This window comes from Candidatus Nitrosopumilus salarius BD31 (assembly GCF_000242875.2).
Classification (GTDB): Archaea; Thermoproteota; Nitrososphaeria; order Nitrososphaerales; family Nitrosopumilaceae; genus Nitrosopumilus; species Nitrosopumilus salarius.
The window spans coordinates 111,817-158,716 of sequence record NZ_AEXL02000090.1 but is presented as its reverse complement, the minus strand read 5'-3'; the positions used below and the strand labels follow the sequence as shown (position 1 = coordinate 158,716).

56 protein-coding genes (1 of these 56 cut by a window edge) are annotated in these 46,900 nt (G+C 33.3%); 22 read left to right on the top strand and 34 right to left on the bottom strand.

Annotated features, from left to right (window positions below):
* Together BD31_RS05320 and BD31_RS05315 are read right to left on the bottom strand one after the other, a co-directional pair.
* Nucleotides 1-420 (bottom strand): hypothetical protein (locus BD31_RS05320; RefSeq protein WP_008299520.1); only part of this gene is annotated, 420 nt, incomplete at its 3' end.
* Between the two features lie 345 nt (nt 421-765).
* On the bottom strand, nt 766-954 hold the full coding sequence (locus BD31_RS05315) for a hypothetical protein (RefSeq protein ID WP_048097480.1): 189 nt from the start codon (nt 952-954) through the stop codon (nt 766-768).
* 133 nt (nt 955-1,087) lie between these two features.
* Between BD31_RS05315 and BD31_RS05310 the strand changes: the two genes are divergently transcribed.
* Genes BD31_RS05310 through ppdK form a run of 5 tightly spaced genes read left to right on the top strand, consistent with a single transcriptional unit; the run spans nt 1,088 to nt 7,979 of the window.
* On the top strand, nt 1,088-1,615 hold the full coding sequence (locus tag BD31_RS05310) for a deoxycytidylate deaminase (protein WP_008299515.1): 528 nt from the start codon (nt 1,088-1,090) through the stop codon (nt 1,613-1,615).
* A gap of 4 nt (nt 1,616-1,619) precedes the next feature.
* Nucleotides 1,620-4,178: a DNA-directed DNA polymerase I gene (locus BD31_RS05305; RefSeq protein WP_008299167.1), complete on the top strand. Its 2,559-nt coding sequence runs from the start codon at nt 1,620-1,622 to the stop codon at nt 4,176-4,178.
* Between the two features lie 8 nt (nt 4,179-4,186).
* On the top strand, nt 4,187-4,471 hold the full coding sequence (locus BD31_RS05300) for a SemiSWEET family sugar transporter (RefSeq protein ID WP_008299433.1): 285 nt from the start codon (nt 4,187-4,189) through the stop codon (nt 4,469-4,471).
* Between the two features lie 43 nt (nt 4,472-4,514).
* A complete protein-coding gene (gene tpiA, locus BD31_RS05295) occupies nt 4,515-5,171 on the top strand; it encodes a triose-phosphate isomerase (protein ID WP_008299320.1) in 657 nt (218 codons plus the stop codon).
* A gap of 33 nt (nt 5,172-5,204) precedes the next feature.
* On the top strand, nt 5,205-7,979 hold the full coding sequence (gene ppdK / locus BD31_RS05290) for a pyruvate, phosphate dikinase (RefSeq protein ID WP_008299140.1): 2,775 nt from the start codon (nt 5,205-5,207) through the stop codon (nt 7,977-7,979).
* A 16-nt stretch (nt 7,980-7,995) separates the two neighbouring features.
* On the opposite strand, the gene BD31_RS05285 is transcribed toward ppdK, so the two are convergent.
* Complete coding sequence (locus BD31_RS05285) at nt 7,996-8,361, bottom strand: hypothetical protein (RefSeq protein ID WP_008299273.1); 366 nt, start codon at nt 8,359-8,361, stop codon at nt 7,996-7,998.
* Nucleotides 8,362-8,451: 90 nt separating this feature from the next.
* Complete coding sequence (locus BD31_RS05280) at nt 8,452-8,862, bottom strand: hypothetical protein (protein WP_008299514.1); 411 nt, start codon at nt 8,860-8,862, stop codon at nt 8,452-8,454.
* A gap of 555 nt (nt 8,863-9,417) precedes the next feature.
* On the opposite strand from BD31_RS05280, the gene BD31_RS05275 reads away from it, so the two are divergent.
* Entirely contained in the window at nt 9,418-9,975 is a 558-nt protein-coding gene (locus BD31_RS05275; RefSeq protein WP_008299385.1) for a CBS domain-containing protein, read from the top strand.
* On the opposite strand, the gene mce is transcribed toward BD31_RS05275, so the two are convergent.
* From mce to BD31_RS11030, 9 genes are all read right to left on the bottom strand, one after another.
* Complete coding sequence (mce, locus tag BD31_RS05270; protein ID WP_008299462.1) at nt 9,976-10,371, bottom strand: methylmalonyl-CoA epimerase; 396 nt, start codon at nt 10,369-10,371, stop codon at nt 9,976-9,978.
* A 36-nt stretch (nt 10,372-10,407) separates the two neighbouring features.
* Nucleotides 10,408-10,581, bottom strand: a complete 174-nt coding sequence (locus tag BD31_RS10310) for a hypothetical protein (protein WP_008299243.1) — start codon at nt 10,579-10,581, stop codon at nt 10,408-10,410.
* A 2-nt stretch (nt 10,582-10,583) separates the two neighbouring features.
* Nucleotides 10,584-11,048 carry an SHOCT domain-containing protein gene (locus tag BD31_RS05265; RefSeq protein WP_008299491.1) on the bottom strand — a complete coding sequence of 155 codons (465 nt, stop codon included), beginning with the start codon at nt 11,046-11,048 and terminating at the stop codon, nt 10,584-10,586.
* A 124-nt stretch (nt 11,049-11,172) separates the two neighbouring features.
* Complete coding sequence (locus tag BD31_RS05260) at nt 11,173-12,774, bottom strand: acyl-CoA mutase large subunit family protein (RefSeq protein ID WP_008299256.1); 1,602 nt, start codon at nt 12,772-12,774, stop codon at nt 11,173-11,175.
* Nucleotides 12,775-12,778: 4 nt separating this feature from the next.
* A complete protein-coding gene (gene meaB / locus BD31_RS05255; protein ID WP_008299429.1) occupies nt 12,779-13,696 on the bottom strand; it encodes a methylmalonyl Co-A mutase-associated GTPase MeaB in 918 nt (305 codons plus the stop codon).
* A gap of 40 nt (nt 13,697-13,736) precedes the next feature.
* Nucleotides 13,737-14,144, bottom strand: coding sequence for a hypothetical protein (locus BD31_RS05250; protein ID WP_008299268.1), 408 nt, complete (start codon nt 14,142-14,144; stop codon nt 13,737-13,739).
* Nucleotides 14,137-16,362 (bottom strand): M1 family metallopeptidase, encoded by a 2,226-nt coding sequence (locus tag BD31_RS10925; protein WP_250634643.1) that lies wholly within the window; start codon nt 16,360-16,362, stop codon nt 14,137-14,139. The genes BD31_RS05250 and BD31_RS10925 overlap by 8 nt, the downstream gene beginning before the upstream one ends.
* A 17-nt stretch (nt 16,363-16,379) precedes the next feature.
* Nucleotides 16,380-16,637, bottom strand: coding sequence for a hypothetical protein (locus BD31_RS10920; RefSeq protein WP_008299435.1), 258 nt, complete (start codon nt 16,635-16,637; stop codon nt 16,380-16,382).
* 55 nt (nt 16,638-16,692) lie between these two features.
* On the bottom strand, nt 16,693-16,821 hold the full coding sequence (locus BD31_RS11030) for a hypothetical protein (protein ID WP_008299249.1): 129 nt from the start codon (nt 16,819-16,821) through the stop codon (nt 16,693-16,695).
* Nucleotides 16,822-17,008: 187 nt separating this feature from the next.
* On the opposite strand from BD31_RS11030, the gene BD31_RS05240 reads away from it, so the two are divergent.
* Nucleotides 17,009-17,596: a hypothetical protein gene (locus BD31_RS05240; protein ID WP_048097462.1), complete on the top strand. Its 588-nt coding sequence runs from the start codon at nt 17,009-17,011 to the stop codon at nt 17,594-17,596.
* Nucleotides 17,597-17,604: 8 nt separating this feature from the next.
* Here BD31_RS05240 and BD31_RS05235 read toward each other — a convergent pair whose 3' ends face one another.
* From BD31_RS05235 to BD31_RS05225, 3 genes are all read right to left on the bottom strand, one after another.
* Nucleotides 17,605-17,934 (bottom strand): winged helix-turn-helix domain-containing protein, encoded by a 330-nt coding sequence (locus BD31_RS05235; protein ID WP_008299156.1) that lies wholly within the window; start codon nt 17,932-17,934, stop codon nt 17,605-17,607.
* Nucleotides 17,935-18,088: 154 nt separating this feature from the next.
* A complete protein-coding gene (locus tag BD31_RS05230; protein ID WP_008299394.1) occupies nt 18,089-19,003 on the bottom strand; it encodes a transcription initiation factor IIB in 915 nt (304 codons plus the stop codon).
* 143 nt (nt 19,004-19,146) lie between these two features.
* Nucleotides 19,147-19,410 (bottom strand): hypothetical protein, encoded by a 264-nt coding sequence (locus BD31_RS05225; protein ID WP_048097479.1) that lies wholly within the window; start codon nt 19,408-19,410, stop codon nt 19,147-19,149.
* A gap of 101 nt (nt 19,411-19,511) precedes the next feature.
* On the opposite strand from BD31_RS05225, the gene BD31_RS05220 reads away from it, so the two are divergent.
* Nucleotides 19,512-19,934: a cobalamin B12-binding domain-containing protein gene (locus tag BD31_RS05220; RefSeq protein WP_008299486.1), complete on the top strand. Its 423-nt coding sequence runs from the start codon at nt 19,512-19,514 to the stop codon at nt 19,932-19,934.
* Between the two features lie 9 nt (nt 19,935-19,943).
* Here the strand turns inward: BD31_RS05220 and ilvC are convergent, their stop codons facing one another.
* From ilvC to BD31_RS05190, 6 genes are all read right to left on the bottom strand, one after another.
* Nucleotides 19,944-20,966 (bottom strand): ketol-acid reductoisomerase, encoded by a 1,023-nt coding sequence (ilvC, locus tag BD31_RS05215; RefSeq protein WP_256359034.1) that lies wholly within the window; start codon nt 20,964-20,966, stop codon nt 19,944-19,946.
* Nucleotides 20,967-21,099: 133 nt separating this feature from the next.
* Complete coding sequence (locus tag BD31_RS05210; protein ID WP_008299251.1) at nt 21,100-21,630, bottom strand: nicotinamide-nucleotide adenylyltransferase; 531 nt, start codon at nt 21,628-21,630, stop codon at nt 21,100-21,102.
* A 34-nt stretch (nt 21,631-21,664) separates the two neighbouring features.
* The gene (locus tag BD31_RS05205) at nt 21,665-22,585 is read right to left on the bottom strand and encodes an EF-Tu/IF-2/RF-3 family GTPase (protein WP_008299137.1); all 921 of its coding nucleotides are present in this window, start codon (nt 22,583-22,585) and stop codon (nt 21,665-21,667) included.
* Nucleotides 22,586-22,824: 239 nt separating this feature from the next.
* On the bottom strand, nt 22,825-23,577 hold the full coding sequence (locus BD31_RS05200) for a DUF726 domain-containing protein (RefSeq protein WP_008299264.1): 753 nt from the start codon (nt 23,575-23,577) through the stop codon (nt 22,825-22,827).
* Nucleotides 23,578-23,579: 2 nt separating this feature from the next.
* Nucleotides 23,580-25,235, bottom strand: a complete 1,656-nt coding sequence (metG, locus tag BD31_RS05195) for a methionine--tRNA ligase (RefSeq protein ID WP_008299231.1) — start codon at nt 25,233-25,235, stop codon at nt 23,580-23,582.
* A 37-nt stretch (nt 25,236-25,272) separates the two neighbouring features.
* The gene (locus tag BD31_RS05190) at nt 25,273-26,514 is read right to left on the bottom strand and encodes an adenosylhomocysteinase (RefSeq protein ID WP_048097478.1); all 1,242 of its coding nucleotides are present in this window, start codon (nt 26,512-26,514) and stop codon (nt 25,273-25,275) included.
* Between the two features lie 75 nt (nt 26,515-26,589).
* Here BD31_RS05190 and BD31_RS05185 point away from each other — a divergent pair, with 75 nt between their 5' ends.
* The 5 genes from BD31_RS05185 to cysS all read left to right on the top strand — a co-directional run bounded on the left by BD31_RS05185 (nt 26,590) and on the right by cysS (nt 30,427).
* On the top strand, nt 26,590-26,892 hold the full coding sequence (locus BD31_RS05185; RefSeq protein WP_008299356.1) for a Rieske (2Fe-2S) protein: 303 nt from the start codon (nt 26,590-26,592) through the stop codon (nt 26,890-26,892).
* Between the two features lie 118 nt (nt 26,893-27,010).
* A complete protein-coding gene (locus tag BD31_RS05180) occupies nt 27,011-27,421 on the top strand; it encodes a hypothetical protein (RefSeq protein ID WP_238536077.1) in 411 nt (136 codons plus the stop codon).
* 17 nt (nt 27,422-27,438) lie between these two features.
* Nucleotides 27,439-28,068, top strand: coding sequence for a hypothetical protein (locus tag BD31_RS05175; protein WP_008299380.1), 630 nt, complete (start codon nt 27,439-27,441; stop codon nt 28,066-28,068).
* A gap of 180 nt (nt 28,069-28,248) precedes the next feature.
* Nucleotides 28,249-29,037 carry an NAD+ synthase gene (locus BD31_RS05170; protein ID WP_048097461.1) on the top strand — a complete coding sequence of 263 codons (789 nt, stop codon included), beginning with the start codon at nt 28,249-28,251 and terminating at the stop codon, nt 29,035-29,037.
* A 1-nt stretch (nt 29,038) separates the two neighbouring features.
* Nucleotides 29,039-30,427 (top strand): cysteine--tRNA ligase, encoded by a 1,389-nt coding sequence (cysS, locus tag BD31_RS05165; RefSeq protein WP_008299241.1) that lies wholly within the window; start codon nt 29,039-29,041, stop codon nt 30,425-30,427.
* A gap of 260 nt (nt 30,428-30,687) precedes the next feature.
* On the opposite strand, the gene BD31_RS05160 is transcribed toward cysS, so the two are convergent.
* Entirely contained in the window at nt 30,688-31,020 is a 333-nt protein-coding gene (locus BD31_RS05160; RefSeq protein WP_008299257.1) for a pyrimidine dimer DNA glycosylase/endonuclease V, read from the bottom strand.
* A gap of 240 nt (nt 31,021-31,260) precedes the next feature.
* Between BD31_RS05160 and BD31_RS05155 the strand changes: the two genes are divergently transcribed.
* The gene (locus BD31_RS05155) at nt 31,261-31,545 is read left to right on the top strand and encodes a hypothetical protein (protein WP_048097459.1); all 285 of its coding nucleotides are present in this window, start codon (nt 31,261-31,263) and stop codon (nt 31,543-31,545) included.
* Nucleotides 31,546-31,549: 4 nt separating this feature from the next.
* Here the strand turns inward: BD31_RS05155 and BD31_RS05150 are convergent, their stop codons facing one another.
* The 3 genes from BD31_RS05150 to BD31_RS05140 form a co-directional block, all read right to left on the bottom strand.
* Nucleotides 31,550-32,374, bottom strand: coding sequence for a mechanosensitive ion channel family protein (locus BD31_RS05150; RefSeq protein ID WP_008299455.1), 825 nt, complete (start codon nt 32,372-32,374; stop codon nt 31,550-31,552).
* Entirely contained in the window at nt 32,374-33,129 is a 756-nt protein-coding gene (locus BD31_RS05145) for a DUF432 domain-containing protein (RefSeq protein ID WP_008299219.1), read from the bottom strand. The genes BD31_RS05150 and BD31_RS05145 overlap by 1 nt, the downstream gene beginning before the upstream one ends.
* Before the next feature lie 90 nt (nt 33,130-33,219).
* Nucleotides 33,220-34,119 carry a hypothetical protein gene (locus BD31_RS05140; protein WP_008299277.1) on the bottom strand — a complete coding sequence of 300 codons (900 nt, stop codon included), beginning with the start codon at nt 34,117-34,119 and terminating at the stop codon, nt 33,220-33,222.
* A gap of 149 nt (nt 34,120-34,268) precedes the next feature.
* Here BD31_RS05140 and BD31_RS05135 point away from each other — a divergent pair, with 149 nt between their 5' ends.
* On the top strand, nt 34,269-34,811 hold the full coding sequence (locus BD31_RS05135) for a DUF1722 domain-containing protein (RefSeq protein ID WP_008299495.1): 543 nt from the start codon (nt 34,269-34,271) through the stop codon (nt 34,809-34,811).
* Nucleotides 34,812-34,817: 6 nt separating this feature from the next.
* On the opposite strand, the gene BD31_RS05130 is transcribed toward BD31_RS05135, so the two are convergent.
* Nucleotides 34,818-35,975 (bottom strand): Nre family DNA repair protein, encoded by a 1,158-nt coding sequence (locus BD31_RS05130; RefSeq protein ID WP_008299348.1) that lies wholly within the window; start codon nt 35,973-35,975, stop codon nt 34,818-34,820.
* Nucleotides 35,976-36,074: 99 nt separating this feature from the next.
* On the opposite strand from BD31_RS05130, the gene BD31_RS05125 reads away from it, so the two are divergent.
* Nucleotides 36,075-36,995: a cobalamin-binding protein gene (locus BD31_RS05125; protein WP_008299501.1), complete on the top strand. Its 921-nt coding sequence runs from the start codon at nt 36,075-36,077 to the stop codon at nt 36,993-36,995.
* Nucleotides 36,996-37,185: 190 nt separating this feature from the next.
* On the opposite strand, the gene BD31_RS05120 is transcribed toward BD31_RS05125, so the two are convergent.
* Nucleotides 37,186-38,568, bottom strand: a complete 1,383-nt coding sequence (locus BD31_RS05120) for an NAD-dependent epimerase/dehydratase family protein (RefSeq protein WP_008299497.1) — start codon at nt 38,566-38,568, stop codon at nt 37,186-37,188.
* Nucleotides 38,569-38,570: 2 nt separating this feature from the next.
* Nucleotides 38,571-38,738 (bottom strand): hypothetical protein, encoded by a 168-nt coding sequence (locus BD31_RS10065; protein ID WP_008299457.1) that lies wholly within the window; start codon nt 38,736-38,738, stop codon nt 38,571-38,573.
* A 272-nt stretch (nt 38,739-39,010) separates the two neighbouring features.
* On the opposite strand from BD31_RS10065, the gene BD31_RS05115 reads away from it, so the two are divergent.
* On the top strand, nt 39,011-39,856 hold the full coding sequence (locus BD31_RS05115) for a cobalamin B12-binding domain-containing protein (protein WP_008299203.1): 846 nt from the start codon (nt 39,011-39,013) through the stop codon (nt 39,854-39,856).
* Nucleotides 39,857-39,877: 21 nt separating this feature from the next.
* Here the strand turns inward: BD31_RS05115 and BD31_RS05110 are convergent, their stop codons facing one another.
* Nucleotides 39,878-40,237 (bottom strand): hypothetical protein, encoded by a 360-nt coding sequence (locus BD31_RS05110; RefSeq protein WP_008299405.1) that lies wholly within the window; start codon nt 40,235-40,237, stop codon nt 39,878-39,880.
* Between the two features lie 150 nt (nt 40,238-40,387).
* Here BD31_RS05110 and BD31_RS05105 point away from each other — a divergent pair, with 150 nt between their 5' ends.
* Both BD31_RS05105 and BD31_RS05100 read left to right on the top strand, forming a co-directional pair.
* Entirely contained in the window at nt 40,388-41,308 is a 921-nt protein-coding gene (locus BD31_RS05105; protein WP_008299220.1) for a transcription initiation factor IIB, read from the top strand.
* Entirely contained in the window at nt 41,292-41,477 is a 186-nt protein-coding gene (locus tag BD31_RS05100; RefSeq protein WP_048097458.1) for a hypothetical protein, read from the top strand. Before BD31_RS05105 ends, BD31_RS05100 begins: the two co-directional genes overlap by 17 nt.
* Here the strand turns inward: BD31_RS05100 and BD31_RS05095 are convergent, their stop codons facing one another.
* The 3 genes from BD31_RS05095 to BD31_RS05085 are packed head-to-tail and all read right to left on the bottom strand — an operon-like array spanning nt 41,478 to nt 43,508.
* Entirely contained in the window at nt 41,478-42,689 is a 1,212-nt protein-coding gene (locus tag BD31_RS05095; protein ID WP_008299409.1) for a redox-regulated ATPase YchF, read from the bottom strand.
* Nucleotides 42,690-42,723: 34 nt separating this feature from the next.
* A complete protein-coding gene (locus tag BD31_RS05090) occupies nt 42,724-43,089 on the bottom strand; it encodes a hypothetical protein (RefSeq protein ID WP_008299189.1) in 366 nt (121 codons plus the stop codon).
* Nucleotides 43,086-43,508, bottom strand: coding sequence for a CoA-binding protein (locus BD31_RS05085; RefSeq protein WP_008299253.1), 423 nt, complete (start codon nt 43,506-43,508; stop codon nt 43,086-43,088). The genes BD31_RS05090 and BD31_RS05085 overlap by 4 nt, the downstream gene beginning before the upstream one ends.
* Nucleotides 43,509-43,584: 76 nt before the next feature.
* On the opposite strand from BD31_RS05085, the gene BD31_RS05080 reads away from it, so the two are divergent.
* Together BD31_RS05080 and BD31_RS05075 are read left to right on the top strand one after the other, a co-directional pair.
* Complete coding sequence (locus BD31_RS05080) at nt 43,585-44,091, top strand: hypothetical protein (RefSeq protein WP_008299425.1); 507 nt, start codon at nt 43,585-43,587, stop codon at nt 44,089-44,091.
* Between the two features lie 36 nt (nt 44,092-44,127).
* Nucleotides 44,128-45,135, top strand: coding sequence for a biotin--[acetyl-CoA-carboxylase] ligase (locus BD31_RS05075; protein WP_008299266.1), 1,008 nt, complete (start codon nt 44,128-44,130; stop codon nt 45,133-45,135).
* A 9-nt stretch (nt 45,136-45,144) separates the two neighbouring features.
* Here the strand turns inward: BD31_RS05075 and BD31_RS05070 are convergent, their stop codons facing one another.
* The gene (locus tag BD31_RS05070) at nt 45,145-45,531 is read right to left on the bottom strand and encodes a hypothetical protein (protein WP_008299488.1); all 387 of its coding nucleotides are present in this window, start codon (nt 45,529-45,531) and stop codon (nt 45,145-45,147) included.
* A gap of 175 nt (nt 45,532-45,706) precedes the next feature.
* On the opposite strand from BD31_RS05070, the gene BD31_RS05065 reads away from it, so the two are divergent.
* Nucleotides 45,707-46,900, top strand: partial view of a M57 family metalloprotease gene (locus BD31_RS05065; RefSeq protein ID WP_238536075.1) — the 5' portion only. 192 nt of this gene lie beyond the right edge of the window; the window shows 1,194 of its 1,386 coding nt (coding positions 1-1,194); the start codon lies at nt 45,707-45,709; the stop codon falls past the right edge of the window.

Here is a 46,900-nt window from a genome sequence, read left to right as displayed (position 1 = left end):
CAGTTTACCATCTTGACTATTATCTCTAGTCCACAGAATAGACGATGACAGTTCAAACATACCAGACATTCCTTCAAGCATGGATTCATAATCAGTTTTTGCAAATTTATTTAATTTAAAGGAATTAAGATTCTTGGATATATCTACAAAGATATTTCTGTTTTCAAGTTTTTTTAATGCATTATTAATTTTAGATTCATAAGTAAAAATCAAATTATTGATAGATCCAATTGTATCTTCAAATGATTGAAAGTGGATTTTTTCATAATATGCATCATTTTTGTGACCATGTTTTTTGATGTATCCCAAATTCTCCATTTTTTCCAGAGCAGTTCTAAACTTGGATCTGTTGTATCTTTTTTTGTGGGCATCCACACATGTTTCCCACATATCTCCAAAGTAATTTTTTTCTTTAGACATACAATTCAAAATGTCATTTATGGAAATCATTTGCATAGCAATTCCCTTATTTTCAATTATTTATTGTTGATGTACACGGTTAAATCACATCTCAACAAACTCAGAGCCATAAATTTCTGATTCAGATAAAAAACTAAAGCATTAGGAAAATTTCTCATCGGTGAATTATTTGATGAAATTAGCCTCAAAAATACAGTATTTGTTACAAAAAATAAGATGAAAAATATAATTAACTCATCTCAAAAAAATAAGGACTAATTTTATATGATAATTATTAATTAATAACAAACCAAAAACTATTCCAGAATAAAGTTATTCAAAAAATTAGAAAAAATGCAGAAATAACTATTCAAGTTTTTTCTTTGCTTTGTTAATCATAACAGTCTCCTCACGAAGATGTTTTTTCAATAAGCGTTCATGATCTTTTTTATGAACACTGTATGCTTTGTTTAGAGATTGTTTTGACTTTGCTCTTTTCACAGCATTTTGAAATTTTTTATGAATGACGTTTACTTCAGATGTATAATTTGCCATCAAAACTATTTGGATCATGAAATTAAAGAAGTTTGTGCACATATCATCAATAAAATGAACATAACTCTAAAAATGATCGCAAAAAAATATCAGTTAACGCGATCCATATATTGAACAGTTAAGGAAGATTTGCATGGATGGTTCTTTTGAAAGACCTGGTTGGGACGAATACTTTATGCTTCAAGCAGAATTAGCAAAGCTTCGTTCAAACTGCATGACAAGACAAGTAGGAGCAGTAATTGTTAGGAATCACAGACAATTGGCAACAGGATATAACGGAACTCCTCCAGGAATTAAAAATTGTTTTGAAGGAGGATGTAAGAGATGTCAATTAAGAATGGAAGGGAAGATAGAATCAGGTGCGTCTCTAGATAGATGTCTTTGCAATCATGCAGAGGCAAACGCCATTATGCATTGTGCCATTTTAGGAATTGAGGCAGGAATAGCAGGTGCGGTATTGTACACAACATTTGTGCCATGTTTAGAATGCACAAAAATGGCAATTACAATTGGAATTAAAAAATTTGTTTGTCTTGACTCATATCCTGAGACAGATTATGATTTGCTGAAAGAAGCTGGAGTAGATGTAATACAGTTAGATAAAGACAAAATTTCAAGATGGGCAAAAGAGCTAGTCACTAACTACGAAGATTCAGTGTAATAAAATGCAAGTAAACGTAAAAGAGATTAAAAAAATTGAAACAATGCCACCCTCAATGCTGGTATCTGCCACATATGATAATAATTCTAAATCAGCAATACTGAAATTTTATGAACCAAAATCCCAGAAATTGATTTTATGGAAGGACGAAACAAATCATAAACCCTATTGTTACTCCAGACTATCACCAGACGAATTAGATTTTTTACAAGAAAGAGATGACATCCTAGAAATCAAAACTGTTCAAAGATATGATTTAATGAAAGATAAAGAAATCAACATGTCAAAAATTACAGTAGCTGATCCCTTAGCAATTGGCGGCACCACAGGAGACAAAAGCATTAGAAACATAATTGAAACTTGGGAATCGGATATCAAATATTATGAAAATTATCTGTACGACAGAAAATTAATTGTTGGGAAATACTATGAAGTGGTAGATGGAAATATCAAATCACATGATTTAGAAATTTCAGATGAAGTAAAGATTGCGCTGAAAAGTCTGCTGTGGGACAAAGTAGACAGTGAAAGTATGGTAGATGCAGACGAATTCAAAAAATACATTACAGAGTGGGCAGATTTGTTAAATCAGCCAATTCCCAAAATTAAAAGATTGAGTCTGGATATAGAAGTCGAAGCAGAAATTGGGAGAATCCCAGATCCAAAAGTGGCAGAAAAGAAAGTCACCGCGATTGGATTGAAAGGTTCAAATAATTTTGATCAAATTTTTGTACTCAAAACAGAAGGTACTGAAGAAGGAGTGAACGAACTCGAACAAAATATCAAAGTTACATTTTATGATGCAGACAAAGAAAAAGAAATGATACAAGATGCATTTGAGTTAATCAAAGAATTTCCATTTGTTGTAACATACAATGGAGATGAGTTTGATTTACCATACTTGTATAACAGAGCAGAGCGACTTGGAATCAAAAATTCAGAGAATCCATTTTACATGATGAGGGATTCTGCGACATTAAAGGAAGGAGTTCATCTTGATTTGTATAGAACCCTCTCAAACCGTTCATTTCAAATCTATGCATTTAGTCAAAAATACACTGATTTTTCGCTAAACAGTGTTTCAAAGGCATTACTAGGAAAAGAAAAGGTAGACTATGGTTTGGAATTTGATGAATTATCACTCTATCAAACGGCAAATTATTGTTATAATGACGCCCTTTTGACATACGAACTTACCAGTTTTAACAAAGATCTGTTAATGGATCTACTTGTAATCATTGCAAGAATTGGCAGAATGCCAATTGACGATATTGCAAGAATGGGGGTTTCTCAATGGATTCGAAGTCTACTATACTACGAGCACAGACGAAGAAATTGTCTGATCCCAAAAAGAGAGGAGCTTCAAAGCAGGTCAGAAGGAGTGATGTCAGATGCAGTAATCAAAGACAAAAAATATCGAGGAGGACTAGTTGTTGAACCAAAAGAAGGAATCCATTTTGACGTAGTAGTGATGGATTTTGCAAGTCTATACCCAAGCATCATCAAAGTTAGAAATCTATCATATGAGACAGTACGATGTGTTCATGAAGAATGTAAGAAAAACACAATTCCACAAACAAATCACTGGGCATGTACAAAGAAAAATGGTCTGACATCAATGATTATTGGTTCACTTCGAGATTTGAGGGTAAACTACTACAAGAGTCTCTCAAAAAAATCAACACTAACAGATGACCAAAGACAGCAATATACTGTAGTCAGCCAAGCGCTTAAGGTAATTCTCAATGCCAGTTATGGAGTTATGGGTGCCGAGATATTTCCATTGTATTTTCTTCCAGTTGCAGAGGCAACAACAGCAATAGGCAGATATACAATTTTGGAAACGATTAGGAACTGTGAAGAGACTGGAATTGAAGTACTTTACGGCGACACAGATTCATTATTTATAAAAAAACCAACTGAAGAACAAATTCAAAAAGTGATAGAGCAAGCAAAAAAAGATCACGGTGTAGATTTAGAAATTGACAAAGTATACAGATATTGTGTGTTAAGCAATAGAAAGAAAAATTATCTTGGTGTAACAAAAGATGGAAAAGTAGACGTTAAAGGACTAACAGGGAAAAAATCACACACACCCCCATTCATCAGAAAATTATTTTATGAATTACTTGATGTATTATCTAAAGTTCAAACAGTGGAAGACTTTGTCAAAGCAAAAAAAGACATTTCAGAGAAAATTGCAACGTGTGGCAAGAAAGTAGAGGCAAAGGAAATACCATTAGAAGACTTGACATTCAACGTAATGTTAAGCAAAGCACCTTCAGAATACGTCAAGACAATCCCACAACATATCAGAGCAGCAAAACAGCTAGAAACCATAAGAGAGGTAAAAAGAGGAGACAAGATATCATTCGTAAAAATTCTAAATAAACCCGGTGTAAAACCGGTGGAGATGGCAAAGAAAGAAGAGATTGATTCAAAAAAATATATGGAGTTTATGGAAGCAACATTAGAACAAATCACATCATCAATGGATTTGGATTTTGATGTAATTCTCGGAAAACCAAAGCAAACTGGAATGGATCAATTTTTTTGGAGTTAAAATAGAAAATGGAAGTTGATGGATTACTTCTAACAATGTTAGGGATAACAGCAGGAGTTTTAATTTTGATGGGGTGGGTAGAACAAATCTACAAAGGATATAAGACTAAAAGGCTCAAAGATGTTTCAAAATTTCTAATGATTTTTATTGCAGCAGGTTCAATATTATGGCTAATTTATGGCATCATTGTAGAAGATGTATTCATTATAGGTACAAACATGTCAGGATTAATCCTAATGATAATTGTATTAGGAATGAAGAAAAGATATGACATTCAAGCCAAAACATCATAAGCTGATCAAAGAATAAATACAATGTAGAAAGTTTCAAAGAAAGATGTTTGTAATTAATTGTAAAAATTACGAAGAGATTGCAGGAGATAAAATAATTAAATTTATAAAAATTGCAGAAAAGATTTCTAAAAAATTTAAAATAAAAATAGCTGTGTCACCACCACAACACCTCATTGGCGTGGTATCAAATAGTTCAATTCCAATTTTAGCTCAACATATTGATGACTCTAAAGTTGGGAGCACGACAGGATTTATGATTCCAGAATTATTAAAAAAATCCAAAGTCAAAGGATCATTAATCAATCATAGCGAACATAGAATTTCCAGTAAAGAAATTGAAAAATTAATCACAAAATTAAAAGAACTAAAAATGATTTCCATCTTGTGCGTAAAAGATGTTGCAGAAGTCAAGAAATATGCAAAATTGAATCCAGATTATATTGCAATAGAGCCACCTGAGTTAATTGGTTCTGGAAAAGCAGTGTCCAAAGAGAAACCAGAATTGATTGAAAAAGCTGCTAAAGCAATAAGAAATGCAAAAAACAATACAAAACTGCTTTGCGGAGCTGGAATTGTTTCAGGACAAGACGTTGCAAAAGCAATCGAATTAGGTTCTAAAGGCATACTGGTGGCAAGCGGTATAGTCAAGGCAAAAGATTGGAACAAGATAATGTCTGAATTTGCTAAATCAATGGTTTAATACCCCCTTTTTTGGATTGGTTAATCGTAAAAAATGAAACAAGTTTATTTTTTTGACGAGGGAGACGGCAAAAACAAGAAACTCCTAGGAGGAAAAGGAGCGGGTCTATGTGAGATGACGAGACTAAAGTTACCAGTTCCACCTGGATTTACAATTACTACAGAGGTTTGTAACAAGTATTATGAAAATAACAAAAAATTGCCTAAAACACTCATGGTGGAAGTTAAAAAAAATATTGCAAAAATTGAAAAGAAGACAGGAAAAAAATGGAATTCTAAATCAAATCCATTGCTAGTATCAGTCAGATCAGGTGCTGCAATTTCAATGCCAGGTATGATGGATACAATATTGAATCTTGGATTAAACGATCAAACAGTATTAGGATTGTCTGAAAAAAGTAACAATCCAAGATTTGCATGGGATTCCTATAGAAGGTTCATCCAATTATTTGGTAAAGTAGTATTTGGCGTAGATGACAAAAAATTTGATGATGTGTTAAATGCTGCAAAGAGAAAACAAAATGTCGAAGTCGACAGTGATTTAAATGAAGAATCACTAAAAGAGATAGTTTCGCAATATAAACAAATTTGTGATAATCATACTGGAAGAAAATTCCCAACAGACCCAACGGAACAAGTCGAGCTTGCAATTAAAGCAGTTTTTGGAAGCTGGATGGGAGAAAGAGCCATTGTGTACAGAGAGAAAAACAACATAACAAAAGACATTGCAGATGGAACAGCAGTAAACATAGTATCAATGGCGTTTGGAAATATGGGAAATGATTGTGCCACAGGAGTTGTATTTACAAGAAACCCTGGAGATGGAAGTCGTAAAATTTACGGGGAGTATCTGATTAATGCGCAAGGAGAAGATGTGGTAGCAGGAGTTAGAACAGGCAAGCAAGTAGATGAAATGAAAACAGATCTTCCTCAATCATACAAACAGTTAGCACAAACATGTGAAAGACTAGAAAAACACTACAAAGAACCACAAGACATTGAATTTACAATTGAACAAGGACGATTCTATTTGTTACAGACAAGAAATGCAAAGATGAATGCAGTTGGAATGGTAAAAACATCAGTTGACATGGTCAAAGAAAAACTAATTGATAAAAACAGAGCAATAACAAGATTACAGGCAGAACAATTAGAACAGCTATTACACAAAAGAATTGATCCTGAACAAATTAAAAATTATACACAATTAGCAAAAGGTATTGCAGCATCACCAGGAGCTGCAAGTGGAATTGCAGTATTAGATGTAAAAAGAGCAACAACGATGGGGGAGAATGGTGCCAAAGTAATCCTAATCAGAGAAGAAACAAAACCTGAAGACGTTCCAGCATTTTTTGAATCAGTTGGGATTCTAACTAGCAGAGGAGGTAAAACATCTCATGCAGCAGTGGTCGCTAGAGGAATGGGTAAACCATGCATTGTAGGATGTTCTGAATTGAAGATTGACGTAGATAACAAGCAATGCAGTGTTGACGGTAAAATAGTTCGAGAAGGAGATTCAATCACTATTGACGGAAGTACAGGTAATGTGTACATTGGAGACATTCCAACAATAGAACCAAAAGTCAATGAAGACTTCAAACTAATTTTAGAATGGGCTCAAAATGCAAAGAAGATAGGAATTCGAGCAAATGCAGATACGCCAGAAGGAGCAAAACTGGCAAGAGGATTTGGAGGTCAAGGAATTGGTTTATGCAGAACTGAGAGAATGTTCAATGGAAGTGACAGAATCAATTTGTTTGTGGACATGATTATGGCGGAAAATATTGAAGAAAGAAGTAAAATTCTCAAAAAACTTGGCGAATTACAAAAGAGTGATTTTATTGAAATCTTACAAGCAATGGAAGGTTATGAAGTTACAATCAGATTATTGGATCCACCGTTACATGAATTCTTACCAAATCCTGAAGAACTTTCAGAAAAAATTCGTAAATTAGAATTAAGAAATGAAACAAACGAAGCTAATGCTGCAAGAAATGTTCTAAAAAGAGCAAGAGAACTTGCAGAGATTAACCCAATGATGGGGCATAGAGGAGTCAGAGTCGGGATTACGTATCCAGAAATTTATGAGATGCAAATTCGTGCAGTGTTTGAAGCATTGGTGGAATTAACAAAGAAAAATGTCAAAGCCCATCCACAAATCATGATTCCGCAAATCAGTAGCATTGCAGAACTTAACCACATTAAGAAAATTTATGATTCTATCAAAAAAGAGATGGAGACGGTGCATAAAATGAAACTAAAAATTAATTTTGGAACAATGATCGAAGTTGTAAGAGCGGCACTAACTGCAAATGAACTTGCAAGTACTGCCGAATTCTTCAGTTTTGGAACCAATGACTTGACACAGGGGACATTTAGTTTCAGCAGAGAAGATGTTGAAGGAAAATTTCTTCCAGAATACATGGAAAAAGAATTGTTAGAAAGGAATCCATTTCAATCAATTGATGTTAACGGAGTAGGCAGTTTAATAAAAATGGGAATTGCCGCGGGTCGTGGAGTTAGACCAGGTATGGAAGTTGGCATATGTGGAGAACATGGAGGAGATCCAAGTTCAATCAAATTCTGTCATAGTGCAGGACTTAGCTATGTGAGTGCATCACCGCATAGAATTCCAATAGCAATAGTAGCCGCAGCCCAAGCAGCAATTGAACAATCTAAGGCAAAACCAAAAAGTAAGGCAAAACCAAAAAGTAAGGCAAAGCCAAAAAGTAAGGCAAAACCAAAAAGTAAGGCAAAGCCAAAAAGTAAGGCAAAGCCAAAAAGTAAGGCAAAGCCAAAAAGAAGGTAAAAAATATTATTAAAAATTACAGTAATGAAAGAATTTTTTGTACAATTTCATCATGATTTGATATGATTTCTGTAGAAACCAGTATGAGATCCTTTTCATGATAAACATTAATCCATTTCACATTATCTCTTGATTCTATAGACCAATTTGTTTTTCCAAGATTCTTATCAAAAACGCGATTCATTTTTGCCTTCAATAATGCTTCACGATGTAATAATTTTGTTTCAGGAACATTCAGTTGTGGAATCATTCCCTTTTTTCTATGATATGCCTTTAGTCTACCACATTTACACAGAATTCCTGCGAATCGTATTGATGTATCTAGACTCAAAACTTTACTACAAAATTTACTTTCTGAACTAGGCTCCTCTAATTTTTGCACAGTGTCAATTGTTTTTTAAAAAAATAGAAGGCAAAAAGTAATTTTATTGACAAAAGAGTAAAATGCAAACGGTCAGGTTTAATCACAAACTCATTTTTGAGTAAATACAGGTAGCCAAAAATGCATAATTTTTCTATTCAAATCCATAAAGATGTCTGCATTGTCATTCCATGTTTTTACATTTTTCTTGCCAGATTCAATGGTGGCGATAATAATTTTATTACATAAGGACCTATACTTTACGGTCTCTTCACTCATGTTCTCAATGAGGGATTTATAGGATTCAGGAATTGTGAAATTAAAGTTAGAACTTTTAATGAATTCCTTTTGTAAAGAAATATTTGCATTTACTGCATTTTTCCAGGTTTTATAAGATTCATTTTGAAGATCGAATAATACTTGTTGTATATGAGGAACTGAATTTTCAACCTCAGAGAAATATTTTTTGTAAATTTGTTCTATTATTTCAAAATTATCTGAAATATCTTTACTTTCATCCATAATTTTTCTAGAAAATATCTAAACTTAAGCATATTGTTAAAAACCAAAACATCGTACAAATCTACAGGCTCATTTTTTAAATATCAGTTTCATAATAACCCAGACATTTAAACCAAAATTAGGATAGATTTGATTCTATGAGTTATAGATGTCTGATTTGCAATATAATTTTAAAATCACCTAGAGAGTTAGAAGATCATTTGCAAATAGAGCACAAATGGGGCGTAAAAAGAGATCTCAAAGGATTGGATATGAGGTCATGATTTGTAATATTTTAAGATGTAATACCAGAAGATTTTGTGAAATTGATGTATTGTTATTTTCATTCAAACTCTCAAAAACCATTTTGTAAGGAAAATCATGTCAGACGAAATAAAATCAAAGCATCAGTCCAACATTTTTTGTGTGAATTTTCGTCGATTTCTCTCATGAAAATATAAGGATTAGAAAAATAAAATCAGATCATTGAGTGGTTTGTTATATCAAAGTCATCTTAAAATTGACTTAATGTAACCCCAAATGTTGATAAACTAACCAAGTATAATTCTAAATGAGTTGTTACCTAGAATTGATTCGATAAAGCAAATTAGACAAAAAATAGGCATTACACAAAAAAAACTTGCCACTATGACGGGAGTTAGTACTTCAATGATAAATCAAATTGAATCAGGAAGAAGTCAGCCAAGTTATGAAACAGCAAAGAAAATTTTTGAGAGTCTAGCAAAATTAGAAGGGGAATCATCATCCCATACTGCAGGAGATTTCTGTAGTAGAGACATTGTAAAATTAAAACCTACAAACACTCTTCACGATGCAATTAAGAAAATGCACCAATCATCAATCAGTCAAATTCCAATTTTTAATAATGCAGATGTGGTAGGAGTGATATCAGAAGATGGGATTGTAAAGCACTTGGCAGATTTAGGAGAAGCAGAATTGAAAAAAGCAAAACTTGCAGATACAATGGATCCTGTTCCACCAATAGTGGATTACGATACACCGGCAAATGTATTAGTACCATTAATCAGATACTCAAAATGTATTCTTGTTTCAAAAAAATCAAAGATTGTTGGAATAATTACTGCTTCAGATACTCTAAAAATGATGGAATAATCATTTTGGGTGAGAGCAAAGTTCAGCCAAAACACCATGCAACGATTTTGGATGAATGAATGTTACTTTAGTTCCAGCAGAGCCAGGTCTGATTTTCCCTAGAAACTGAACACCACATCCTTCCATTCGTTCTACTTCACCTTCTATATCATCAGTTTCTAATGCCATGTGGTGTAATCCTGGACCTTTTTTGTCAAGAAATTTTTTAATGGGACTTAAATCATTTGTAGGCTGCATTAATTCCACCCTACCATTCTCTAAATGAATAATTGCAACTTTAACACCTTCAGATTCCACTGTTTCAAATTCAACACTATCAACTCCCAAGGCCTGCTGGTACACTTTGGCAGATTCTTCCACGTCATTTACTGCAATCGCAATATGATCGATTTTCATCTAAGATACACCATGATCATTTAGTATTAATGGGTTTTATTTTTTAATTTTAAGATATATCAAAAGCCCTAATGAAGCCATACCGCCTATAATTATACCAAGGCCAATCAACCACTCTTGAGAAAACCAATCATAATTTGTCAATATCAAAAATCCAATTAGAATAGCAATGACGATTGCAAGTGCAGAAATTATAACATTTTTAGACATGGTTATATCCTATCCAAAATTTTCTTCTTTTTTTCATTGAATTCTTCATCAGTTAAAATTCCAAGTTCTTTTAACTTAGCTAATCTTTCCAGAATCTCAAGACTAGTAATACCATATTGAGAACCGAGTTTTATTCTTCCAATAAGGGCTTCAAAGAAATAAAAAAATGCATTGCTAATTTTTTTATAGAATTTTGGGCCATATTTTTTTAATTCAGTTCCATGTGCGGAAGTCTTTTCTTTGATTTTTAATGAATTATTTTTTAACAATTCCCAGTAATGTGTTGATTTTATAAAATTATTTGCAGAGAATGCAGAATCAGAAATTTTTTCTATAGATGTATTTCCAAAAGATTTTCCATGATCTAAAGTCTGAGCATAATTTTTTGTAAGTTCATCAAAAATTTTTCCGTGTATTTTCTTTATGCTTTTTTTATAACTATCTGATTTTTCATTTTTTGCGACCATGAATTTTAGATTCCACTAGTAGAGTACAAATGTGTTATTTTAACATCATGATTTTTAGGAATGCTGATTTTATTTGAATGCCCAAATATGACATATTGAAAAATTAATTCAGAAAAAAGTTTGACTAAAAGACTTCTTTTGGACGATATTCACCAAACACTTCTCTGAAGGTATTGCTGATTTCACCAGTGGTAGCAAATGCTTTAGCAGCTGTGACAATGTATGGCATGAGATTTTCTTCAGTATCTGCAGCACTTTTCATTGCTGAAAGTGCATTTTCCCATTTTTTAACATCTCTAGATGCACGTAATTCTTTGAGTGCCTTCTTTTGTTGAATTTCTATTTTGCCGCCAATCCTAAGCAAATCAGGTTGCTCTTCTTCTTCAGCATATTTATTCACTCCAACAATAATCCGTTCACCGTCATCGGTTTCTTTTTTAAGGCGATATGCATTTGCTCTAATTTCAGATTGGAAGAATCCTTTCTCAATTGCTTTTACAGAACCGCCCATTTTTTGAATCTTTTTCAAATATTTCCAAACATCAGTCTCAATTTGGTCACATAGTTCCTCAAGATAGTAAGAACCAGCTAATGGATCAGCTGTTTTTGTTATACCACTCTCATGAGCAACAATTTGTTGTGTTCTAAGTGCAATTTTTGCAGATTCTTGAGTTGGAAGTGCAAGTGCCTCGTCTCTAGAATTAGTATGAAGTGATTGAGTACCACCAGCAACTGCTGCCATTGTTTGAATCGCAACACGAACGATGTTATTATTGGGTTGTTGTGCAGTTAGAGATTCGCCACTAGTTTGAGTATGAAATTTTAGTTGTAATGAACGTGGATTTTTTGCATGAAACATTTCTTTGAGAATCTTTGCATAAACTTTTCTTGCAACTCTAAACTTTGCAACTTCTTCAAAGAATTCAATAGTACAACAAAAGAAGAAGGAAAGACGAGGGGCAAAGTCATCAATTTTTAATCCTTTGTCCAAACAAGTTTGAATATATGCAATGGCATTTGCTAATGTAAACGCAACCTCTTGGGTTGCAGTACATCCTGCTTCACGCATGTGGTATCCAGATATAGAAACTGGATACCATGATGGAACTTTTTGTGCACAGTATTCTATCATGTCACCAATTAATCGCATAGAGGGTTGGGGTGGATAGATGTAGGTATTTCTTGCAATGTATTCTTTTAAAATATCATTTTGTGTGGTTCCACGAAGATCATGACTTTTGAATCCTTGTGCCTCACCGACGGCAATGTAGTATGCAAGTAATGTTGATGCAGTCGAATTAATCGTCATTGAAGAACTTACTTTGCCAAGCGGAATACCATCAAAGGCAGTCATCATATCCTTAATTGATGTGATCGATACACCGACTTTACCTACTTCACCTTCAGCTTGTGGTGAATCAGAATCATAACCAATTTGAGTAGGCAGATCAAATGCCATACTAAGACCCGTTTGGCCTTTCTCAAGCATGAATTTGAAACGCTCATTGGTAAGTTTTGCATCTCCAAATCCAGAATACTGTCTCATAGTCCAAAAGCGTTCACGGAACATTTCTGGATGAATTCCTCTGGTAAATGGATATTTCCCAGAATCTTCAACAGGTCTCTTCTTAGACGATTTTTGATAAATTCGCTTTACTACAAAGCCAGAATCAGTGAAAATTTTCTTTCCTGACTCTTTTGATTTTATTGATTTTTTGTCTGCCATATTATCACTTTAACAAGGATTTTGTAATTTGATCTCCAGCTTCAAAAGGATCAACATCTTTTGATTGTAATTTTTTAAGATATTTCGAAAATATTTTATCAGAATGCAACATGTCATCAATCTTTTCTCGCATGTTATTTAAAACAATATCTTTTAGTTCAGTTTCCAGTCGTTCGGAATCTTTTTCTTTCTTGAATTTCTTTTTAGAATTCATCATATCTTTTAATGCCTTTGCAAATTCTGTGATGCCAGAATTCTTTTTTACAGATGTTTTCAAAATTATAGGATTCCGCTCAGAATCACCAATAAAATCACGTACAGCGTCAAATAACTGATTTGCCCCACTCAAATCACTTTTGTTGACAAGATAGATATCACCTATCTCAGTCAAGCCTGCTTTGATTGTTTGAATACTATCTCCAGTGTTAGGATTAAAAACAACCACTGTGATATCTGCAATGTTTGATATTTCAACTTCAGTTTGGCCAGCACCAACACTTTCAATTATAATTGGGTTAAATCCAGCATATTCCAAAACACGAATACTATTTCTTAAAGAACGTGATACCGCCCCTGTTGCACCTCTCGATGCAATACTTCGAATGTATGTTCCAGAATCAGTAGACTCACTCATTCGAACACGGTCGCCAAGTATTGCTCCACCAGTGACATGGCTGGTAGGATCAATTGCAAGTACCGCAGGTTTAGTACCTAGTTTTTTCATAGCAACTGCAGTTTTGTTAATCAGTGAACTTTTTCCAGCTCCTGCAGGACCAGTAATTCCGATAATCATAGCATGACCGGTATCTTTGAAAATTTTCTTTAAGAGTTTTCTTGCTTCTTTTTGATCATTTTCAACTACAGATATTGCCTTGGCAATGGCCCCACGTTTTCCTTTTTTTAGATCAACTAAATCCAACATACAAAGTTCGCAAAGGGTGCAATAAAATCTTGTGTGAGATCTAAGGTCTAGCGTAAATTACTGGAGGTACAGGATCTCCAAGTGGATGTATCTCTGTTTTTAGTTGGATGTGACCAAATTCTTCATGTTCAATTTCTAGGACAACCGGATGAATCGCCCAACCGTATTTTGGTTTGTTTGGAAATGGAACAATTTCAATAAATTCTGAATCAGTGAAGGTTTTTTGAAAAGATTCATCCATTCCAAGAATTTCCATCACGACCGAATCAGTATTACCAGATTTATCAAGATAGGATACCTCAACATGGCCAGAATCATAGTAAATTGCCTCAATCTGAAACGTCTGCCGAAGAATTTCTTTGTCATCGGTTCCAGCACCCAAGAGAAATAATATTGCTAAAATGGTAAACACTCCAAGGAATATTGGAGGTCCTATTTTTTTAGCCATTTCTAAATTCTTTTCTCATATTTCTAAGAAATTTGGAGTTTATTCTTATCCTCTCAAGAGTTTGAGATTGTGTTCTCTCTGTACCAGGAGTAGGATTCTTTCTGAAAAATGTTTTAATCTCTTTTTCCATAGAATCGTCTGCAACAGGCGCAATACTTGCCACGATTCGATTAAACAAAGGATTTCCATGGCCAACTTTTTTGTTAAGTTTTTTCCAATTCTTCTTTAACCATGGCCACAAAATTTTATCACCATATGGGTTTCCAGCAACTTTCATTATAGGTAATTGCATATTTTGAGAACGAACCTCAGCGGTTTGAGAAAAGTTTAGGGCTTTAAGTAAAAGATTCGTATCTTTGAAGCCACACATTGCACCAAGGAATCGGAGTTTTTCTTCCATCGTTTTTGCATTTCGATACAATTTTACTAGTTCAGCATATGTTTTTGAAGTCCCATTCCATGCAGCAATTGAACAAATTGGCTCAATCAAGTCAGGAGATATGGAACTAGGAGATTTCAAGAATTTATCATATTTCCTTAATGCCTCTTCAGTAACTTCCTCATCATTCATTTTGCCTAATGCTGAAATCACAAATGCACGAAGCATAGCATCAGTATGTTTATCAGATTTTTGAGGTTCCCATCCTAAACGGAATAGAATTTTTCTAAAATAATTCACGGCATAACTTCGAATCTCCTCTGCAAATGTTTCGTTAAATGCACGGAAATACAATGAAGCCAAATTATGTGCAATGTTGACTGATGCAAGATAGCTATCTTCTTCAAAATATGCATCAGAAAAATCAAGATAATTTCTCACAGATTCATCTCCAGAAACACAAAGTGAAAATAAATCGTTTTGAATTGCCCATCTATCAATTGCAGGAATGCGTTTTTCATCAACTAACATTTTTAGATCAAGCAAAATTCCTTCATCGTACTTTACACGATAGAATCCTTTTCTTCCATAATTTGCTACAAAACCCAGAGTATTTTTAGGTAGTTTCAGAGACATGGTTTTAGTTGAAAATAGTTTTTTGTAAATTTCATTTTCTAACCCTAGAGATAATGGAATAGACCATAATCCTTTATTGAATTTTTTATCATGTTCTAGCAGGTATCTCTTTTGTTTTAATTTCAGAGTAGAGCCATCTTGAGTAATCTCAACAAGAGGGAAACCGGGTTGTTTTAGCCAGGTATTGACCATTGATGATACAGGCATTTTTGAGGCCTTGCCTATCGCATTCCATAAATCCTGTCCTTTGGCATTTTTGTATTTGAAATCAGAGAGGTATTTTTTAAGTCCTTTTTGGAAATTTGGTTCCCCTACATAGGATTCCAACATTCGTAAAATACATCCACCCTTGTCGTAAGATATAGCATCAAAAATTTCCCTAATTTCTGCTGGAGAATTTACTTTAACATCTATTGGGTGCGTTGTTTTTAGAGAGTCAAGTCCCATTGCAACATTCATTGCATCGTCTACAAATTGATTCCACAAATCCCATTCAGGATAGAATTTATCAACAAATTTCGTGGCCATAAAAGTTGCAAAACTTTCATTTAACCACAAATCATTCCACCATTTCATCGTGACTAAATTACCAAACCATTGATGAGCAATCTCATGAGAGATTACTTCTGCAATGAATTGTTTAGTTCTAGTAGAGGATGTTTTAGGATCATAAAGAAGAATTGTTTCTCTAAATGTTATTGCGCCCCAATTTTCCATAGCACCAGCTGCAAAATCAGGTACAGCAATCAAGTCGAGTTTTGGCAGAGGATATTTGATTCCAAAGTATTTTTCATATGAGGTAAGAAGTTTTTTTCCTAAATCTAGCGAAAATTTTCCTTTAGATTTATTCCCCTTTGTTGTTACAACTCTAATCTGGATTTTACCAATCTTTCCTGATAAATATTCAAATTCACCAACTGCAAGATAGATCAAATATGTTGAAACGATTGGAGTTTTTGCAAAGGCATAGATAGTTTTGCTACCGATTTTTTTCTTTGATTTAACTGGCATGTTTGAGATTGCAGTGAATTTATTATCAGCAGTTATAGAAATCTCAAATGTGGCTTTTGCTTCTGGTTCATCCCAGCATGGAAATGCACGTCTAGCATCTGCAGCCTCAAATTGAGTGGTTGCAAGATATTTCGTTTTTCCATTTTGCTTATACTGACTACGATAGAATCCTAGTAATCGATCATTTAAGATCCCTTGAAATTCTAGGTTTATGGTAGAAATCCCTTTGATTTTTTTTCTAAAGTAATTTGAAGTTGTTCATCTTTTTCCACGGTTTTTGGAGATGATTGAATAATTTCATTCCCTGATTTTACTTGACAGGAAAGAATTTTGAGTTCAGCGCAATGCATAGTGATAACTTTGGTTGGTTTTTTACAATCTATAGAAATAGTTTCAGACCCAGTGAACGTAAATTTTTTGAGATCGGGTTCAAACGATAATTGATAGTTAATTGGAATTATATCCACATGTGGAATAATTTGGTTACACTTTAAGTAGATTTTCTATTTACTAACAGAATAGTTATGTCCAAGGATCAGATCTTTCATCCCAAGTTGTTGCACTAACCCCGTTTTCAGTAAGAGAATCACTGTTTTTTAAAGACGAGAGTAAACATTCATCGGAGCAATGAGTCATCTCAAAATTTTTCATAAATTTCCCACAATTTTCACAATATTGGCCCATTTCTCAAATGAATAAACCCAGATATTTTCAAATTTATTCCCTCATAAGAACAAACAAGGAAAATATTTTAAAAATATTTACGATTATCAAATTTGAGAACAAATAATCACCGAAAAATTATCTTTATAATAGTCCCACATTTGGTAATTTGTAATTGGATTCAAGTACTGTAAAGCGTCAGCAACATCCACTAAAGAAGGAAAAGACACGCAGTGTAACATATCGTTTGCCCATAAAATTAGTAGAAGAGATAGAAGCTGAAGCTATGAATCATAACATATCGCATAATGTAATGGCAAGACAGATTTTAGAGAAATATATCGAGTGGGACAGATATGCAGCCAAAATTGGAATGATTCCAGTACCAAAAAAAATTCTAGACGTATTAGGAGTAGAGATGACAGCCTCAGAAATTAATGAAATAATCAATGTGATAAAACCAGTGATTAAAGATACAGTATTATTTATCAAAGGAGATTATGATTTGAAAAGATGTATTGAAACACTCGAAGATTATATGCGGGCATCAGGAATGAAATCAGACCACAGAACAGAAGGAGATTTACATCATTTCATTATTCAACATGAATTGGGTGGCAACTGGTCAATATTTACAGAGCAGTTACTCCAAGAAATTTTCAAGGAATTCTTGCCAGAATCTAAAATGAAGTGTCAAACAACAGAATCCACAGTTATTGCAACTATTGCATTAGGTGGAGATTTTAGCGAACACAGATATTAAAAACAAAATTAGTTTTTGTTAAAAACTATATTCACATCAATTTTGCCATCGCGAAAACTTGTATTGACTTCTTTGATTTTGCTTTTATACAAAAAGAGTCTCTTACCTTCTTCAGTAATAACACCAGAAGTTTGAATCATTTTTGAATCATGAAGCAGTTGAATTCTTCTATACACTGTGCTCAGAGGAATGGATTTGTCACGAGAGATTTCAATTGCAGATTTTGGCGTGTTCATAATTGCCTCTAAAATAGAGCGACAGTATTTATCAGAAAGTACTTCAAGAAAAGATTCTTTCCTTTCTGGTTCTTCAATTTTTAGTTGGTTTAAGATTTGCATACTTTCTATACGTGTTTTTTCGATATAACTGAGCAGTATGCTCTTGTGTGCTGTGCAAGACAACCATAGATCAGTTTCAAGTAGCAACAATTTTAAAAAAAATCAAACAAATAAAAAATAATTTAACACATAGTTAGAAAATTAAACAGTAGAGTTACAAATTTGGAGGCTGTTCTGCTTTCAATCCCTTGTACCTGTTTCTTATTGTAACTTCTGTAACACCTGCAGCCTCAGCAAGATCTCGTTGTGTGATAGATACACCGTTTTTCACACAAGATAAATACAAAGCAGTTGCAGCCAATCCCATAGGATCCTTCCCAGCTGACTCTTTACGCTCTTGTGCATCTTTGAGCACCTTAACTGCATATCTTTTTGTTTTCTCAGAAATCTCAAGTTTGCTAGAAATTCTTGCAATACATTGAATTGAATCGACCACAGGCATTTTTAATTCTAATTCATGATGTAGTAATCGATAGCATCGTGCAATGTCTTTTCGTTTAACATTAGCAGCATCAGAAACATCTTTTAAAGTTCTAGGAGTTTCAGTGTCTCGACATGCGGCATATAGAGAAGCAGCAATCATTGCAGAAATAGATCTACCACGAACTAATTTTTTCTCCAATGCTTTTCGATAAATGTAAGCTGCTTTTTCCAACACATTTGCAGGAACAGATACTTTGTCTTTTAATTTATTTAAATCACTAAGTGCTTGTCTCAGATTTCTATCAACAGGTGCATGTACTTGACTTCTACTATCCCAGGTTCTAAGTCTCTCAATTGTACTCTTCATTGATGTTGAAAGAGGTTTTCCTGAAGCATCTTTGTTTAGAGGATTGATCACAGTGGATAATCCCATGTCATGTATCATTAGAGATGAGGGTGCGCCAGTTCTTGCAGGATCTGCTCCACCGTCTTTTTGAAATGATCTCCATTCAGGTCCAGATTCTTGTGATTTTTCAGTAATTACATAACCACACTTGCCACAAAATTGCTCACCGGTTACTTCATCAACAAGAATGGAGTTTTTTCCACAACGCAAACAATTTGAGTTTTGATTAAAAGAATCCATGATAGTTTTCCCTAGATAATTATCCTATTAATTGAAATTTCCAAAACGTCACAATTTTTTCTGTATTTTGACATAACTAGAATTACTTTCTCATGTATATGAAGGGTGAGTATTTTCGCAAAAAACAACAAAGATTTTGTGCTTTATGCAATGACTGAAATTTCTCGTGAAGACATACCCCCATAACCAGGATCAATCTTTTGTTTTGGATTTAGCGTAGTGTCATGGTGACATGCTTTGTTACAAACTGGGCAGAATTTTCTATCAAGCACAATACATTGACAGATATGATTTTTTACGTATGCTTGTGCAGCTTGGTTCCACTCACCGGTCCCATTACAATAAACACAGATGTTTGAACCAGAAGAACCTACACCCTTACAAAAATCACATATGTCTTCAGTCAAATCTACTTCTATACCTGATGGATGAATCAATATATTTGAAGAGATAGGTATGAGAAGAAATCAAATAAACCTTTTAAAATATCCCAAAGCCATCTATAATTATGAAGCAAAAAACGGCATCGAGAAGTATCAAAATATTAGTTGCCAAGTTAGGTCTTGATGGTCATGATAGAGGTGCCCTTGTACTTTGTAGAGCATTCAGAGATGCAGGGATGGAAGTCATCTATTCGGGATTGTTTGCAACTCCAGATAGAATTGCACAGATTGCTGAAGATGAAGATGTTGATGCTGTTGCAATGAGTTTACTAAACGGAGCACATGGGACACTATTCCCAAGGGTTGTAAAAGCTCTAAAAAAGAAAGGGATTAAGGATGTGCTTATTGTGGGTGGAGGAGTGATTCCAGAAATAGACCATAAAGATTTGATCAAAGCAGGAGTAGATCATGTATTTGGACCAGGCACATCATTACCAACAATTATTGAACATATCACTACTGGTGTTTCTAAATTAAGAAAAATATAAGAAAAAAGATTATTCTGTGGAATCAGGCCACATCATTTTACGCATTTCTTTACCAACTTTTTCAATTTGGTGTGCGTCATATTCTTTCATGTATTTGTCAAATGCATCTTTACCATTTTTTTGATATTCAGAAATCCATTCACTGTTGAACGTACCATCTTGAATCATGGTTAGAACTTTTTTCATGTTCTCTTTGTTTGTAGAATCCATTACCATTGGTCCACGTGTCAAACCACCATATCTAGCAGTTTCGCTGACGCGTCTCCACATTCCATTAATTCCATATCTCTGAATCATATCTACAATGAGTTTGAGTTCATGTAAAACTTCAAAGTATGCAATTTCTGGTTGGTATCCTGCCTCAACTAGAGTTTCAAATGCATTTGTAACCATAGATGCTGCGCCACCACAAAGGTCAGCTTGTTCGCCAAACCAATCAGTTTCTACTTCTTCTTTGAAAGCAGTTTTGATCAATCCAGCTCTAGCACTACCTATTGCTTTTGCAATTCCCAATGTTCTATCCCAAGCTTTTCCTGTAAAGTCTTGTTCAACTGCAACGATTGCAGGAGTTCCAAAATTGTCAAGATATGTTTCTCGGACTTTGGAGCCAGGTCCTTTTGGTGCAATCATAATTAGATCAACATTGTTTGGGGCTTCAATCCATTTCCAATAGATTGCAGCTGCATGAGAAAATGACAATGCTTTTCCTTCAGAAAGATTTGGTCCGATTTCATCTTTGTATACTTGACCTTGAATCATATCTGGAATCAATATGTGAACAATGTCTGCCTGTTTTGTTGCATCTGCAACAGACATTACTTTGTGACCGTCAGCTTCAGCCTTTTTCCAGCTGTTACCGCCTTCTTTAAGACCAATTATCACATTAAGACCAGAGTCTTTCATGTTGTTGGCCTGTGCGTCACCTTGGATTCCATAACCAATTACAGCAATTGTTTGATCCTTAATTGGGTCAAGACTGATTTCGTTATCTTTCCATGTTTTTGCCATGACTTTGGCACAAATACTGCAAATATTAACTATGAAATTTAAATTTCAATTATTTTATTGCAAGAACGGCACTGCACAGTGACATTCTCACCAGGCAATCTAGTAAATCTCTTTGAGCCACATTTTGGGCAAATAGGACAAGAGCGTACAGGTTCCATCAATGTTCAGTCGGCTTTGTATCAGTTTTAGATATTACTGTGAGTCTATTTTTAGCATTTATTTTGATAAGTAATTCATAAACAGCATTTGGAACAAAATCTTTCCAATTCTCATTTAGAATTATCATATTTCGGATTTTTGTTGCATTGAATTTGGTTCTGTCTAAAAAGACAGGTTTGACAACATGGATGCCAGAATCGCTCAACAACATGGATACGTAATCATTTCCACTGTAAACTTTATCAAAATGCGGTAATGCAGACTTTAGATAAGACGCCCAAGTTGCAACATTGAATTGATTTTCAAGAGACACGACAAAGATCTTACTCATATCAATAGAAATGTCTTTTAGAGAATTGTGAATCATTTCAATTCGTTCGCCAGCAGTGAAAGGATCTTTTTCAAGATAATTAAATTGAGAACTAGTAATGGCAATTATGACTTCATCACATTCTTTAAGAATTTGTTCTGCTAGTTTCAAATGACCCAAATGAAAAGGCTGAAATCTACCCATCATTAAACCGCGCATGAAGAATAGAAAGTTTTGATTTTATTAAATTAGTCTATTTGATTGAACCGCTTCCTAAAATCCGGATAGTTGTTGATTCAGGTTTTAAAACCACAGCGATTTGTCCTTTTTTGCATACAACTGATTTTTCAAATGTTAGTTTTAGAGGAGATATGGATGAAAATGTTGCAGCTTTAACCTGCAGTCCAATATTTACAAGACAGCCCTGATTTTCGGCAATGTCACTTTTGTAGAAAGGGTTTTTTTGGAAATCAAGTTCAACTTCGGTCTTCACATCAACTGCACCTTCTTTTGCAATGACATCACCACGTCCAACTTCATCTGGTTTGACACCTTTAACTGCAAGTCCAACTCGTGCTGGACATATAGATTCTTCAACAGGATCATCATGCATTTGAATAGATTTAATCAGGATATCAATTCCTGCAGGATATAATTTCAAATTGTCATATTGTTTGATTTTTCCATTTGTAACCTTACCTAAGATTACAGTACCAACTCCCTTGACATCAAAGCAATGATCAATTATCATTTCTGAGGAGTCATTGTTTATCAATGGTTCAAGTTTATTCATCTCTTCTTTGATTTTATCAGGATCAACTTTGATGTATTTCTCAACAACGGTTCCTTTGATCATCAAATCCAATTTTGACTCATCAACATCAAAGGTGTGAGAAAGTATTCCCTTTTCCTTTTTCAGTGAATCAAGTGCTATAATTTGTTCTCCGGTGAATTTATCTAATTTATCTACGTAAAATATGACATATTCTGCCAAATTGATTGCTTGAAACAATGGTTGAATTTTATCTGGAAACCCGTTTGGGGTAACCCATGTTTTGATAATATCAGATTCTTTTCGATCATAAAGAGAAAGATCAGTCACTGTTCCTTTTTTTCCAAATTCCGATGCAAGATCCTGTTTACCTAAGACTACAAAATTTACAGACTTGACCATGATTTGAAGTAAAACCCCGTTCTTATGAAGTTATTTTCAAAAATTTCTTATTGAGTCTAGCAAGGATATTCAGAAAGATCTTCAAAAATCTCTGCAGAATCATCTAAAATATGAAGGTGATACAATATAGCTTTTCCATTTGAATGATCAGACAGTCTAGACGTCATAATAAAGTATGAACTTAATTTGATATTAAAGATTGACGGATAAATCATACTACACATCAAGGGTCAACAAATCTATGAAAATGAGTTTAAAACCGCAGCATAACTTGCAAATCGATGATTTTTTGGCTTGACTAGTTTTTGCCGATATTTTGAAACAGGTTTTCCAATTGCGCCATTAAGACCAAGAGGCCCTTTTACATATTTTTCATTATTAGCCCAAGACAACACCTCATCAGTTGGAGCATAATAGTTTACAATTTTTTTATCAAGAACATTTTGAATTATTTTTCCATATTTTTTTGAAGAAGGGATATCTTGGGTGATGGATGCACCAAAAAGGTATGCACTGTCAACAATTCCACAATTCTTTTTCTTTTTTGCAAGATATTCCAGAGTACTCAAAATTACTTGGGAACCTAAAGAATGTCCCAGTAGTCTAATCTTAGTTTTGGGACTAACTAATTTAAAATCCTCTATGAATTTTCCAAGATGTCTTCCATTTTTCTTTGCAATTATTTGCCCAGCTGCAAGTGAGCGTTTTGCATGTTTAATTAAATGTGCACCAGTAGTATTGGAGTCATAACTAAATCCAATTACAGGGTAAAGGTATCCCAATTTTCGAAGTCGATTTTTTGCAAGTGAAACTTTGGCCATAGCTCCTGCGTTATTATTTCGTAATCCATGTATCATTATTGTGAGTTCTTTTGTTCCAAACAAATTTTTGAAATCTTTTTTTGGATATAGATAATAAGAGTTTGATTTTAAGGTTTTACCAGTAGTAAGATCATAGTACCCCCTAGTTGAAATTCGTGGGATTGATTTCATTTCTACTTAGAAGGACCCAAGTTCTTTTTGTGTTTTTCAATATCAGTGATTTCAACTTTTGTAAATAGTGGGAAAGAATCACCCAAAACATGACCGGATAAGATTTTCAATTCAGAGGCACCACTCCAAGATGAATCTTTTACATTGCCATCCAAACCCAACTGGATCCAAATTTTTTGAGAAGATTCAGGCAAAAATGGGAACAGGGTAATTGCCATGCTTCTTGCAGCATTGACTGAAAGGAAAACACAATTTGTGGTGCCAGGACTCAGTTTCCATGGTTCTTTGTGCTGAAAATATTGGTTAAAGAATGACGAAAACTCCATAATTTTCTTCAAAGCTCGGTCAAGATGATTCTGCTCTAAAAGAGAGCCAACTTCATTTGAGAGATTTTTAATTTTTCCCTCTGCCTCTAAATCTTTCTCATCAAAAGACGTGGTTTCTGGAACTTTACCGTCAAATGATTTTTTAGTAAAACCAAGAGCTCGATTAACAAAGTTTCCAAGATTTCCAATTAGTTCAGAATTAATTCGTGTAGCAAAATCATCCCAATCAAAATTCAAATCATCTTGAGAATAAGGATTGATAGATACTAGGTAAAATCTAAGGTAATCTGCAGGATAGTATTCTAAGAATTGCTTTAGTCCAATGTACCAATTTCTGCTTTTGGAGATCTTCTTTCCTTGTAGTGTCAGATGTCCTCTGGTTGGAATGTAATCAGGTAGTTTGTATTCACTGTTAATACCTAATCGCATTGCAGGCAAGAAAAGATAATGATGATATACAATATCCTTTCCAATAAAGTGATAAATGTCAGCAGAATTCCAAAATGATTTACCATCAATTCCTTTATCAGCAAGAAATTTCAAAGCAGTTGAGATGTATGCCAAATGGTTATCAAACCACCCATAGAATACTTTGTCATTTGCACCAGATAGTGGGACAGGAACCCCCCAGGAAATATCTCTAGTAATATCCCAATCAATCAAACCAGATTTAATCCAATTCTGAACGTATTTTTTTACATCTTTTTGAAGATGGTCATTTTCATCTAGCCACTTTGATAAAGAATCCCCAAAATTTGTTAATCTGAAAAAATAATGAGTGGTTTTTTCTTTTGTTGGAGGCTCTCCGCAAAGAGAACATTTAGGATCAGTTATTTCATCCGGAACACGCCCGCAACTTTCACATAAATCAGAATACTGATCTTCTGCCTTGCAATAAGGACAAATTCCTTTTACATACCGATCAGGCAAAAATTTCTTATCGTTATTACAATAAAATTGAATGATTTCTTTCTCATAGATATGCCCAGAATCATTTAGTTTTTTGAATACATCTTGAACAAAGGCAATATTTTCTGAAGAGCTAGTTTTGTAAAAATAATCAAAGTCAATGTTGAATGCAGAAAAATCTTCATAATCACGTTTATTCCAATAAGCCACATATTCAGTAGGAGTTTTACCTTCTTTCTCAGACTGAATTAGAATTGGCGTACCGAAATCGTCGGATGCACAAACATAGTAAGCCTCAACTCCGTTCAGTTTTAAGAATCTAGTAGTTACATCAGCAGGAAGATAAGTTGATGCAACGTGTCCTAAATGGATTTCACCATTTGCATAGGGCAATGCGCTTGTTATGATAGCTTTTTTGTTCATCAGATATCAATCAATGACGGTCTTGAGGTTAAGAAGTTTACCAGCTATTGGCATATTTTATTTGTTCAGAAGTAAGTTTATCGATTTTAACATTCATTGCATTTAGTGCGTCGACTGCAACTTGTTTATCGATTTCTTCAGGAACATTGATAATTTTGTTTTCCATTTTTTTATGATTTTTAAGAATATACAAAACAGATAGAATTTGGTTTGAGAAAGATTGTGCCATTACTTCTGGAGGATGGCCTTCTGCTGCAACCAAGTTTGCAAGTCGACCTTGCCCAATAAGATAAACGACTTTACCGTTCTTTAAAGTACATTCATCAAGATTTGGTCTTACTTCTTTGACAGATTTTGATGATTTAAGTAAAAATTTACTGTCAATTTCTACATCAAAATGACCAACATTGCCCATAATTGCACCATTTTTCATTTGTAGGATGTGTTCTTTTCGAATAACACTGGTCATACCAGTACATGTTACAAACATGTCACCAATCTTTGCTGCTTGTGACATTGGCATTACTTCAAATCCATCCATATGAGCTTCAAGTGCTTTGATCGGATCAACTTCAGTGACAATTACCTTGGATCCCATTCCATGGAATCTAGAGGCAACACCACGTCCGACCCAACCATATCCAACTACAACAACACGTTTTGATGCCATGAGAAGATTCATTCCGCGGAGATAGCCGTCAATGGTACTTTGACCAGTCCCATATCGATTATCAAACATGTGTTTTGTATATGCTTCATTAACTAAGATTACAGGATAACGAAGTTTTCCTTGATTCTCCACAGCACGAATTCTGGTTACACCTGCAGTTGTTTCCTCAGTTGCACCCAAAATTTTCATAGTGCTAAATCTTTTATCAAAATGAGCTTTGATGTTCATATCCGCCCCATCGTCAGTTAAGATGGTTGGTTTGTGTTTTAGTACTTGATCAATGCACCAATCATATTCTTTTACAGATTGCCCATGCCATGCATAAACGTGGATTCCTTGTGATGCTAAAAATGCAGCAATATTGTCCTGAGTAGTTAAGGGATTGCCACCACAGCATGCGACTGTCGCCCCTAATTCTTTAGCTCCCATCAATAAAACAGAGGTCTCTTTTGTAATGTGTAAACAAAAACCAAGAGTAACACCTTTGAGAGGTTTTGATTTTTTAAAGCGATTAATTGTATTGTCAAGAATCTGCATGTGAGATCTAGCCCATTGATAAGATAATTTTCCTTCTTGAACTAATTTTGAACTAGTCTTTACTTTACTCAATAATTCTTCCATTGCATAAGGCTATAAAATTCTATCATGCGAATGTAAATAAATGACAAACATATCAGAAAAATATTGACTTGGAAGAAAATTGCCGATAAAGGTGCGGTTGCTGCAGGGAAAGGCAAAGCATTCAAAATAGATGGAAAACAAGTTGCAATTTTCAATCAAGATGGATATCATGCAATGGATGATCTTTGTGTTCATCAAGATGGCTCAATTGCTCCAGGAAAATTAGAAGGAAACATTGTAGAATGTCCTTTGCATTTCTGGCATTACAACATCAAGACTGGAGAATTAACCGACTATCTCAAGGATGTAAAACTTGAAACATATCCTGTAGAGGCAAGAGATGATGGCATCTACATAGATATTTGATTGTAAAAAACACGTAAATTTTTGAAATTACATTATTGTTTTAGCCGTAATTTTTGTAATGTTTTGAAAAGACAAATTGTCACAGATTCCACAAATGGAATGTTCACATCCAGTTTTTATGTTAAAAAAACAAGATAAATTATTGCAAAGTAGAACAATCATCCCAGCATTATTTGGAATTTTAGTTATAGGAATAACACAGTTTGGTTATGCAGAAGAGTTTGAAGAATCCACATACATTGCTGTAGATGTAGAAGGGTTTGAACAGCCTCAATCAAAATACAATTATGAAGAAATTACAATTATTGGCCATGTTGAAGATTACAGCAGAGGAGACAAACTTACAATTCAAATTATCAATCCAGATGAAACGCAAGAAGAGATCAACACTTATGCTTCAAAGAAAGGAGATATCTACACAATGATCCACATAACAATAGATTCTCAAATAGGAATTCATGAAGTGATTTTAACATATCAAGGAATGGAAATTGCTTCGACATCATTTGAAATTCTAGAGAATCAATAACTAGTAATTGAAATTACATGAATTTCAAAATTATTGGATTAGCCATTGTTATTGCAACCGTCATAATTTCAAGTTCAATAATATATTCTCATCAGGAATCAAAATCTCAAGATAAGTTAAAAATTAAAACTGAAAAATTTGACAGCATAGAATGGAATGATGAAGCAACCAAGATTCTTCCTAAGCAAGGAGAGTTAGGAAATGAGTGGAGACTGTTATGGTCAGATGGGACTAAAAAATATCTCGAGTCAGAGTCGCCGATAATAGTTAGAAAAACAATTGCAGGTAATGAGATAATCTCAACATCATACAATTACGCTCATAAAGATTTTGGCACCTATCAAGTTCTCATTTGGAAGGGAGACCTGATATCAGACTGGGATCCTAAAAACGCAGTAGAAAATATATTCTTACAAACAAACGCGAAAACTGAAAAGAATTTACAAGGTTTGGATTTAATCCCCAACTGTGTGGTAGCATACTATGATTACTATGGAGAAAGTAATGAAATCAAAAATGATTTATTATTTTCAGAATGTGCTAAAAAGGATTTTAGAATCAGAATAAATCTTGTTGAAGGAGAGTATAATCAAGAATCAATCAACACAATAGTTTTTCTAAGCAATAAAATAGTTGGGAAAATTTAATGCATTAGAGAAGGGACAAAATCCCTTCCCTTGTGCTTGGTATGGGTTATGTTGGGCACAGATAATTCTGTAATAATACTAGAAAAAAATGGTATATTGAATAGTGTGTGTTCAAAATGAACGAATTCATAATCAATAACAGGCATAAGTTTTATTCATGCATATTTTGAAAAGTTATTGTTGAGTCAAGATATCATTGATGAAATTATCAATCAGGATTATCCAAACACCGTAGAGAGTATTGAGAAATTTTTATTTGATCAGATTGAGAAAAATCATGCAGATGGGTTAATTTTAGGATTAAGTGGAGGAATAGATTCTGCAGTTTTAGCTTATCTGTGTAAAAGAAAACTAAAAGAGAAAACATTAGCAATAATCATGCCAGACACATCAATAACACCTAACACAGAAACGGAGGATGCACTAAAAATGATTGCATTGACTGGAATAGAGTATAAGCTGATTGACATAAAACCAATCATAAAAGAATACACGATGTATCTTGAACCAAATGAAAAAGCTAGAGGAAATCTACGTGCTAGAGTTAGAACAAATATTTTGTATTATTATGCAAACATTAGGAACTATCTAGTCCTAGGATCAAGTGATAAAAGTGAGTATTTGATTGGCTACTTTACAAAATTTGGGGATGGCGCATCAGACATAACTCCAATCATATCATTATACAAACTACAAGTAAGGGAAATCGCAAAGCATTTAGGAGTACCAGATAACGTGATTTCAAAAAAGAGTAGCCCCCATTTGTGGAAAGAGCATGAAGCAGAAAAAGAATTAGGGATTTCATATGAGGATGTAGACTCAATTTTGTATTGTTTATTTGATAAAAAATTATCAATTTTAGAAACAGAAAAGATTACAGGTATTGACAAAAACATGATTGAAAAAATACATAGATTAAACATTATGAGTGAGCATAAAAGATCACCAACTCCAAAACCCGAGATTTAGTATGAAACTTCAAGATACATTATCAAATTTAGAACAAACTGTAGATATTTCAAAAAAAGTAAGGATTTACCTTTGTGGGGTTACAGTTTATGATGAATCACATATAGGACATGCAAGAACAATCATAGTTTTTGATGTTTTAAGAAAATATCTCGAGAGTAAAGGAATAGAAGTTGAATTTATTCAAAATTTTACTGACGTTGATGATAAAATAATTAACCGTGCAAATGAAGAGAATGTATCAGCAAACACCATTAGTACAAAATACATTACAAATTATTTTACGGATTTTGATGGATTGAATGTAAAAAGAGCAACAAATTATCCGAAAGCAACAGAACACATAGAAGACATCATTAAATTTATTGAAAAGTTAATGAAAAAAGAAATTGCATATACGTCAAAGAATGGAGTATATTTCGAAGTATCTAAATTTCCAGAATATGGGAAATTATCTAAAAAGAAAATTGATGAACTTCAATCAGGATCAAGAATAGAAATTGATGAGTTAAAAAAGAGTCCACTGGATTTTGCCGTATGGAAGTTTTCAGAAATTGAACCAGTTTGGGATAGCCCATGGGGGAAAGGCAGACCCGGATGGCACATTGAATGCTCTGCAATGAGCATAAAGTATCTCGGTGAAAACTTTGACATACATGGGGGAGGAAGAGATCTTATTTTTCCACATCATGAAAATGAAATTGCTCAATCGGAATCATGTACAGGAAATTCATTTGCCAAAATTTGGATGCATGTAGGAATGGTAACAATCAATGGTGAAAAAATGTCAAAATCTATAGGGAATGTTAAATCAATCAAACATGTACTAGCGAATTGGGGATCCAACGTAATCAGATTATTTTGTTTATCAGGGCATTATTCAAAGCCAATAGATTATTCAGATGAATTACTAAAAGAAAATCTTGTGAAATGGAGACAGGTAGAGACATGTTACTATGAATTAATTCATGCTGCCTCTGAAAGTGATGAAAAGATAGATGAAATAATTAAAAAAATGGGATTAGAATTTGACAATGCTCTAGAAAATAACTTTAATACCCATCTGGCATTATCAGCATTCTTCCAATTAATCAAAGAAGGGAATAGATTAGCAGCTGAAGAAAAGATAGGTAAGAGAGATGCAGAAAACATCAAAGCAGAGATTAAGAGAATGATGAAAATTTTAGGATTAGTTATTCCGGAAATAACTGAAAATGAAAAATATGAAATAGACGAGTTGATTAAAAACAGGGTAGAGTTAAGAAAAGAGAAAAAGTTTGAAGATGCAGATAAAATCCGAGACAAATTAAATGAAATAGGTGTAGAATTAATTGATCATAAAGAACGAACAATTTGGATGAAAAAAGAAAACATCAAAGCAGAAAATTAGAAGCAAACACAGTAAATCAATTAGATGAAACATATTGAACAAAAAAGAGTCTAGCAGGTAAAAGAACACCAGCCATCGTTGAAAAAACAATTACAGATTCAACATAACTTTTCATAGAAATAACTCCTGTAAAACGCAATTGTTCATAACATAAATTTCAAAATATTATTATTAATCAGAACTACTATTTTTTCAGTGCCAACTTTTACAACGAATTACATTATCAGCCAAAAACACATAATTCCTAAATACAAATAAAACTAGACATTGCAACCACAACCTTTTGCTTTCAGAATCAATATTTGTTTTAGAGGAGAATCAACGTAAACATCTTGAATAGACTTTCCAGTAGCTTTTCGTTTATCGAGAGGGCTCTTATGCACATATCCCCTAGAAGACATTTCTTTGACCAAATCTTCATGCCTGAAATACATCGCACGTAGTTTTCCTTTCCATCTAATTGTCTCAGGGTGCTTTGAATAACCCTTTTTCTTTTGTGTAATCACAACCCACATTGCATGTAGTTCACGATGTTCTCCTAGAAGGTGATTTCGGCATAGTTTTTCAGGTGGGACATCCCAAATTCTCAACACAGACACCTCAAGTTAATTAAAAAGTCTAGCCAGATTCAAGATGAAAAGTGCCGGAATTTTTTATAATTATTATATTTTTGAATAAATTTTAAATTCATAGTATCTATTTTCATTTTTGGTATATGAATAGTGCTTAAAACAATAACTAGTGCTAACTAGTATTTTTTATAACTTAGTCCAGTCTAATTAGTTCCATCTAATTTTCATCGCCTTTAATACACACAAATAACTAAATTAATTATGAATCCATGGAATAGATTCTGGAATTGGTATGAAAATAAGATATTGGGTAGTGTCGTTCTCATTGCAATAATACAATTCATTCAAGTTCCGCATATGATATGGAATGCGGATATTATGTTAGAGGCAGGAATTGTGTCACGAATTCATCCTGTGATTGATTGGTTCCTTTACGGAGTAGATCTAATCGAAATTGTTTCCATCATCAATGTTGGAATGATCATGTATTCATTAATTAAAAAAAGAAGAGCAGAGAAATATCAATCAAAGGTTATTGAAAAATAATTTTTTATTCCTTTGCTTGCCATATTACACGCTGTGGGAATGGAATTTCAATTCCAGCGCCATCTAAGGCATTTTTAGCAACCTTAAGTAATGTTGGACCTACTTGATCCCAGTCATCTCTAGGGTGCCATACCAAGATTTCTATATTTACACTAGAGTCAGCAAGAGCACTAATTCGAAATTCAGGTTTTGGTAAGGTTAAAACAAATGCCATAGATTTGCGAATTTGTTTTTCAATTACAGATATTGCGCCGTCAATATCTTCCTTATATGCAATTCCAACAATTGCCTCAGATCTTCTTACAGGAGTTGAAGAAAGTGACCGAATATTTGATGTAAAAAAAGATTCATTCGGAACACGAATAATGGTACCATCGAATCTTCTTACACGGACAGAAAAAGTGCTAATATCCAATAATGTTCCAGTAACATCAGACCCAGGAATTTCAATTTTATCACCTTGTTTTACAGGTTTTTCTATCATCAAGAAAATGCCTGAAATCAAATTTGAGACAACAGATTGGGTGGCAAAACCAATTATAACTCCAAATATCCCACCTGCAACAAGTAAGCCGGAAAAATCAACACCTGTGGTAGATGTAAAAACTAAAAATGATAAAATAATTATTCCAAAATAAATTAGCTTGCCGAAGTTTTTTGCAGTATCTTGTGGAAGTTTTGGTGCATAATATTTTGTAAATAAAAGTCGGATTGTCCTTGCAATAATAATTCCCACTCCCATTATAATCCCACCAATAAACAAAGAAAGAAGAGTCAGTCCGCCGGTGATTTCTATATCAGCTAAACTTTGTAGAAATTCAAATGCCATCAATCAACACCCATATCCATATGTTTTATGCTTTCACTTTGCTCATATGTTGGAGATTTAATCCAATCAGTCTGGATCATAATTGAATCAACATCAATAATTTCAAGAGTTAGTTTTTTCTTAAAAGTTGCAGTCAATGAATCAACTATTGCTTTAGAATTTTTATAATATATGGAGTTACCAGTAATCGGAAAAACAATTTTTGAAACTGTGACCCCTCTGGATAATTCGTTTTTAATATCTATTTTTAAAACTGCATTTTGAAAAGGTATAGAGTCGTCATATGATTCAACTATTTCAGAATTCATATATTTGCAAAGAGTACCAGACTCAGGAGTACCATATAAACAAAATCTAGAGTTCAAAGGATCACATGTGAACCAATCAAGAGAGTCTTTATGCCCATCATGGACTAAAAATATCCCAACTTCTATCGGACACCTAACAAAAACGGTGGCAGCTGAATCTTTAGATAGAAAGATAGGAGATTCAAAATCCAAATAAACATGATTAGTTCTGTGAGCAGGATAATTTAATGGTCTAATTGGACATAACTCGATAGTCAAATCAGAAGAGGTGATCGGAATTATTTTTTTGAGGATATTATCCTCAGCATCTTTTCGAATGTAAGAAAAAACATGTTCTCCTATTCTTTCAATTTTGATCTCAATGTCAGGTAGCGTGAATTCATGTTTTTCACTGATTTTATAAATCCCATAATCAGATAAGGTAGATTCTGAATTATCACTACTCATATACGAGCAATCATAGCAGTCTTGGATTTAATTCATCTCATTAAATGTACAGACCAAATCAGAGTTTTAATAAAAAGAAAAAAGGAGAGGCTACTCCAATTCTAGAAGAATGTTTGTGCTTCCAAAGGGTTCATTGATTCTAAAATAATATGTATTTGAAGAATCGTATTCAAACTTTGTTCCACCATATCCAATATTTGGACCAAAGAGAATGTTAAATTCTCTAGAATCACCTGGATTCAACACAATTTCCCCACTGGTAAAGTCCATTCCAGAATATTTGAATGCCTTTGATCCATCCCATACATCATAGCTGCATATAGAGGGGCTTGTGCAATGCATAGCAGTGATTTTTGAACTTGTGTTCTCAGCTAACATACGAATTGAGAGGATAGCTTGTCCTGAGGGGTTAATTACAAATTCGTTACCTTCAGAACCGACACCAAACCAATAGTATGTTATAGGACCAATTTCAAATTTCTGAGCATTGGTCTTATACTGGTATAAGGTAATTGCTTTTTTGAGAGGTTTTTCACAATCTAATCTTTTGTAACCCACTTTGATTTCAGAGCATTTTTCTAGTTCTGCCTCAAGTGTTGTCAATTCAGAATCAGGAGTTTGCAGGTCCTGGGAATTCATTTCAGATGAATCAGAATTAGCGACTGAAATTAATCCAATCTTAATCAGATGTTGTATTCCATTGACAAATTCACCATCAGTTATGGTTCCATCGGCCCACCAGCCTGCGTTGTTCTTTACCCAAGATGGAACTCCTTCATCACTCTGAGAGACAACGGATGTTTGAGGTACAATGATAATACCATCATTTATCAAAAATGCCACTCCAGATAGAAATTCAGATTCAGTAATAGTTCCATCGGCCCACCAGCCTGCGTTGTTCTTTACCCAAGATGGAACTTCCGCATAAGCATATGAAGCAGTCCAAGCAACCAGAAGTATCGTAGTTATTGCAGTTATTGTGGTTTTCATTGTTACGATTAATCAATGATGGTATTTAAGCTAGTGCCAAATTACATTCTAGTGGTAACTTTTAAAAAACAAATCAGAATAACAAGATCTAGTGGTAATGTGAAATTAAGTTGTTTCTCTTTATATGCAAATCAGAATGAACTTGAAAAGTGAATGAAACACAAGAATCCAAAAGCAAGGAGATTAGAAAAATTTCAGAAAGCGATGCTAAAGAATTTGTGTTGGAAAGATTTGAAGATGTAAAAAAAAGCAATAAGATAAAAGACTTGATTTCATTTCAGGCAATGAACAAATACATGATAATGGCACACAATCAAAACGAATTAAAGATTTTAGGTAACATTGTGGCAAGCAATAAAAAAGTGTCATTTTCAGAAATACTTGCAGAATATGAAGAACATTTAAAAATTTCACTCGATAGTGTCCCTACAATTAAAACACATAGTAATGTAATAATGCATATCTTTGGATTTTTTTCTAAAAATTTTAGCCAGTTAGAAAAAGAACAATTTTTTAATTTGTTAAATCAATTTCAAGATAAGAAGATCACTATTGGAAATATGTTATCGGAAATAAATCCAGTTATTTACAGATTCAACAACACATATCTTGCCAGTCAAACATATTTTTTATTATATTCAGATCCAGATATGGGCAACATATTCCAAATTTTAAGAAATAAAATTGATTAAATTCACTTAAAAATAATCAACAAGTGTTTTTTGTCGCATTAATTTCAAAATATTTCCATGAGAAAGCCATTCAAATTTACTTATGCTCGTTCGGTTTGATGCCAAAAGTATTGCATCATCAAAAATCGCAGTAATTTCAGGATTTTGATTCATTGCTTCACGAATACCTTCACGGATTTGCCATACACCAACAGGAATTACATATTCGGGTCTTATTTCACGCAAAACGACAACTCCAGCCTGAATTTTCATTTTATGTAGGTATTCCAAAACACCTAATTTTGCTGCAAAATAAGCTCCAGCGATGGCAGGTGGGTGATCAATTCCACGCGCATCTTCAAAATCAGAGCCAAAGATCAAAACATCATCTGAATGCCATACCTCAATCATCTCATATACCCATCGGTGAGGAAACAAAACAATTGTGAAGATATTACCTAAATGTTCATAAGAAAAAACTCTACAAGAATCAATCAAGCTGTAATCTAGAATCTCAGATACAAGAGATTTTGAAATTATATCGTCAGTTGCAGTAATACTCCATTTAGTTGGAACAAGTTTTCTTTTTTTCCCCAGCATGCCTATACTAAAACATTTTTGAATTTTTGAAATTTCAATTCCAGAATTGTATAAACTTAAAACAGCTTCTTCGGCTTTTAAGTCTCGATCATAGAATGTTTTTTCAATTGATTTGATAGAAGTGGTTCCAGAAAACTTTGCAGAGGCAATTTCTCCAACAGGGCCAAACGGAGCACTTTCACCATCAAGTGCGATATTAGATGACGTTGGTTTTGAAAATACCATATCAGTGTCAGTAGGTTTTGAGGACATTGTTAATTCTTGAAGATTTTCAATGTATCTTCCCTCAGTTTGATCAATTGAAATTTTTTGTATTCCGCGAACTAAGTTCAATCTAAAATTAACAATCTCTTCCAAAGATTTTCCTTTCCACTTTTCAGGAATATCAAGCAAGCTTGTATCGCCGTGGATTGGTGGAAGCATCGGACCGACAAAAACTTTGGGATAATTGTGAGAACCTACAAAAACTGATGGCGGGCTAGAACCACTAATAGAATCCGACGAAAACAGATTGCCATATTTTGAAAGAGTCTCATGCCAGTTAGATAAAATTGCACGTCGAATATTTTGAGACTCGGAAGGCAATGCAAATTGTGCCTAAAATGAGCCTATTAAGTTGCCTGATTACCAAAATTGACGATTTGTAAACGTATGGTGTTTAAGGGATAATATCAAACTTTGAATATGTCAGTTAAGAGGATTGTTTCATTTCTACCAAGCGCAACTGAACTACTTTATGAATTTGGAGTACAAGATATGCTTTATGGAGTTACACATGAATGCAAACATCCACCTGATGCGACATCAAAATTAAAAGTAATAAGATCGGCAATTAAATCAAATGAACTAACCAGCAAAGAGATCGATGCAATAACTTGTCAATTGCTTAAAGATGACAAAGACATTTTCATTTTAGACGAAAAGAATCTCAAAGATGCAAATCCGGATCTAATCATATCGCAAGAAACTTGCGAAGTTTGTGCTGCATACACCAACCATGTGAACAATGCAATTGAAATTCTTGAAAAAAGACCAACAGTAGTTTCAATGAATCCACATAATCTACATGAAATCATTGATTCAGTCAGAAAAGTGGGAAAGATATTAGAAAAAGAAAGTAAAGCAAAAGAAATTACAGATTCGCTTGAAAACAGAATACAAAACATACAAAAAAGATCTACAAATAAAAAACCAAAAGTTCTAGCAATTGAATGGATTGATCCATTTTTTACTGCGGGTCATTGGATTCCCGAAATGATAGAAATTGCAGGTGGGATCAACATGATCAGCAAAGTTGGGGAACATTCAAGAAGATTGAATTTTCAGGAAATCAAACAAGCAGAGCCAGACATAATTATCATGATGCCGTGTGGATTTGACACAAGTCGTGTAATTTTAGAATATAATATCACACTAAAAGAAAATCATGATTGGAACTCATTAAAAGCTGTTAAAAATAAACAGGTTTTTGCAGTTGATGCAAATTCGTTTTTCAGCAAACCAAGCATTAGAACAATAGATGGATTGGAGATATTAGCAAAAATAATTCAACCGAAGATATTCCAAGATCTAAAAATAGAAGAAAATACATATTCTCATATTTAATTAGATAGTGAAGATAGGCTCAAAATACTAGATTGTAATATTATAACACACACTATTTGTTAAGTGAGAAAATTTCAATTAAAATTTATGACAAGAGACTTTGCTGAAGATCCCAGTATTAACGGATTACTAAAAATGACAAACAATATTTTAATCAAATTAAAGAAAGAAATTCAGTGAAAAACAGACATCAGATAGGCGTACCCTTATACTGATAATCAATTACTTTGTGAAAAAGATTGTGAGAGGCAATTACAGTTATTGACGCAGCTGCAATACCTGTGAAATTCCTAAGAGTCATAATTGCACTAGGCTGGTTTGCTATTAAGGAGGTATTAAAAACAACATAAAAATTATCAAATAACCAAAACATCAATGTTACCCAAGATAGTACACCAGCTATCAGATAACCCAAACGAGCATTATTACGAATAAAGATAATCGCAGTAAAGATTGCAACATACCAAACAAAAGATCCAAACAACCACAAAGGTTGATAAATTTCTGGTCTATCATCTAACCAATAATAAGAAGTACCAATTATGGCCAATGTAAAAAGAGATATCTGGATAACTGTTTGATTAATTTTAAAGCCAGTTTTTTCTTCTTTAAATTCAGATTGCAGAGGGGGGGATGAATTCATTTCTTTAGTAGCGATATCAATAGATTCACGAACAGATTTTAATCTCAATGGAATAATTTTTGTGATCTCATTATTTGTTACAACTGTATCATGAACAAGACTATCAATCAGAGGTCTTGCAAGTGATGCCTTAACAGGAGTAATCAAATCAACCCAATACGAAGAAAGACGAGTAGTTAAAAATGGAATTTGTAAGACAAACAAATTTTTGTTCAAATATGCAGAATAAACACGCATTAACTCTTCATATGTCATTTTATCAGGGCCACCTATTTCGAAAATTTTTCCTAGTGTTTCGGGTTTTTTAAGACACTCAGATAAATAGTAAATAACATCATCAACTGCAATTGGTTGTGCAAGAGATTTTACCCAAGAGGGGCACACCATTATTCGTAAACGTTCTACAAGATAACGAAGCATTGCATAAGATCCTCCTTGAGCCCCAATGATCAGAGATGCACGTAATTCAGTAACTGGGATATTTCCAGAAGCAAGAATTGCTCCAACTTCTTTACGACTTTGCATATGGGGGGACAATTCTAAACTGTCATTAACCAAGCCTCCAAGATAGATTATTCTTTTTACACCAGATTTTGAGGCAGCTTTGAGAAAATTTTGAGCTTGTATCTTCTCTCGAGAAGCAAATTCTTTCCAGTCAGATTTACCCCCTTCCATAGAATGAAGTAAGTAATATGCAATTTCTATACCATTCATTGCATTGGTAAGTTGATTAATATCAAATACATCAGCTTGAACATATTTCACATTTTTTGTGTCAGATAGTTTTTTTCTACTCAAGCCTGTTATAGTATAACCGGATTTAGCAAGTGATGAAATTAACCTAGACCCAATAAAACCAGTGGACCCAGTTACCAAAATAGAGAAAGGAGAAGACTGAGTGAAAAGTTCACCGGAGATAATTTTTTCCACTACTATCTCAATACTCCCAACTGTTTATTTTTTTCATGTTTCGCACGAATTGCAAAAGTAATTGTCAATCCACCTAATACTAACCAAAGATATTCGCCGACAGTAAATGCATCGCTAAGGGAATTTTCAATTGATTGAGCAGTTAAAAAACATGTACCGAGTATCAGCAATGCAACACCTGCAAATAATAGGGTTTTATCAATTCAAAGAGCACTCCATGTCAAATTGATTTAAAAACGTTTCAGAATTTAGATTTTTTTTGTAGTCCATATAATAACTTAGAAAATAAATCATTTAAACTAGTGATAATTTTTTATTCTAGTGGTAATGAATAGAACACAAGCATCATTTCAAATTAAATGGTGAAAAAATTCAAATATTATTTATTAGCACTATAAACATATTTTATCACTAGTTATATACTAAAAAAATAACGAAATACATGGTGTACATTAGAGCCAAAAAAGTGAAATCTGATCAATATCTTTACTTAGTGAAAAGTGTATGGGATTCCAAAAAAAGCACTTCAAAACAAGAAATCGTGAAATATCTAGGCAAAGCATCAGAAGTTGTTAAAGAGGATATTCCACCTGATTTCAGAAACGATCCTAAAGTATTATCGATGCTAGCATCATACAATCCAAAAGACATCAAAAAAAGAGAAGACGCAACTAAAAAATCAAAACAACAACTATACAAGAAATTAACAGAGGGCAATATCGAATATTGTGTAAAAATTTATGAAGAATATATTAAAATTTTTAACGAGTCAGATTTCTTTGATAAAATTTTAAGGCCTGTAATGTATAAAATTGGAGATGATTGGGCCAGTAGTAAAATAAGCATTGCAACTGAACATGTAGCAAGCAATATTGCTCAAACATTAGTCAAAATAATAATGGATAGAGTCTCAGGTTCAGGAAAAAAGAAAAAGATCCTCATTTGTGTCCCATTAGGAGAAGAACATCATTTAGGCTGTGACGTATTAGAAACATATCTAACAATTAAAGGATTCAAAGTGTACAACATAGGTACATCGATTCCTACAGAATCCGTTCTGAATTTTATTCAAAATAATAAACCAGACATAATTCTGATTTCAATTACACTTGAAGATAATTTAGGAGCTGGTCAAAGATTAGTAAAAAAAATAAAAGAAAAATATAAAAATCCGATATTAATTGGAGGATACGCCATTCAGACAACCAAAATTCCAAAATTTGATGGAGAGATTATTCGTGATGGGACATTAGAAGAAATTCCAAAAATTATAAGAAAATATAATTAATAATTACATAAAGGATGTTATTCACATAGATTCATGCATTTGGACATAATCAAATAAATTTGATTTTGATATTGAGATGTTAGGATAGTTGTACTTCATTTGATCGTAAACTTTGACTAATGAAAATTTGACAGAATCAGTTTTTTCAGGATCTGTTTGAGGCAATAACCTAATAGTAGTTTTTTTAGCATTTGTAATAATTTGAATAAAAAACTCCTGATGTTTTTCGTCAATTACAATAGTTGGTAATATTGCAACATTGCCATCCTTTTCAACATAGATGGTTGGAATTTTAATTAGAGGTGATTTTTGGAAAACAGGACTGAACTTTTTTGAATAATCAAAAAGATCAATTTGTTGATCTAAAACAATATGGGGCATGCTAAATATGTTCATTAATTTTTTTATTTATACGATTGACAAAAATTGAACTAGTGCCAAGATTGCTAAATTAACATGAATTTTAGGTATAATTTACCACTAGTTAAAAAAATATCCTGACCTTAAATAATTTACAGCGCAGAATACAGTATGTTAACAAAATTAGTGCATCAAAAAAACTGTAAAAAAAATAGCTTGATCACAGATCCTTACACAGGTGAAATTGCATGTGGTAGCTGCGGTTCAGTTTTTTCTGAAAGAGTTATTGATTCAGGGGTAGAAAGATCAGGTTACTTTAGTGAAGAATATCAGAATAACAGTAGAAGTGGGCAAAAAATTTCTTTGAAGATGATAGACATGGGTCTGTCAACAATTATCGAATCAAAAGACAGAGATTCCACAGGTAAATCATTATCAGTAGAGAATCGTCGTATGTTTTACCGCTTAAGAATGTGGGATAGAAATAGTCGCTCATCTAATGCAGTAAAATCATTTCAAAAAGCATTTACATTATTAGACGGAATTTCATCAAAACTGGCATTACCAGAATCAGTTACTGAACACACTGCATATCTATTTAGAAAAATTGCTGCTAAAAAAATTCTCACAGGAAGATCCACATCAGGAATACTTTGTGCTACAATATACATTGCCTGCAGAAGTACCAACATCCCTAGAACACTACAAGATGTTGCAGATGCTGGCAACATCAAGAAGAGGGATTTACAAAGAACATACAGGTTTCTTGTAAAAGAATTACAAATTAATCCTGAATCATATGACCCAATTGAATTTGTGACAAGAATTGCTACAGCAGCGAATATCTCAGAAAAAACAGAACGACTCGCATTTAAAATACTCAGAATTTCAGCAAAAAAAAACATTTCAACAAGCAAAAATCCTATTGGCATGGCAGCTGCAGCCGTTAATTTAGCAGTTACGATAAATCATGAAAAAATATCTCAAGTAAAAATTTCTAAAGTATCAGGAATTAGCTCAGTTACCATCAGAGACAGAACTAAGGAGATCAAAGAAAGAATAGGAGGTGAAATTAATGGGTCGAACATGTAGGGGAATTTGCCAGATGCATAAAGCAGAGCCAGTTCCAAACAAAATTAGGTATGAAATTGGACAAAAAAGATGTACGTTTTGTGGGATATTTTTGTCATCAGAGGATACAAGATGTGTTTGTTGTAAAGCAGTATTAAGAACAAAGCCTCGAAGTAAGAAAAAAGATTGATTATTTTTTTGCAGCGCTTACCAGAGACACCACATCTCTATCTCTTAGCTGATAGTCAGTAGGCAATCTTAAACCATATCTCAAATCTTTTGCATAAAGCAATCCTTTTGTCAAATCAGTGTGAATTTCTTTTGCAAGATCATTTATTGTTGCACCATCTTTTAACAAAATCAAGTCAGGCAATATTCGCCCTTTTTTATCAGAGAGGTTTTTTTCATCTGCAACTGGATAAATTGAATTCATTTTCAGTAATTTAAAAACAGCCACATTTATTGCAAATTGAACTCCTGTTCTCATATATTCGCCCATTATACCTTTTTTGATAAAATCTAGTGCGTTAGTTTGTTTTTCATTCAATTCATCAGCTTTAAGAATTTCAAATTGTTCTGAGCCAGGAGAGTATTTTATCAATCCCTTTTGTTCTGCACGTCTAAGAACAAATTCACTATCGCCACTTACAGGGATTATAATTGAATCATTATATCTCTCTCGTAATCTATCGAAATTTCTGTCAGCACCTTCAACATCAACTTTGTTTGCAACAATTAATGTTGGTTTTGAAATCTTTCTAAGATATGTTGCAAATTTTTTACTATCAACCATATCAAAATCATCAAAATTTTTGTCTTCAAGCCCTGTAGCTAAAATTGTTTTTTTAACATGAGCTTTGTTCACACCAATTCCACGATAAAGATCAGTAATTGCATCAAAAATGTGAGAGCCAGATTTTATCAGTTTAGAAACTTTTTCTCGGTTACCTTCTAAAATTTTATGATACCACATGATCAATTCTTCCTCAATATCTGCAAAGTCGGATATTGGATCTCCAGTGCCAACCTCAGTGATTTTTCCAGTAGAATCAATCCCTCCAGATGCATCAACTACATGGAGTAGTGCATCAGATTGTGCAGCAATCGACAAGAATTGATTTCCAAGACCTTTTCCTTTCCAGGCATCTTTTATGAGTCCGGGCAAATCAATTAACTCAATTGGAATATAACGCCACCCATCAAGACATTTGGAATTATTGGGGTTGTCTTGAATTTTAAATTCAGGATGTACACAAAGAGTAATTGCATGTGCAACACCAGATACGGGTTTTTTAGTAGTGAAAGGATATGATGAAATTTCTTCAGAAGAAAGAGTCGCAGAATTAAAAAACGTCGTCTTGCCAGTATTGGTTTTTCCAATCAAACCAATTTTGATAGACATACAAAGATTGCCATCTCAGAATATTTATCTCTGTCTAGGATAAGGGGCCATTCTTTGTTTTAATTTTTTCAAGAGTTTGATTAATTTCTTTTAGAGACCAATCTATATCTGCCAAATCATCTTCAGTCAGAGTTTCTTTCCATTTTTCTAATACACTGTTTGCAATTTCAGCACAGTTGTAAATCAAATTCCAATAAGGATGATGTTCAGCTGTAGTGTATGCAAGTTCAGTTACATCATTTAGACCATTTTGTGCCTTGGCCAATGATGTAATTTTTTCACCAAATATTTTTACAATGTCATTTTCAAGATCTTTTTCAACTCTCAGAGGAGTATTAAGATGCTCATATTTTTTTAGGAATTCAAGCAAATCATGGTAAAAATTTTCGAAACTTGTCATTTTAACAATCTCTGGTGTTCAGCAAACATACATCGGTTGAAAACTATTTCAATTCCTTCTTTTCTTGCTAGATCTTCAGCTTCTGGGTTATGAATTCCTTCTTGTAACCAAATTACTTTGGGTTTTTTCTGGATGGCATCCAAAACAACAGGTAAGACATGCTCTGATGGCCTAAACACATTAACAATTTCAACATCCTCAGATATTTCTGAAACAGAATTATAGCATTTTTGGCCCAAAATTTTGTCACTGGTGGGGTTTACAGGAATTACATTATAGTCATGTTCTAAAAGATATTTTGGCACATAATGAGCAGCTTTCGTAAAGTTCTTAGACATTCCCACTACAGCCACATTAGTCATTGAGAGAATTCTACGGATTTCTTCATCAGTATGAGAGTCTTGCTCCACAGTAAACATTCAATCATGAAGAATATAATTTTTGAAACAATCTGAATAAACAAAGAATTTTTTAGTCATAGTAAGAATTGAAAATATGGATTCAGAACCAAAAGATTTGATAGTTCTAGGTGCAATTAAACATGGAATCAGAAAATTTGATAAAATTCAAAAAACCACACATATTGAATCTGAGGAATTGAATTCAATTTTAGAAAAGCTAGAAAAAAGAGGGTTTATCCAGGTGGAGAAAAAAAAGGGGTGGTTAGGAATGAAAATTGAAATCATCCCCACAGAGAAAGGGTCCAAAGAAGTAGATGAACGAGTTCATGAATTACAAGACAAGTGGAATCAAATGTCATTAATTTACAAAACAGGAGATAAGGAAAAATTGAAACAACAGATGGATGAGAACAAATCGTTGTTTCCAAATATGATGTTCTTTGGAGTGATGGATATGATGATGTTCTCCATGATGTTCAGCATGATGGGGATGGAAATGTCAGAATACATTCCAGCAGACAGTATGCCAGAAATGGATGAAGGGAGTATGGATGATCCAGGTATGGATGACGGTGGATTTGATATTGATATCGGATTCTAGTGTGCATTTTATACTTGAAATTCAAACCATACATAGTTGATTTACAATTCTTTTGACAATCCAGGATTAGTGAAAGTGCTTACATTTTTGCAAACTCACAATACCGAATATCTGTCAGGACAAGATTTGAGCGATGTTTTAAGAATTAGTAGAGTAGCAGTGTGGAAACACATCAAGAAAATTCAAGAGTTAGGATACGAAGTAGAATCAAAACAGAAATCAGGTTACAAACTTTTAGCAAATTCAGATTTACTTTTACCGTGGGAAATTACATCAAATCTAAAAACCAAAATAATTGGAAAACAAGCATATTATTTTGATTCTATAGATTCTACTCAAAATCAGGCGCTAAAAATGGCACACGATCCTGCAAATAACGGGGCAGTGATAGTGGCATCAAAACAAACAGGTGGGAGAGGAAGATCAGGAAGACAATGGATTTCACCAAAAGGGGGCATTTGGATTTCTATCATATTACAACCAAAGTTTGACATATCAATCACAACATTATTTCCAATTGCATCAGCGCTGGCATTATCAATTGCAATAGAAAAAACATTCTCGATTACTCCTGAATTAAAATGGCCAAATGATTTAACACTTAACGGAAAGAAAGTTGCAGGCATGTTAGTAGACGTTTCATTAGAATCAAATAAAATTGAGAGTTTAGTTTTAGGAGTCGGAATTAATTTCAACGTGAATACAAAAGAGATTGAAAAAAATCTCAAAGGTACACCAAATTTTTATGGAGTCACATCACTAAGCGAACAAAAGGTAGATGTAAAACCAATTCATTTAGTTCAAACATTTTTAGTGGAATTAGAAAAAATATACAAAGCACTCAATGCAAAACAAATAAAGAAAATTATTTCAGAATGGTCAAAGAGATCATCAACAATTGGAAAGAATGTAGAGTTAAACACAACAGATGAGAAAATTAAAGGAAAGGCAATTAGAATAGACGAAGATGGGGCATTGGTAATTTTAGATAAGGGTAAAACATGCAGAGTTATTGCAGGGGATGTTATTCATTTATCAAAATAAAATTATTTTTTAATATTTTTGTGATTTTTGTGATTTTTGTGATTTTTGTGATTTTTGTGATTTTTGTGATTTTTGTGATTTTTGTGATTTTTGTGATTTCGAGCTAATCATTAACGATTGTTCTTTCAAAATATCTTTTAGTTCATTTTGTATATCAAATACTGTTGATAATAATTCCTCCAAAGCTACTGAATATTGTTCATAGGCAGATAAGAGATCAGTTTTCTTATCATTGACTTTAGATAAATATTCGTTTAAACGCAATTGATTTGCAGAGTCAATTAATTCAGGAATTTCAGATGACGGGTTATCTAATTGATCTAATTCAAATTGAATGTCATGGATTTTTTTACGTAGACTGTAAATTATTTCCCCAACGCCAATTTTTGTCAACACAAAACCACATAATCATAAATAAATTAAAGATTTTCATAATAGGCACAGTCAATCTGGATAAAGTAAAAACAAAGCCAAATTGAGTATAAATTAGAAATAAACTATATCTAAAATCAAAGAAATGAGGAAAGATATCATGCCAAGATTTTATTTGTTGATATTAATTTTGTTAAATTTGTCCATTATTTCAACAGAAGTATTTGCACAAACGGAACAAGATGCAGAATTAATGTTTAATGAGGCTAAAGAGTATTTTGTAAAAGGAGATTACAAACAAGCAATCACAATATATGATAACATTTTAGAAATCATACCAAATAACATCTCAACTTTGAAAATGAAAGGAATTGCTCAAAGCAATCTAGATCAACACAATGAATCCCTTAAACAATTTTTCAAGGTTTTGCAATACAAACCAAACGATGTAATTTCATTAACTGGGATGGGCGTAGGATTTGGAAATCTTGGAGAGTATCAAGAATCCATATTATATTTTCAAAAAGCACTTGATGAAAAACCAAATAGCACAGTAATTAAAAATTATAATGACTTTATCAATAAAGTAATTACAAAATATCCATACACACCAACAGAAAAGCCAAAAGATTTAGAAAAAACATACATTACATCCATTCCAGAGTGGATAAAACCAATAGCAAAATGGTGGTCAGTTGGAAATATTGAAGATAGTGAATTTATTTCAGCGTTATTATATTTAATAGAAAATAAAATAATTCAAATTCCACCAGTAAAAACTCAGATGGAATCCAAAGAAAACATCCCAGAGTGGGTTAAAAATAATGCCGGTTGGTGGGCAGATGAGCAAATCGATGATGAAGCATTTGTTTCGGGTATTCAATACATGATAAAAAGCGGATTGATCATCATCAATGACAATAAAGAGCCTCAAAAATCACAGGAGGAGTTAGAGCACGAATTTTATTTGTTTGAGAAATATCTTAGAGACATATCAAATAATATTTCCAAAGAAAAACGATATATCGAATACCCCAATCCTAGCCAAGATGTTATTAAAAAATTCCTAAGAGATTATATTAAATGGAATTTTGAAGAAGAAGTCAAAAAAGCATCAGAAAAATTTCCAAATCCAACATACGAGATAATTAACGGGACATACATTGTTCACTACAAAGTATTCATTAATGATCAACCAACCGGACTTCCATTAGATCATGTCAGTACATTAAAAAATTCATTTGCATTTTGGGAAGGACAGGAACTTAGTACAGACAACCAAAAGATAAAAATGAAATTTGAAGTTACAAATCAAAAATATGAAGCAAATGTTTGGGTCACGTGGGTTGTTCGTGATATTGGAGAGGGGGTTTTAGGACATGCACATCTTGGA

Bases quoted from the DNA above. Each gene is read 5' to 3' on its own strand.
- BD31_RS05105 (WP_008299220.1), top strand. From the start codon at position 40,388: ATGTTAACAAAATTAGTGCATCAAAAAAACTGTAAAAAAAATAGCTTG.
- BD31_RS05115 (WP_008299203.1), top strand. From the start codon at position 39,011: ATGGTGTACATTAGAGCCAAAAAAGTGAAATCTGATCAATATCTTTAC.
- BD31_RS05250 (WP_008299268.1), bottom strand. From the start codon at position 14,144: ATGGCTAAAAAAATAGGACCTCCAATATTCCTTGGAGTGTTTACCATT.
- BD31_RS05280 (WP_008299514.1), bottom strand. From the start codon at position 8,862: ATGGATGAAAGTAAAGATATTTCAGATAATTTTGAAATAATAGAACAA.
- cysS (WP_008299241.1), top strand. From the start codon at position 29,039: ATGAAACTTCAAGATACATTATCAAATTTAGAACAAACTGTAGATATT.
- BD31_RS05315 (WP_048097480.1), bottom strand. From the start codon at position 954: ATGGCAAATTATACATCTGAAGTAAACGTCATTCATAAAAAATTTCAA.
- BD31_RS05155 (WP_048097459.1), top strand. From the start codon at position 31,261: ATGAATCCATGGAATAGATTCTGGAATTGGTATGAAAATAAGATATTG.
- BD31_RS05230 (WP_008299394.1), bottom strand. From the start codon at position 19,003: ATGGATTCTTTTAATCAAAACTCAAATTGTTTGCGTTGTGGAAAAAAC.
- BD31_RS05125 (WP_008299501.1), top strand. From the start codon at position 36,075: ATGTCAGTTAAGAGGATTGTTTCATTTCTACCAAGCGCAACTGAACTA.
- BD31_RS05145 (WP_008299219.1), bottom strand. From the start codon at position 33,129: ATGAGTAGTGATAATTCAGAATCTACCTTATCTGATTATGGGATTTAT.
- BD31_RS05300 (WP_008299433.1), top strand. From the start codon at position 4,187: ATGGAAGTTGATGGATTACTTCTAACAATGTTAGGGATAACAGCAGGA.
- BD31_RS05205 (WP_008299137.1), bottom strand. From the start codon at position 22,585: ATGGTCAAGTCTGTAAATTTTGTAGTCTTAGGTAAACAGGATCTTGCA.
- meaB (WP_008299429.1), bottom strand. From the start codon at position 13,696: ATGTTGGATTTAGTTGATCTAAAAAAAGGAAAACGTGGGGCCATTGCC.
- BD31_RS05220 (WP_008299486.1), top strand. From the start codon at position 19,512: ATGAAGCAAAAAACGGCATCGAGAAGTATCAAAATATTAGTTGCCAAG.
- BD31_RS05110 (WP_008299405.1), bottom strand. From the start codon at position 40,237: ATGCCCCATATTGTTTTAGATCAACAAATTGATCTTTTTGATTATTCA.
- BD31_RS05175 (WP_008299380.1), top strand. From the start codon at position 27,439: ATGAATTTCAAAATTATTGGATTAGCCATTGTTATTGCAACCGTCATA.
- BD31_RS05310 (WP_008299515.1), top strand. From the start codon at position 1,088: ATGGATGGTTCTTTTGAAAGACCTGGTTGGGACGAATACTTTATGCTT.
- mce (WP_008299462.1), bottom strand. From the start codon at position 10,371: ATGAAAATCGATCATATTGCGATTGCAGTAAATGACGTGGAAGAATCT.
- BD31_RS05180 (WP_238536077.1), top strand. From the start codon at position 27,011: ATGTTAAAAAAACAAGATAAATTATTGCAAAGTAGAACAATCATCCCA.
- BD31_RS05140 (WP_008299277.1), bottom strand. From the start codon at position 34,119: ATGAAAACCACAATAACTGCAATAACTACGATACTTCTGGTTGCTTGG.
- metG (WP_008299231.1), bottom strand. From the start codon at position 25,235: ATGAACAAAAAAGCTATCATAACAAGCGCATTGCCCTATGCAAATGGT.
- BD31_RS05150 (WP_008299455.1), bottom strand. From the start codon at position 32,374: ATGGCATTTGAATTTCTACAAAGTTTAGCTGATATAGAAATCACCGGC.
- BD31_RS05260 (WP_008299256.1), bottom strand. From the start codon at position 12,774: ATGGCAGACAAAAAATCAATAAAATCAAAAGAGTCAGGAAAGAAAATT.
- BD31_RS05095 (WP_008299409.1), bottom strand. From the start codon at position 42,689: ATGTCTATCAAAATTGGTTTGATTGGAAAAACCAATACTGGCAAGACG.
- BD31_RS05265 (WP_008299491.1), bottom strand. From the start codon at position 11,048: ATGGTCGCAAAAAATGAAAAATCAGATAGTTATAAAAAAAGCATAAAG.
- tpiA (WP_008299320.1), top strand. From the start codon at position 4,515: ATGTTTGTAATTAATTGTAAAAATTACGAAGAGATTGCAGGAGATAAA.
- ppdK (WP_008299140.1), top strand. From the start codon at position 5,205: ATGAAACAAGTTTATTTTTTTGACGAGGGAGACGGCAAAAACAAGAAA.
- BD31_RS05090 (WP_008299189.1), bottom strand. From the start codon at position 43,089: ATGACAAGTTTCGAAAATTTTTACCATGATTTGCTTGAATTCCTAAAA.
- BD31_RS10310 (WP_008299243.1), bottom strand. From the start codon at position 10,581: ATGTCTAAAAATGTTATAATTTCTGCACTTGCAATCGTCATTGCTATT.
- BD31_RS05305 (WP_008299167.1), top strand. From the start codon at position 1,620: ATGCAAGTAAACGTAAAAGAGATTAAAAAAATTGAAACAATGCCACCC.
- BD31_RS05200 (WP_008299264.1), bottom strand. From the start codon at position 23,577: ATGAAATCAATCCCACGAATTTCAACTAGGGGGTACTATGATCTTACT.
- BD31_RS05080 (WP_008299425.1), top strand. From the start codon at position 43,585: ATGGATTCAGAACCAAAAGATTTGATAGTTCTAGGTGCAATTAAACAT.
- BD31_RS05100 (WP_048097458.1), top strand. From the start codon at position 41,292: ATGGGTCGAACATGTAGGGGAATTTGCCAGATGCATAAAGCAGAGCCA.
- BD31_RS05235 (WP_008299156.1), bottom strand. From the start codon at position 17,934: ATGCAAATCTTAAACCAACTAAAAATTGAAGAACCAGAAAGGAAAGAA.
- BD31_RS11030 (WP_008299249.1), bottom strand. From the start codon at position 16,821: ATGAAAAATTTTGAGATGACTCATTGCTCCGATGAATGTTTACTCTCG.
- BD31_RS05210 (WP_008299251.1), bottom strand. From the start codon at position 21,630: ATGCGCGGTTTAATGATGGGTAGATTTCAGCCTTTTCATTTGGGTCAT.
- BD31_RS05085 (WP_008299253.1), bottom strand. From the start codon at position 43,508: ATGTTTACTGTGGAGCAAGACTCTCATACTGATGAAGAAATCCGTAGA.